Raw genomic sequence first — 55,816 nt, 5'->3', positions numbered from 1 at the left:
TCGGGGTCGAACGCGGTCAGTTCGACGGTTTCGCCGACCGCCGGAATGTGCCCGAGTTCTTGCAGCACCAGCCCGCCGATGGTCTCGTAGGAGCCCTCGGGAGCCCGGTAGCCGGTGGCGGCGGCCACCTCGTCGATGCGCAGCAGGCCCGACACCTGCCAGCCGCCGCCGGCCGCCACCACGTCCGGGGTGGCGTCGTCGTGTTCGTCGCGGACGTCGCCGACGATCTCCTCGATCAGGTCCTCCATCGTGACGATCCCCGCGGTGCCGCCGTACTCGTCGACGACCAGGGCGGCCTGCTGGCCGTTAGTCCGAATCTGTTCCATCACCGCGTCGCCGTCCAGCGTCGATGGCACCACGGCGACCGGTTGGACGACGGTGGTGATCGGGGTGGTCGCCCGATCGGCGAAGGGGACGGTGAACACCTGTTTGACGTGCACGATGCCGACGGTCGCGTCGAGGTCGCCGTCGACCACCGGGAAACGGGAGAAGCCGGTGTCGATGGCGGTCGCGGCCAGATCGGCGACGGTGTCGCCGGCCTGCAGGCTCACGATCTTGGATCGCGGCGTCATCAGCTCGGCCGCGGTCAGGGCGCCGAATCGCAGCGAGCCGCCCACCAGGGCGGCGGTACTGGGGTCGAGTGCCCCGCTGCGCGCCGAATTGCGCACCAGCGAAGCCAGCTCCCGCGGCGAGCGGGCCGATGCCAGCCGGTCGGCGGGCTCGATGCCGAGCCGCTTCAGGATCCGGTTCGCCGTCCCGTTGGTCGCCTTGATCGCGACGGTGAACAGCCGGGAGAACATCAGTTGCGGCCCGGCCACCGCGCGGGCGGTCGGCAGCGGGTGTGCCACGGCCAGGTTCTTGGGCACCAACTCGCCGAAGACCATGGACAGCGAGGTGGCGATCACCAGGGCCAGGACCAGCGCCACCCCGGCGGCCGCCCCGTCGGGCAGCCCCAGGTCGGCAAGCGGGGGCCGTAGCCACCGGGCCAGCACCGGCTCGGCCAGGTAGCCGGTGGCCAGCGTGGTGATCGAAATGCCCAGCTGGGCGCCGGACAGCTGGAAAGACAACGTGCGGTGGGCGTCTTGGATATAGACGTCGCGACGGCCGCCGCGGCGGGCGTTGGCCTCGACGGCGCTGCTCTCCAGGGTGGTCAGCGAGAACTCGGCGGCGACGAACACCGCGGTGCCCAGGGTGAGAACCACGAACGCCAGCAGACTGGCCAGGGTCATGGCGATGGTCATGACGATCTAGTACTCGCCGCCGTGGGTCTCACCAGCCGAACGGTAACGGATGGCCCTCGGCGAAGCCGGCGGCCGATTGCACCCCGAGCACCGCGCGCTCGTGCAACTCGGCCAGGTCGGCCGCGCCGACGTAGGTGCAGGTGCTGCGGAGGCCGGAGGTGATGTGATCCAGTAGGTCCTCGACTCCGCCGTGATCGGGGTCCAGCGCCATCCGTGACGTGGAAATACCCTCTTCGAACAGCGATTTGCGGGCCCGGTCGAACGCACTGTCGGCGGCGGTGCGCGCAGCCACCGCCCGCTTGGACGCCATTCCGTAGCTTTCCTTGTACGGCTTGTTGTCGTGGTCGAACATCAAGTCGGCGGGGGATTCGTAGGTGCCGGCGAACCAGGAGCCGATCATCACGTTCGACGCGCCCGCGGCCAGGGCCAATGCCACGTCGCGGGGATGGCGCACCCCACCGTCGGCCCAGACGTGGCCGCCGAGTTCATGTGCCGCGGCCGCGCACTCCAGCACGGCGGAGAACTGCGGGCGGCCGACCCCGGTCATCATCCGGGTGGTGCACATCGCGCCGGGCCCCACGCCGACCTTGACGATGTCGGCCCCCGCGGCGATCAGGTCGCGGGTGCCCTCCGCCGACACGACGTTGCCGGCCACCAGTGGGACGCCGGGTTTCATCGCGGCCACCGAGCGGATGGCCTGCATCGCCTTTTCCTGGTGCCCGTGCGCGGTGTCGATGACCAGCACGTCGACCCCGGCCGACAGCAGCGCGGCCGCCCGGGCCGTCACCTCCCCGGTGATGCCGACCGCGGCGGCGATCCGCAACCGGCCGTCCGCGTCGGTGGCCGGGGTGTAGATGCCGGCCCGGATCGCACCGGTGCGAGTCAGTACGCCGGCCAGGGTGCCGTCGGCGTTGGTCAGCACCGCGACGTCGACCGGAGCGTGCTCCAGCAGGTCGAAGATCTTGCGTGGCTCGGTGCCGATCGGAGCGCTGAGCAGGTCGGACATCGCCACCTCGCGAACCCGGCTGAAGCGGTCCACGCCCTCGCAGCACGCCCGGGTCACCAGGCCCGTCGGGCGGCCGTCGACCGTCACGATCGCGGCGCCGTGGGCGCGTTTGGAGATCAGCGCCATCGCGGCGGACACCGAGTCGTCGGGGGAGAGCACGACCGGGGTGTCGGCGACCAGGTCGCGGCTTTTCACGAAGGCCACGGTCTGGCCTACGGCGTCGATCGGCAGGTCTTGGGGCAGCACCACGATGCCACCGCGCCGGGCCACGGTCTCGGCCATGCGCCGGCCCGCCACCGCGGTCATGTTGGCCACCACCACCGGGATGGTGGCCCCCGAGCCGTCGCGGGTGGACAGGTCGACGTCGAGGCGCGAATCGACGGCCGAGCGGTTGGGGACGATGAACACGTCGTCGTAGGTCAGGTCGTAGCCGGGGTCGTGCCCGCGTGCGAATCTCATCGGGGGCCCACTCTCGGGCCGTTGGGTTCCGACGAGCCCATCTGTTCGCCTCCACAAGGTTCTGAGCCGGGGTTCGGGCAAACACCGGATGCCGACGCGACCGCCGGACGACATCTTTTGGGCCCGGTCAGCCACGGTACCGCCAGCGCGTCGGTGGGCACCACTCGGATTTGGGGTGAGCGAACCCGATGAAAAATTGATCTTCCTCACAGTCGAATTGTCGGGTAAGCTCATGACGTCGTTTAGGGGATCAGAGATGACAGTTAGCTACGGCTGGCGGGGTGTGGCCATTCAGGCCCCGATCGGTGTCTCTGGTGCCCCACGGTCCGTGGGCGGCGTTGTTCGGGCGTGCGGGATCGCAGCCCCCGTGGCCCGGCGGAGATGCGACATCGAAGGCTACCTGCAGCGCAAGCTGCACCGGCAGTGGCGCAATCGCGGATCGTAGCCGGTGAGTTCCGAGTCGGTGTCCGGCCGCGGTCGTGACCCTCACGCACTGGTTAGCTTGCGGCGCAATGGATATCGACTATCGCTTGTCTGCTGACGAGCAGATCGGCCAAGGACTGGGAACTCGCGGATCACGCTGGCGTCCACGGTGCCGCGGAGCAGGAGGAACATCTCCTGCGCGTCCGCGTCACCGCCGGGTGTGATCGCGCCGGGCGGTGTCGACGCCGGCCGACAGGGCGCCGGCGGTACCCGGAGAATGTTTCGGCCGATACGGCCGGCATACCCTCGATCAAAGTTAGCTGACAGCAAATTCATTGAGTACTCGCGATACTTAGAAATGACCAAACTGCGGAATATCCAAACGCCGACTTCGCGGCCGATTGGACGCCACTTCCCACCTAAAGAGGTACCACCATGCAGGCAAACCACCTCCTGTCGCTGACCGCCGGTGCGGCACTGATCGGCGGTATCGCCGTCGCTCCGGCGCCGGCGCCGGCGACCGCGGCGTCCCCCGACATCCAGCTCACCAGCGGCGAGGCGCAAGACGTCGTGATCGACGTTCTGCGGCACGCACAGATGATCTCGCCGTATGAAAACCTGCTCACCCCGTCACCGGCGTTCCCGGGGGCTCCGCTCAGCGATCTGGGGCTGCAACAGGCGCAGGACGTCGGACAGAAGCTGTTCGACGAGCTCGGCCCGGTCGCCGGGATCTTCGCCGGCCAGGGCCTGCGCGAGATGCAGACCTCCGCGCCGTTCGCCGCACTGGAAAACATGTCCGACAACGTGCAGATCCTGCCCGGCCTCAACGAAGTCGACAGTGGGATCTATGCGCTCGACCCGATCGAGAGCCTCGGGGGCCGCCTGGCCTTTCTGACCGTCGGCGCGTGGTCACTGGGGGCGCCGCTGGGGTTGGCACTGGTGCCCGGCCCGGGCTCCGAAGACGGCAACGGCTTGATGTTCAACGCGCGCTTCACCGACGCCATCAACACGATGTACGACCACGCCATCGCCAACCCGATCGTCAGCGACAACGGCCAGATCACCGATGTGGCGTTCAACAGCGAGGCGTCGATCTTCGCCTGGGTGCTGATGAACGTCAAAAACCCCGATATCCCGTTCTTCCTGCAACGAATCATGGAGTCGCACACCGTCGCCAACGGGTTGTCCACCATCCTGTTACCGAACACCGGCATCGTGCAGATCGAGGGCAACCCGATCGACGGGTGGAGACTGCTGAGCTGGGACGGCGAAGCCATCCCGCAAGATCCTGACCTGGCCAGCGCACTCTTCGTCGACGTGCGTGATGTGGTCCTGCCGTCGCAGACGGCGCTGTGGAACATCGGCGAAGCGATCCTCACCAGTGACCAGACGACGATCATGAACGCGGTTCAGACCGGCTTCGAGCAGATCAGCTCGGCGCTGGTCCAGTTCCCGGGGGCGGTGATCAACGACATCGTCAACGCGTTCGGCGGTAGCGGCGACGCGCTGGGCGATCTGTTCGCGGCGCTGTGATCAGGAGGTAGTCATGCAGGTACACGCACTCGCGGCCGGCATCGCGCTGGCCGGCGCCGGCGTCATCGGAATCCCGGCGCAGCCCGCCGGCCCGGCCATGTCCGCGGCCGGCCTGACGCTGACAGGCAGCGAAACCCAGGACATCGTCATCGACGTCGTCCGGCACGGGCAGCGAATGCCGCCGTTTAACGACGTCATCACCCCCTCCCCGGACCACCCGGGTCCGCCGCTCAGTGATCTCGGCGTGCAGCAGGCGCAGGACGTGGCCGACCGGCTGCACGCCGAGCTCGGCGACCACGTCGCGGGGATCTTCTCCGGGCAGGCCATCCGGGACATCGACACCGCCGCGCCGTTCGCTGCGCTGGAACATATGGCGACCCAGATCCTGCCCGGGCTCAACGAGATCGACAGTGGCATCTACGCCGGCCAGCCGATCGCCAGCCTGTCGGGTTTCCTGTACCAGTTCACGCCGATGCTGTGGACACTGTTCGGGTTGGTGCTGGTTCCCATCCCGGGCTCGGTCGAGGACCCCAACGGGGTGGTGATGAACCAGAAGTTCACCGACGCCGTCGATGCGATGTACAGCTCCGCCATGGCCAACCCCGTCGAGAGCGACAACGGGGACGTCACCGTGGTGGCGTTCAACAACGAGGCCGACATCGCCGCCTGGGTGGCCCTCAACGTCAAAAACCCCGACATCTCCCTGCTGCTGCCGCTGACCCTGCAGACCATGTTCGCCAACGACGACGGGTCGCCGCTGTTGCCCAACACCGGCGTCGTGCAGATCGCGGGCAACCCGACCGACGGCTGGACACTGGTCAACTGGGACGGGATCGCCGTCCCGGCCGATCCGGGACTGCTGACGTCGCTGCTGATGGACCTGCGTGAGGTGATCATGGCCCCGCAGGTCGCGGTGTGGAACCTCTACCAGGCGCTGCTCGACGGTGATCCGGCCGGCATCGACACCGCGCTGCAGACCGGACTGCAGGACGTGGCCTCGGCGGTGTTCGGATTCCCGCAGGCCGTCTTCACCGACTTCACCGACGCGCTGGCGAATCTCGGTGACGCAGCCGGTGCCGGGTCCGCGCTGGACGATCTGCTGGCGTTAATCTGAGCCATGGCCCTTTCGAGCATGTCGCCCAGCGTGCGCGAATGGCAGGACGGCGGTTCCTTCGTGCCCACCGGCGCGGGGCGGGTGTTCGTACGATCAGCCGCCGGTGAGGGGCCGACAGTCCTGCTGCTGCACGGCTTTCCGTCTTCCTCCTACGATTTCCGCGGAGTCGTCGCACGGCTGGCGGGCCGGCCCTGGCTGACGATGGACTTCCTCGGGTTCGGGCTGTCGGACAAGCCGAACCCGCACCGCTACAGCCTGTTCGAGCAAGCCGACCTGGTGCAGCAGGTGGTGGCCTCGACCGTCACCGGCCCGGTGGTGCTGGCCGCCCACGACATGGGCACCTCGGTGACCACCGAGTTGTTGGCCCGCGACATCGCCGGCACGCTGGGCTTCGACCTGCAACGCGCCGTGCTGTCCAACGGCAGCGTCATCCTGGACCGGGCCAGCCTGCGGCCCAGTCAAAAAGTGCTGCGCAGCCGCTTCGGTGCGCTCGCCGCTCGGGTGTCCAACCGGCGCGGCTTCACCCGCGGCTTCGGCCGGCTGTTCTCGGCACAGCACCCGCTGTCTTCGGAGGAGGCCGCCGCCCAGTGGGAGTTGCTGTCCCACAACGACGGCCACCGAATCCTGCACCTGCTCACGGCCTACCTCGACGAACGGGTGCGCTACGCGCAACGCTGGCACGGCGCGGTGCGCGACTGGCCCAAGCCGCTGGGGTTCGTGTGGGGCCTGGGTGACCCGGTCGCCACCACCAATGTGCTCGACGGCCTCCGCGAGCTGCGCCCGGCCGCCGACGTCATTGAACTTCCCGGACTCGGGCACTACCCGCAGATCGAGGATCCGCAGGCCTACACCGACGCCGTGCTGAGGCTGCTGGCTTAGGCCGGCACTTCGCTGCGGTCCCCGCTCCACAGCGTGTGGAACTTGCCCTCGGCGTCCACCCGGCCGTAGGTGTGCGCCCCGAAGAAGTCGCGTTGGGCCTGGGTCAGGGCGGCCGGCAGTCGCTCGGTGCGCAGGCCGTCGTAGTACGACAGCGCCGAGGAGAAGCCCGGAACCGGGATGCCCAGCTGCGTCGCCGTCACCACCACCCGCCGCCAGCAGTCGATGGCGGCCTCCACCGCACTGCGGAAATACGGGGCAGCGAGCAGACTCACCAGGTCGGCATCGGCGTCGAACGCCTCCTTGATGCGGTTGAGGAACTTCGCCCGGATGATGCACCCGCCACGCCAGATCGTGGCCAGATCCCCGGGGGTGACGTTCCAGCCGTATTCGGCGCTGCCGGCCTGGATCTGGTTGAAACCCTGGGCGTAGGCGACGATCTTCGAGGCGTACAGCGCCTGGCGGACGTCCTCGGTGAACCGGGCCGCATCCGCCGGGCGTTCGCCGAGCTCGCCGGAGGCTAGGCCCGCCGCGGCGCGACGCTGGGGAACCGATCCCGACAGCGCCCGGGCGAACACCGCCTCGGCGATTCCGGTCACCGGAACCCCAAGGTCCAGTGCGGATTTCACCGTCCAGCGCCCAGTGCCCTTCTGCTCGGCCTCGTCGACGATGAGGTCGACCAGCGGCTTGCCGGTCTTGGCGTCGACCTGGCGCAGCACCTCGGCGGTGATCTCGACCAGGTAGCTGTCCAGCTCGCCGGCGTTCCACTCGGTGAACACATCGGCGATCTGCGGCGCGGAGAGCGCCAGGCCGTCGCGCAGCAACTGGTAGGCCTCGCCGATCAGCTGCATGTCGGAGTACTCGATGCCGTTGTGCACCATCTTCACGAAATGGCCCGCGCCGTCCGGCCCGATGTGGGTGCAGCACGGCACCCCGTCGACGTGGGCGGAGATCTCCTCCAGCAGCGGGCCCAGCGACTTGTAGGACTCCTTCGGGCCGCCCGGCATGATCGAGGGCCCGTTGAGGGCACCCTCCTCACCGCCGGAGATCCCGGCGCCGACGAAGTGCAGACCGCGAGCAGCCATCGCCTTCTCCCGGCGAATGGTGTCGGTGTAGAGCGCGTTGCCGCCGTCGATGATGATGTCGCCGGGCTCCATCGCGTCGGCGAGTTCATTGATGACCGCGTCGGTGGGCTCGCCGGCCTTGACCATGATCAGCACCCGGCGCGGCTTCTCGCACGCGGCAAGGAATTCCGGGATCGTCTCGCTGCGTACGAATTTCCCCTCGGAGCCGTATGCGCTCAGCAGGGCATCGGTCTTGGCGACCGACCGGTTGTGCAGTGCCACGGTGTAGCCGTGTCGGGCGAAGTTGCGCGCGATGTTGGATCCCATGACGGCCAGACCGGTCACCCCGATCTGGGCGGTGCCGACAGTTTCCGACGCGCTCATACATTCGCCTTTCGGTGGTAGGTGATCAAGCGCCGCATGCCGGCGGCGTGGTTATCCCGCGATAAGTCGGTGCAGTTCGGTCAGCCACGGTACCGCGAGTGCGATCGTCGGCACCGCGAGCACCCCGGCTGCGGCGGAGTAGGCGGCAGCAGCCAGCGTGCGACTGTTGCCCCGACCCGACAGTCGCTGCACCCGCAGCACCGTGTTCGGGCCGCCGGCAGCCAGCGCGCCGGCGGGGGTGGTAGCCGAGGCGCAGGTCACCAGGGCGCGGGCCAGGGGAGGGGCGCCGGCCACCCGAACGGCGGCGTCGTCGGCCAGCAGTTCCACCAGCAAACGCACTGCGTCCAAGGCGCTGGCGCTGCGCACGAACCGCGGAAACGCGGTGTGCACCGCGGTGAACGCCTCCAGCACCAGGTCGTGGCGGGCGCGCAGGTGGGCTCGCTCATGGCAGAGCAGGGCGGCCAATTCGGTGTCGCTGAGCGCGTGCAGCGTCCCCGAGCTGAGCACCACCCGGCTGCGCACCCCGGGCAGGCAGTAGGCCAGCGGCTGCATCACCTGCAGAATCCGCAGCCCGCTGGTGCGTGCTGCCGGAGCGGTGTCGGAGACGCCGAGGAGGTCGACCAGCATGCGGTGGCGTGCCCGGCGCTGCCGGGTGCCGATCGCGACCTGAAGCACCGTCACCGTGAGGCGCAGGCCGACCAGCAGCGTCAACGCGGAAACCACCGTGTAGAAGATCCACAACGGCCAGCCCAGTCGGTTGATGGAGCCGAGGATCGTCGCCGTGGGCCGGCCGTCCGGCCCGGGCATCAGCAGACGACTCGCGGTGGCGACACCGGCGCTGAAGGCCGACAGCACCGCGGCTATCGCGATGGCCTGCCAGAGCACCACCGCGGCCCGCGGGGCGCGCAACGGCCAATCGGCGCGTGCCAGGAGGGCGGGCACCGGCCCCACGAGCAATAGCGCGAGGATGGTGAAGGCCAGCGCGGACACGCTGCCAGTCTCCCTCAGGACGTGGGCCGGCCGCCAGCGGGCAGGCCGACGTGGTGCTTGGCTTCCAACTCGTCGAGCGCACGGCGCAGAGCCGCGGCCTCGTCCACGCCGACGCGTTCGACGAAGTGCACCAGCGCGGCCCGGCGGTCGCCGAAGTCGGCGGCCTGATCGAGCGCTTCGACCATCAGCCCGGCGACCAGCTCATCACGGCCCCGGACCGGTGTGTAGCGGTGCGCGCGGTCATCGCGGATCTGGGAGACCAGGTTCTTCTTGGCCAGCCGTTGTAGGACGGTCATCACGGTGGTGTAGGCCAGGTCTCGCTGCGCGGACAGCGCTTCGTGGACCTGACGCACGGTCTGAGCCTCCGGCGCGGACCACAGGTGGTCCATCACCGCTCGTTCCAAATCCCCTAGGTGGGTCTGTTTCGCCATCTGGTAATCAACTCCCTGGGCAACGGAGCAAGCCTACCCTTAATTACTACCGGCTGTCGTATGAGCGGCTGTGCGTCTGCTGGGCTGCGCGGGCGGGCCCGAAGCCGTCGTGTAAAACCATGACATGTCTGCCAGCGGCTCCCCGCCCTCCCACTTCGCGCCCTTCGACGGCGAAATCGGCCTGGTCTTCACCGCTGTCGGCCCCGATGGCGCCACCGCCGAGCTGGAGTTGCAGCCCAAGCTGTGCCAGCCCGCGGGCATCGTGCACGGCGGGGTGTACTGCTCCATCGTCGAGAGTGTGGCAAGCGTCTCAGCGCACGCCTGGCTCAACTCCGACGGCGGCCAAGCCGGCGGAACCGTGGTCGGGGTCAACAACAACACCGACTTCCTGCGGGCGGTCTCCTCGGGAACGGTGTTCGCCGCGGCCACCCCGATCCATCGCGGCCGTCGCCAACAACTGTGGCTGGTGAACATCACCGATTCCGGGCAGCGGGTCGTCGCCCGGGGCCAGGTCCGGTTGCAGAACCTGCCCGCCTGAGTCGACGGAGCCGATGGCGCCGGCCCGCTTCGCTCGGCTCCGCCGCGATTGCGACCGCCGCGGCTAACTGACCGCGCGTTCAGCGCCGCGCTGCGCCTCTGCCGCCAGTACTTCGAGCTGTTCCAGGCGGGTTCGGGCGAACGCCTGCTGCTCGGTGATGGTGAGCTGGCCCCGGCGGGTGCTCAGGAACGTCACGTTCCACGACAACAGCGTGCTGATCTTGTTCTTGAACCCGACCAGGTAGATCAGGTGCAGCCCCAGCCAGGCCAGCCAGGCCAGGAAACCGCTGAACTCCAGCGGCCCGATCTTGGTGACCGCCGAGAACCTCGAGACGGTGGCCATCGAGCCCTTGTCCAGGTACTGGAAGGGTTCCCGGTCGGCCGGGTCGGCGCCGCCGAGCTCGGCCTTGATGGTGTTGGCGGCGTGCTTGGCGCCCTGGATGGCGCCCTGTGCCATGCCGGGGACGTTGTCGACGGCGGCCATGTCGCCGACGACGAAGACGTTCGGGTGGCCCGGCACCGACAGGTCGGGCAGCACCTTGACCCGCCCGGCGCGGTCCAGCTCGACCCCGGACTGCTCGGCGAGGTCGTGGCCCAGCGGGCTGGCCGACACACCGGCGGACCACACCTTGCACTGGGATTCGATCCGCCGGATGGTGCCGTCGGAGTCCTTGACGGTCAGTCCGTTGCGGTCGACATCGGTGACCATGGCGCCGAGCTGGATCTCCACACCCATCTTCTGCAGCCGTTCGGCGGCCTTTCGGCCCAGCTTCTCGCCCATCGGCGGCAGCACGGCCGGAGCGGCGTCGAGCAGGATCACCCGCGCTTTGGTCGAGTCGATGTTGCGGAACGCGCCCTTGAGCGTGTAGTTGGCCAATTCGGCGATCTGCCCGGCCATTTCGACTCCGGTGGGGCCCGCGCCGACCACGGTGAAGGTCAGCAGCTTCTCCCGCCGGGCGGCGTCTCTGGACCGTTCGGCCTGCTCGAAGGCGCTCAAGATTCGGCCCCGCAACTCCAGGGCGTCGTCGATGGTCTTCATGCCCGGCGCGAACTCGGCGAACTGGTCGTTGCCGAAGTAGGACTGCCCGGCGCCGGCCGCGATGATCAGGCTGTCGAACGGGGTGTCGTAGGTGTGGCCCAGCACCTCGGAGGTGACGAACTTGCCGGCCAGGTCGATGTGGGTGACGTCGCCGAGCAACACCTGGGCGTTGCGCTGCTTGCGCAGCACCACGCGGGTCGAGGGCGCGATCTCCCCTTCGGAGAGGATCCCGGTTGCCACCTGGTACAGCAGCGGCTGGAACAGGTGGTGGGTGGTGCGGGCGATCAACTTGATGTCGACGTCGGCCCGCTTGAGTTTCTTGGCCGCGGTCAACCCGCCGAATCCGGAGCCGATGATGACGACCTGGTGGCGTCGGCTCTGCGGCGCAGTGACTTCAGGCTGGGCACTCATGGGAATCCGGTTGCTCCTCGACGGCGACTGCGTTCACAAATACGCTAGTCGACCGGCTTCGCGCTGACCGCATTCGTTGGTTGTGGGATTAACCACTCGGGCCGATGATCAGCCGAAATGGGCCAGCGCGCCGTGGCTGACGTGCAGCGTTTGGCCGGTGATGTGGCGGGCGGCCGGGGTGGTCAAGAACACCGCCAGGCGGGCGATCTCGGCGGCCGCGGAGGGCGGGGCACTGGTGAGCCCGTCGTAGCCCGGGCGGGTGCCGGCGCCGGCGGCGACGACGTTGACGGTGATTCCGCGGGTGCCGAATGCGGTGGCCTGTCCGGCGGTCCAATTCGCCAGAGCGGCTTTGACCGCCGCGTCGGCGCCGCCTTCGGGCGGATTGTCCGGCATCACCGAGACGATCGAGCCGCCGGAGCGCAGGTGATCGCCGAGGGTCGCGACCGTCAGAACCGCCGAGAGCACCGTGGCGTCCAGCGCGTTGCGCCAGGCGGCGGCCTGATCGGCCAGCGAGTAGGCGCGCGGGTCACCGCCCTGCCAGCGTGGAGCGGGGACGTTGACGATGGTGTCCAGGTGGTGGGGGAACAGGCTGCGGGCCTGCAGCAGGCTGGCCGGATCGGTGTTGTCGCAGACCACCGCGTTGGCATCGAGTTCCTTGGCGGCGACCTCGAGTTCGGGACCTCGCAGGCCGGCGAGCGTCACCTTGTGGCCGGCTTCGCTGTAACCTTCGGCAATCACGCGACCCAGCTCGGTGTCACCACCGGTGACCAGCACATCCATCGGTAGGACCTCCTCGTGTTCGCAGCTATGTTACTGGACGGTAGCCGGTTTTCGGGCGAGGGGCGGAACTCGACGCAGACACGATCCGGCCACGGTCCGGAATAAGCGCCGCTCACCCGGACACCGGACGCCGGCGCCGCTAGGCTGCCAGCCATGTGGCGAACCCGGGTGGCCTCCGGCGCGGTAGTGGTCATGGCGGCGGGACTGACGGGCCTGACCGGCTGTAGCTCAGGATCCGCCACGGAGTCGATCACGGTGTTCGCGGCGGCCTCACTGCGGCCGGCGTTCACCGAGATCGCCGAGCGCTTCACGACCGATCATCCCGGCGTGGGCGTGGAGTTCAACTTCGCCGGCTCCTCGGATCTGGCCACCCAGCTGACCCAGGGCGCGGGCGCCGACGTGTTCGCCTCGGCCAACACCGCCCAGATGGACAAGGTCGCCCGGGCCGGCCTGCTGGACGGCGAGGCGGTGCCGTTCGCCACCAACACGCTGGTGATCGTCACCGCGCCCGGCAACCCGCACGGGGTGCGGTCCTTCGCCGATCTGGCCGGATCCGGCCTGGCCGTGGTGGTCTGCCAGCCGCCGGTCCCGTGCGGAGCGGCGACCCGCAACGTCGAGGACGCCACCGGGGTCCGGGTGAACGCGGTCAGCGAGGAACCCGACGTCACCGACGTGCTCAACAAGGTCACCACCGGCCAGGCCGACGCCGGCGTCGTCTACCGCACCGACGCGATCAACGCCGGCGACAAGGTGGCCACCGTCGAGTTCCCCGAGGCTGCGGGGGCGATCAACACCTACCCGGTAGGGGTGCTCAAGGACACTGCGCACCCCGGGCCGGCTCGACAATTCCTCGATCTGGTGACCGGTTCGGCGGGGCAGAAGATTCTGCACGCGGCCGGCTTCGGCAAGCCCTGAACTGGTGCACCGGCCCAACGACCTGCCGAGCTGGGTCTACGTACCCGCCGCGATCGGTGCCGCCTTCGTGGTGCTACCCCTCGTGGCGATCGCGGCCAAGGTCGACTGGCCGCATTTCTGGACGCTGATCACCAGCCCGTCGTCGATGACCGCGCTGCTGCTCAGCCTCAAGACCGCCGCGGCCAGTACCGCGCTCTGCGTCGTGCTGGGTGTGCCGATGGCGCTGGTGCTGGCGCGCAGCCGGGCTCGGGTGGTGCGGCTGCTGCGGCCCCTGGCGCTGTTGCCGCTGGTGCTGCCGCCGGTGGTGGGCGGCATCGCGCTGCTGTACGCGTTCGGGCGGCTCGGCCTGCTGGGACGCTACCTGGACGCGGCCGGGATCCACATCGCATTCACCACCACCGCCGTGGTGCTGGCGCAGACCTTCGTGTCGTTGCCGTTCCTGGTGATCGCGCTGGAGGGCGCGGCCCGGACCGCCGGCGCCGACTACGAGGTGGTGGCAGCCACCCTGGGGGCCCGGCCGAGCACCGTGTGGTGGCGGGTGACGCTGCCCCTGCTGATGCCGGGCCTGATCTCCGGGGCGGTGTTGGCCTTCGCGCGATCGCTGGGAGAGTTCGGGGCGACTCTGACGTTCGCCGGCTCCCGCGAGGGGGTCACCCGGACGCTGCCGCTGGCCATCTACCTGCAGCGGGTGACCGACGCCGACGCCGCGGCGGCGATGTCGCTGCTGTTGGTGGCGGTGGCCGCGGTGGTGGTGCTGGGGTTGGGTGCTCGCCGGCTGGCCGGGGTCTGGTGACCGCCGTGGCGAACGGGCTGACGCTGCACGCGGTGGTGGCCGAGCGCGGTCTGGATGTGCAAGTGAGCGTTGCGGCGGGTGAGGTGTTGGCGGTCCTCGGACCCAACGGTGCCGGGAAATCCACTGTGCTGCATGTGATCGCCGGGTTGCTGCGGCCCGACGCGGGGATGGTGCAACTCGGCGATCGGGTGCTGACGGACACCGGGGCCGGCGTGCACGTCGCCACCCAGGACCGTCGGGTGGGCCTGCTGCTGCAGGATCCGCTGCTGTTTCCGCACCTGAGTGTGGCCGCCAACGTGGCGTTCGGCCCGCACAGCCGCCGCCGTTTCGGCCGTCGACGGCGCAACCGCGCGGCGGCGGCCCCCTGGCTGCGGGCGGTCGGCGCAGCGGACCTGGCCGACCGCAAGCCGCGTCGGCTCTCCGGCGGACAGGCGCAACGGGTCGCGATCGCCCGTGCGCTGGCCGCTGAACCCGACGTGCTCCTGCTCGACGAGCCGCTGGCCGGGCTCGACGTGGCCGCCGCGGCCGCGGTGCGCACCGTGCTGCGTGACGTCATCACCACCGCGCGCCGCACCACGGTGCTGGTCACCCACGACCTCCTCGACGTGTTCGGGCTGGCCGATCGGGTACTGGTGCTCGAGTCGGGCCGGGTCGCCGAGATCGGCGGTACCGCTGAGGTACTTGCCGCGCCCCGCAGTCGATTTGGGGCGCGGATCGCCGGATTCAATCTGGTTGCCGGGGTGATCGACAGCGACGGGATGCTGCGCACCGAGTGGGGGGATCGGTGGCACGGGACCGCCGGGGACGGCCTGGCCGCCGGCCGGCCGGCCGTCGCGGTCAGCACCCCGCAGGCGGTCGCGGTGTATCGGGAGCCGCCGCCGCTCGGCAGTCCGCGCAATCTCATCGAGGTGACGGTGGCCGATCTGCAGTCCCGTGGCAGCGCGATCCAGGTCCGGGGCGTCGACCAGCCGGACGGGACTCCCGGACTGGCCGCCGACATCACCGCCGACGCCGCTGCCGAGCTGCGGCTGGCACCTGGGGAGGTCGTGTGGTTCGGTGTCAAAGCGCAGGAAGTGACACTGCGCGCGACACACCCTGGCGTGGATTAACTTGCGTACCGGGCCGGACGCGGTAGGTTTTTCTGCCATGAAGCAGGTGGACGTGACCTCAACGGCCCCCAGGGGCATCCGTGCGGCGGCCGCGACGACGTGGGCCGTCGCGATCGCCGGTGCGCTGGCGTTCGCCGTGGCGTCGCCGGCCTACGCCGACCCGGTGCCGCCGCCTACTCCCGCGCCGTCGGGGGCCGCCGACACTCCGCCGGCGGACGCCCCCCCACCGGCCGACGCCAACACGCCGCCACCGGGCGACTCGAACGCGCCCGCGCCGGTCGCTGAGCCGGGCGCACCCGAGATGGGTCGGGTCGACGATCCGATCGGTGGCTTCAGCTATGTCCTGCCGGCCGGCTGGGTGCAGTCCGACACCAGCCACCTCGAATACGGGTCTTCGCTGCTGAGCAAGAAGACCGGCGAGCCCATGCTGCCCGGACAGCCGGCGCCGGTGGCCAACGACACCCGGATCGTGCTGGGCAAGCTGGACCAGCGGCTCTACGCCAGCGCCGAGACCGACAACGCCAAGGCGGCCACCCGCCTCGGGTCGGACATGGGCGAGTTCTTCATGCCCTATCCCGGGACCCGGGCCAACCAGGAGAGCACCGCGCTGACCGGAGGCGGCCTGACCGGCAGCGCGTCCTACTACGAGGTCAAGTTCACCGACCCCGCCAAACCGGTCGGTCAGATCTGGAGCGGCGTGATCGGCGTTCCCCCGGCAGACGGTGCCAACGCCGCCCAGGCCGAGCGCTGGTTCGTGGTGTGGCTGGGTACCGCCAACAACCCGGTGGACCGGGGCGCGGCCAGTGCGCTGACGGAATCGATCCGCCCGCTGTCGGCCGCCCCGGCCGAGCCGGTGCCGGGCCCGGTCCCCGGGGCCCCCGGCCAAATGCCGGCACCGGCGCCCGCGCCGGGTCAGGAGCCCGCACCGGTTGCTCCGGCGCCGTGATCATCGACTGGTCGCAGTCGCCGCCGCGGGGGTGCCCGACCAGCTAATCTGGCGCCATGACTGCACAATGGGATGTGTTGGCGGCGACGGCTTTCCTCGCCGAACGTTCGACCACGCTGACCAGTGTCGGCTGGATCGGGTACATCATCATCGGTGCGATCGCCGGGTGGATCGCCGGCAAAGTCGTCAACGGTGGTGCGTCCGGGATCCTGGTGAACATCGTCACCGGGATATGCGGTGCTTTGCTCGGCGGATTTCTGTTGAGCTTCGCGTTCGACACCGCATCCGGCGGCTGGTGGTTCACCCTGTTCACCGCGACCCTGGGGTCGATCCTGCTGCTGTGGCTGGTCGGGCTGGTGCGTAAACGCTGAGCCGACCGCTGGTGCTGCGCGCAGAATGGCGTCATGGGCACCCAGGATTCCGGCATGACCATGAGTGCCTGGAGGGTGCAGCGGCCCGGGCCCGTCGCCGATGCGCCGCTGCGCCGAGTCAGCACCCCCATACCCCGACCGGCCCCGTCGGAGCTGCTGGTGGCGGTACGCGCCTGCGGGGTGTGCCGCACCGATCTGCACGTCGTCGAAGGTGACCTACCGGTTCACCGCCGCGGGGTGACACCCGGTCACGAGGTGGTCGGCGAGGTCGTCGAGGTCGGCGCCGAAGCCGGCGACGACTTCGTCGTGGGGGACCGGGTCGGAATAGCCTGGCTGCGGCACACCTGTGGTAGCTGCCGATACTGCACCCGAGGCGATGAGAACCTGTGTCCGCAGTCGCGCTACACCGGCTGGGACCACGACGGCGGGTACGCCGAATTCGCCACCGTCCCCGCGGGATTCGCCCATCACCTGCCCGGCGGCTACAGCGACAGCGAATTGGCGCCGCTGCTGTGTGCGGGCATCATCGGCTACCGCTCGCTGATGCGCGCCGAGCTGCCCCCCGGCGGCCGGCTCGGACTCTACGGATTCGGCGGCAGCGCGCACATCACCGCACAGGTCGCACTGGCCCGCGGCGCCGAAGTGCACGTGATGACCCGCGGCCAGCGGGCCAGGGAGTTGGCGCTGGAGCTGGGCGCGGCCTCGGCGCAGGGGGCGACCGACCCGCCGCCGGTTCCCCTGGACTCCGCGATCCTGTTCGCGCCGGTCGGCGAGCTGGTGTTACCGGCCTGCGAGGCGCTGGACGCCGGCGGCACCTGCGCGATCGCCGGGATCCACCTCAGCGATATCCCGCCGTTGAACTACCAGCGCCACCTGTTCCGTGAACGCCAGATCCGGTCGGTGACGTCGAACACCCGCGCCGATGCCCGCGAATTCCTCGACTTCGCTGCGGCACACCACATCAACGTGACCACACCGGAGTATTCGCTGGGTGAGGCGGACCGGGCGCTGGCGGATCTGGAGGCGGGCCGGATCGCAGGCGCGGCGGTGCTGTTGGTGTGAACCGCGGGGTTGATGCGGCGGTTCCAGCTTCGGCTCTCCTTCGTCGAGCCTCGCTGAACCGCGGGGGTTGATGCGGCGGTTCCAGCTTCGGCTCTCCTTCGTCGAGCCTCGCTGAACCGCCGGGGTGATGCGGCGGTTCCAGCTTCGGCTCTCCTTCGTCGAGCCTCGCTGAACCGCCGGTCAGGCGGACAGCTGCCACACCAGGGCGGCGGCCAGTGCGCCCACCCCGTTGAGCGACCAGTGCAGCGCGATCGGAGCGATGAGACTGCCGCTGCGCCGGCGCAGCCAGCTGAAGACGAAACCGGCTGCCCCGGTGGCCAGCACCGCCAGCGTCACCCCGGCCAACATGCCGAGAAAGCCACCCCCGAAAAGCCGGGTGAAGCCGACGTTGCTGCTGGTCAGCCCGAGCGAGGTGGCGACATGCCACAGCCCGAACAGCAGCGAGCCGGCCGCGGCCACACCGCGGAAACCCCAGGCCCGGTGCAGCGCGCCGTGCAGCGCGCCGCGGAACGCCAGCTCCTCGGGGATGACGGTCTGCAGCGGAATGACGAGCATCGACGCCACCAGGGCGCCCGAGACGGTCGCGTAGTGGTTGTTCAAGAACATCGGCCGGGTCCAGGGCAACAGGGCGCCGGCGGCGACCACTGACACCACGACCAGGACCGCGGCCAGGGCATAACCGACCCCGGACTTCCAATGTGCGCGGCCCAGACCGAGCTCGGCCCAGCTCAGGCCGTTGCAGCGGACCAGGGCCACCAGGCCGACGGCGGTGGCGGGGACCGTGGCGACCGCCGCCCAGGGGGTGGTGAAATGTGCGACCAGGTTGGCCAGCGCCAAGACCACCACGACGACGGCGACGTCGACGAAGGCGCGAAATTGGTGCAGCGCCGAGAGTTGTGACACCAATGGATGCCGCCCCCCGGGCGCCGCGAAATCGTGGCAAGGCATTGGTGCGGATACTACCCGCGCTCAGGCACCGACGCAGTCGCGTCGGCGTGCGCCGGGGGGCACGAGGCTCAGCGGGGCCCGTGGGTCGTGCACAGCACCCGCGCTGGGTCCCCGGTTGCGGTCTGCTGGCTGACGACCTTCCCCTTGACGCTGACCGTGCAGCTCAGCGTGCCGGGGCCGGCGCTCTGGGCGCTCACCGAATACGAGGCCGGCGTGGCCATGTTGGTCATCCGGCCGGTCAGCTCGATCGACCAGGGCAACGGGGCGTTGGTGGCGTGTGACTGACCGTTCTGGGTCTGGTAGGTGATGTAGCCGGCGACGCCGGTTCCGGTCAGGTCGTAGCGGACCGGCACCAAGGTGAGGTCCGGCGTCGCGCCGGCCGGGGTGACACCGGCAACGGTCGCAGAGGCGATGAGCGCGCCGAACAACAGCACTGTCGCCTTACGGGACATCCGGACCGGTGACGGGTGAGCAGTCATGGCCGTCACCTTATCTCGCCGTCGGCGTCGGCCATGCCCGTTCGCCACGTCCAGTCGGTGATCCGGGGGTCATCCTCGCCGTGCTCGCGGGTGTAGAGCCGGGCGGCGAGTCGGGCATCGGCCATCTGCTGGCGCAGCACCGCGCTGCGCTCACCCAGTCCCGGCACCCGATCGATGACGTCCATCACCAGGTGGAACCGATCCAGGTCGTTGAGCATCACCATGTCGAACGGTGTCGTGGTGGTGCCGCGCTCCCGGTAGCCGCGCACGTGCATCTGATCGTGGTTCGTCCGCCGATAGGCCAGCCGGTGGATCAGCCAGGCGTAGCCGTGATAGGCGAAGATCACCGGCTTGTCGCGGGTGAACAGAGCATCGAACTCGTTGTCGGGCAAGCCGTGTGGATGCTCGGTCGCGGGCTGCAGCCGCATGATGTCGACCACGTTGACCACCCGCACGGCCAGTTCGGGCAACTCCCGGCGAAGAATGTCGGCGGCAGCCAATGTCTCGAGGGTCGGGATGTCGCCGGCGCAGGCCAGCACCACGTCCGGTTCGCCGGTGGCGGTGCCGGCCCAGTCCCAGATGCCCAGGCCGCGGGTGCAGTGCGCCACCGCTGCGGGCATGTCCAGGTAGGCCAGTGCCGGCTGCTTTCCGGCGACGATCACGTTGACGTAATTGCGGCTGCGCAGGCAGTGATCGGCCACCGACAGCAAGGTGTTGCCGTCCGGTGGCAGGTAGACCCGCACCACCTCGGGGCGCTTGTTGGCCACCAGATCGATGAATCCCGGGTCCTGGTGCGACGCCCCGTTGTGGTCCTGGCGCCAGACGTGGGAGGTCAGCAGATAGTTCAGCGAGGCGATCGGCCGGCGCCACGGCAGCTCCCGGCTCACGGCCAGCCACTTGGCGTGCTGGTTGAACATCGAGTCGACGATGTGCACGAACGCCTCGTAGCAGTTGAACAGCCCGTGCCGGCCGGTCAGCAGATAGCCCTCCAGCCAGCCCTGGCACAGGTGTTCGGAGAGCACCTCCAGTACCCGCCCGTCGGGGGCGACGTGATCATCGCCGGGCTCGGTCGCCGACAACCAGACCCGGTCGGTCGTCTCGAACACCGCCGAGAGGCGGTTCGAGGCCGTTTCGTCGGGGCCCAACAACCGGAACCGGTCGCGGTTGCGATCGATGACGTCGCGCAGGAAGGCCCCCAGCACCCGGGTGGCCTCGTGAACTTCGGTGCCGGGGCTGCTCACCGGCACGGCGTAGTCACGAAAGTCGGGCAGGTCGAGGTCGCGCAGCAACAGCCCGCCGTTGGCATGGGGGTTGGCGCTCATCCGGCGATTCCCGCGCGGCGCCAGTGCCGCCAGCTCCGGCCGCAGTCGGCCGGATTCGTCGAACAGTTCCACCGGGCGGTAGCTGCGCAGCCATTCCTCCAGTTGCCTGCGGTGCTCGGGATCGGTGCGGGTCTGCGCGAGCGGCACCTGATGGGCGCGCCAGGTGCCCTCCACCTGCTGGCCGTCCACTTCTGCCGGCCCCGTCCAGCCCTTCGGGGTGCGCAGCACGATCATCGGCCACACCGGCCGTGAGGTCGCGTCGTCGGTGCGCGCGGTTCGGCGGATCTCGGCGATGTCGTCGAACGCGTCGTCGAGCGCGGCCGCGAGCAACCGGTGCACGACGGCCGGGTCGTCACCGGAGACGGTGATCGGCCGGTACCCGTAGCCGCGCAGCAGCGCCTCCAACTCCGATTGGGGGATCCGGGCCAGGACGGTCGGATTGGCGATCTTGTAGCCGTTGAGATGCAGGATGGGCAGTACCGCGCCGTCCACGGCGGGGTTGAGGAATTTGTTCGAGTGCCAGCTGGCCGCCAGCGGCCCGGTCTCGGCCTCGCCGTCGCCGATGACACAGGCCACCACCAGCTCCGGGTTGTCGAACGCCGCGCCGAACGCGTGTACCAGCGCGTAGCCGAGCTCACCGCCCTCATGGATGGAGCCCGGCGTCTCGGCGGCGACGTGGCTGGGAATCCCACCGGGGAAAGAGAACTGCCGGAACAGTTTTCGCAGCCCCTCGGCGTTCTCCCCGATGCCGGTGTAGACCTGACTGTAGGTGCCTTCCAGGTAGGCGTTGGCGACGAGGGCCGGGCCGCCGTGGCCGGGGCCGGTGACGAAGATGACGTCGGCGTCCCGGTCACGGATGATCCTGTTCAGATGGGCGTAAAGCAGATTCAGCCCCGGTGTGGTGCCCCAGTGTCCGAGTAGCCGCGGCTTGACGTGCTCGGGCCGCAGCGGCTCGGTGAGCAGCGGGTTGTCCAGCAGATAGATCTGGCCCACCGACAGATAGTTCGCGGCACGCCAATAGGCGTCGATGCGTGCCAGTTCGTCGTCGGAGAGCGGCGGCGGTGCCGGCGGCGCGGTCTCTGCACTCATCTCTGCGATTGTCCGCGTCGACGCGGACCCGCGGCAACCATTCAATACCCTGGCATGGTGCTGTTGGAATCTGTTCGCGTTCTTGATCTGGCCGGTGGTGACGCCGACGCGGTCACCAGGCTGCTCGCCGACCTGGGTGCCGACGTGCTCAAGGTGGAGCCCCCCGGAGGTAGTCCGGCGCGCACCGCCCCTCCGCTGCTGGGCGGGGTGAGCATCGCGTTCGCGCTGCACAACGCCAACAAGCGCAGCGTCACGCTGGATCCGGGCGACCAGGCGGACCGCCGCCGGTTCGACGACCTGGCGGCGACCGCCGACATCGTGGTCGACAGTGCCCGGCCGGGGCGTACCGCCGATTTCGGGACCTCGCTTTTCGGGACCTCGTGTGCGGAGCTGGCCGACCGGTTCGGCCACCTGGTGACGATGTCGGTCACCGACTTCGGGACAAGTGGGCCCCGTTCGCGCTGGCAGGCGACCGATGCGGTGCTCTACGGCCTCTCGGGTGCGCTGTCACGGTCCGGGCCGACTATCGGCACGCCGGTGTTGCCGCCGGAGGGGATCGCCTCGGCGACCGCGGCGGTTCAGGCCGCCTGGGCGGTACTGGTCGCCTATTACAATAGGTTGCGTTGTGGCACAGGGGATTACATTGATTTCTCGCGCTTCGACGCGGTGGTCACGGTGCTCGACCCGATATTCGGTGCGCAGGGTCAGGTCGCTGCGGCCCGTCGCGGGGCGAGCCGCTGGCGCGGTCGGCCCCGAAACCAGGACGCCTACCCGATCTATGCCTGCCGGGACGGCTACGTCCGGTTGTGTGTGATGTCGCCGCGCCAGTGGCGCGGCCTCTGGACCTGGCTGGGGGAGCCGGCCGAGTACGCCGACCCCAAATTCGGCGTGATCGGCGAGCGGTTCGCGGTCTGGCCGCAGATCAGCGTGTTGGTCCGCAATCTGTTCGCCGACCAGGACATGGCCGAGCTGGTTGCGGCCGGGCAGGCCCGCGGAGTGCCGATCGCCGCCGTGGGCGAACCGGCGCAGGTGCTGGCCGGCGAGCACTTCGCGGCGGCCGGGGCGGCGACCGAAGCCGAACTGGCCCCGGGGCTGACCGCGCTGATCCCGACCGGCTATTACGTGGTCGACGATCACCGGGCCGGCTTCCGGACGCCGGCACCGACCCCCGGTGACGCGAGCACCGGCTGGCGTGCCCGCACATCGGTCGTGCCGACACCCGGCGGCGCGATCGGTTCCCGGCCGTTCGAAGGCGTCCGGATCGTCGACCTGGGGGTCATCGTGGCCGGCGGCGAAGCCAGCCGGCTCTTCGGGGACCTGGGTGCTGAGATCATCAAGGTGGAGAGCGCGGCCTACCCCGACGGTCTGCGGCAGACTCGCGCCGGATCGGCGATGAGCGAGTCGTTCGCCTGGACGCACCGCAACAACTTGGGGCTCGGCCTGGATCTGCGCAACCCGGCCGGCAAGGAGATCTTCGGCCGCCTGGTCGCCGACGCCGATGCGGTGTTCGCCAACTTCAAACCCGGAACACTTGCCGCCCTGGGGTTCTCCTACGAGAAACTGCGAGATGTCAATCCACGGGTGGTGCTCGCCGAGAGCAGTGCGTTCGGGGAGTCCGGGCCGTGGAGCAACCGCATGGGTTATGGCCCGCTGGTGCGCGCCACTACCGGGGTCACCGCGTTGTGGACCGACCCCGATGAGACCTCCGATCCGGGCCGGCATCCGTTCTACGACGCGACCACCGTCTTCCCCGACCACGTGGTCGCACGCGTCACCGCGATCGGGGCGCTGGCCGCGTTGATCGCCGCGCGGCGAAGCGGCAACGGAGTCCACGTCCACGTCTCGCAGGCCGAGGCCGCGGTCAATCAGCTCGACACCTGTTACGTCGCCCGGGCCGCGGGAGCTTCGGTGCAACCGGACACCGGGGTGGACCTGGTCTGCCCGTGCTCGGGCGAGGACGAATGGTGCGTGATCTCGATCCACACCGACGACGACTGGCGCTGTGTCGCAGCGGCTTTCGAGGACCAGCGGCTTGCATCGGATCCGCGTTTCGGCACCGGTGCAGCCCGCACCGCGCACCGCGCGGAGCTGGTCGAGCAGCTCGGCCGGCACACCAGCCGGCGCACCCCGGCTGACGTCGGGCAGCTGCTGCAGGCGGCCGGGGTGGCGGCCGCTGCGATGAACCGGCCGCCCGACATCGCCGAAGACCCGCAACTGGCCCACCGCACGGTGTTCGCCGAGATGACCCACCCGCTGATCGAGCACCCGTTGCCCGCCGAGACCGGTCCCGCACCGTTTCGCAACATCCCGCAGGCCGCGCAACGGCCCGCGCCGCTGCCCGGTCAGGACACCCGCGCGATCTGCCGCACCGTGCTCGGATTCGACGACGGGACGACCGAGCGGTTGATCGCCGACGGTGTGCTGTTCGGATAACCCCGCCGATCAGGCGTTGCGGTTCATCATCCGCCCGGCGGGGTTTCGGCGTAGTGGCGCGCGAACACGTCTGCGGGGACCGGCCATTGATCGCCGTGATCGCCCTTGATCACCCAGTCGCCGTCGGCCGCGACGGTGGAGCCCTCCGGAGTGTCGATGGTTTCCCCGGCCTGCGCCGGCCGGGCGAGGACGGTTCCACACCGTTGCCATTGAGATCCACCGACCTGCCGGAAGCTGGACCGGAAAATGTCATCGCGCACCGACCAGCTCGCGTCGCCCTCCTGGACCAGCCAGTCGCCGGCGCCGGCCTGCATCGTCGCTCCGGAGGGGGAGGTCCAGGTCCAGGGCATGTCCCGTCGTTCGGCGGTGACCGTCCCGACCCGGGTGCATGGTCGCCACACCGGACGGGACCGGTAGCCGAGCTGGCGAAGACTCCACAGCGTGTTCGCGACGCCGCGGAGCACACCGGCGAGCAGTTGGGGGTCGGATTCGATGACGGACCAGTCGACAAGCTTGTCGTGGACTTGGTGTCTGTCGTCGCGGACCGGCCCGTATCGCCAACCGTTGCGGCGGTAATACTGGCACCAGTCCTGGTGCTCGGTGCGGGCCATCTCCAGCGCCGAGCCAGGGTCGAACCCCAACTGGGCGAGCTGTTCCAGTGGCGGTAGATCGGCCATGTCGTGCTTGGCCAGTGGGGCAGGGGCACTGCCCCAGGTATCCCAGGTGTGACCGGCGACCTGCTCGACCATCCGCAATGCGGTGCGGACCTGCCGCCGATTGGAGCCGCGATAGAACTCCTCGAGTTCGTTCCACGGCAACCGCGACGGCAGGGGTTGATCCTGCGGGCCGAGCGTGGCGAGGTAGCGGCCGTGGATGAGACTGGCGGCCCGCTCCCAGGCATCTGGCGCCTGCCCGTCGGGCATCTGCAGCATCAGACGATAGGTGCGCAGTCTGCCGACGATCGGCACTGGCTTGTCACTGACCCGGCTCTCGGGATCCCAGCTGTACACCGGCGTGGTGGGGAAACGAGCCGCCAGGCGGCTTCCGGTCGTCGCGGCGCCTCGGGGACCACGGATCCAATCGTCGACGAATACGGCCGCGCTGGTGGCCGCGTCACCTCGGTCGAGTAGTCGCGACACCGTCGGAACGGTTGGCGCGTCGGGTGCCACGTCGATGGTCGGCCCGGCCGCAATGAGTCCGATCTGACCGCGGTGGAATTCGTGATCGTGCAGGTATTCCTCGGCGTCCTCTCCGACCAGGGTGAACGCCGGCAACACCGTCTCGGTCGGGGCAGAGTAATAGTCGTGCTCCAACTTCCGCCGGGTGAGGTCAGAACACAGTGCCAGTGTCAACTGCGAAGTGCCACAGACAAATACACGACGGATGGTCTTGTCTGCGACGATGTTGTCCAGCAGCCAGCTCGCGGTCACCTCGTATTTGCCGATGATGTCCACGGCCCATTGTGAGTCGGCTCCGCCGAATTGCTGGGCGCCCCATGCCTCGGCCTGCCACGGATCGTCGACCCGAACGACCAGGGGCAGCCGTTGCTTCTGGCCGTGCGTGCCGGCGAGCGTTCGGCTGATCGTGTCCAGCCACAGCCGGTTGTTCGAGGGGTCCGCCGATAACAGGTACAGCCGCTCGAGGTGCCGCCACAGCGGCAGTGGTTCCAGGGATGAGGGTGTGTTGAGGTCCACCGACACCACCCGGGCGCCGTGCGAACGGGCAACCGCCGCCCCGTGTTGGTCGGCGGCGTCGACGAGGACGACGAGTGTTTCCCGCCGCCCCAGCGTCTGCGCGATACCCCCGATCATCGCCCCGGAGTCGTCGTCGACGCCGATTACCGCCGTGACGGACGAGGCGTGGTTCGCCTGCAGGCGGTCCACCTGGGATCGGAACAGCGCCAGCACAACACCGGAGAGGCCGGTGAAAATGGCCCCCAATGCCGCCAGTCGTGCCACCACCAGGGCGGCCGGGGTGACGCTGGGGCAGACATGCTCGCTCATCGAAAGATCGGTCATGCCGCCTTTGATCAGCACCGCCGTCCAGATCAGCGGCTGAAAGAAGCGCGGATTAGCGCCATCGTGGCAGTCCCAGTACGAGCTCATGCCCAGCAGAGCAGCGGTGATGGCGAGACCGGCCACGACCGCGCCCGGGACGCTACCCGACCGAGTGTCGCCATGGGCGCGAAAACGCAGTGCGCACAGCGCGACGAGAACGGTGACCGTGACGGCGACCGTGGGCCATGATCCGGGCTGGCCGAACCACCTCAACCCGGGGTGCAGCCCGTCGGCGGCGTGAGGCCACCGTGCCAGTACACACAGCCACGCGATCATGACGACCGCGACGGCGGACAGCATCCAGAGCGTGATGCGGCGAGGCTCGGTTATCGAACGCATTCGCCGGAGGGCACGACCGTCTGTGCACTGTTCCGGAATAGCGCTCACCAATCTGTCCTATTGGTATTGCCGAACGGATTTTACTCGGTATGCTGCACCCCACGTCGAGCTTTCCGGAGGCGAATCATGCTCTTCGTGAGTCATGCCAGCCAAGACAGGTCTGCGATTGAAGGCCTGTTGTTCGTACTGCGACGCACCCGGCAGGGGGTGTGGTTGGACGACGAGCTGGGCGGCGGTGAGGCGTGGTGGCAGGCCATTCTCGAAAAGATTCGCGAGTGCAGCGTTTTCGTCGTCGCCTTGTCGAATAACTCGCTGGCTTCCAAACCCTGCCGGGCCGAGTTGCGTTATGCCCAGGCGCTGCGCCGGCCGATCCTTCCCCTTCAGATCGGCCCGGTGGACAGCGTACGGGTCACCCCGCTTGCCGCCACCCAGGTCATCGACTACAGAAACCCCGATCCCGACACCGATATTCGGTTGATCGCGGCGCTGCAGAAGCGAACAGCGCAGGTCGCGCCGCTACCGTCGCCACTGCCTGAGGAACCGGAGGTGCCGTTCGCCTACTTGATGCGGCTGGCCACGGTTCTCGCCAGTCCGGAGCTCGGCCACCACGAGCAGGCCGGGCTGGTCTCCGAATTGAGAAGCAAGCTCGACGAGGACTGCCGCGACCCAACTGCGCATCGCGACATCGTCCGGTTGCTGTACCTGTTGCGCGACCGGCCAGACGTCACCTGGCGCACGCGAAGTGACGTCGATGCATTGCTGAGCACGACGGACACCAACCTCGCGACCGCCACCGGCGGCCTGACCACCGTGCCCCTGCGTGCTCCGCAGCCGGAAGTGAGGTCACCGTCGCCACCTGCGCGACCTACCGCGGTACCCCCCTCGCGGTCCGACCCGCAACCCTCCCGGGAACGCGCCCGGCCGAGGGCCATCGAGGCGACTACTCCCCACCCGGTCGCTCCGCCGCGGCGAACGCGATTCTTACGCAACAGGTGGGTATACGCGAGCGTCGCCTGCCTGGCGGTGGTCGGCGTAGTCGTGGTTGCAGCGCACTCCCGCTCGCAGCACGAAGAGGCCGAGATCGCGATGCTCGGTGACAGTGAACTGGACACCATCATGGGCGTTTCCGGAATGAAGACCGTCGAAGGCGGTGTCCGTCAGGCCAAGGTCACCAAGGGCGTGATCGAGGTGACGCCACCGGAGTGTGCGAGCGCGCTCTACCCCGGGTTGGACCAGACCTATCGGGATATCGGGGAACATCAGGTGAGTTGGCGGGTCGCCGAGGACCGCGGCGGGATCGGGCGCGCCGGAGTCGACGCGAATCACTTCGTCGACCAGGACGTGGCGGTGTTTCCGGCCCGCACCGGCCGGGCCCTCGAGTTCGTCCGGGCTTCCGCGATCCCCTGGAAGGTCTGCGCAGGGCAGACCGTGCGCGTGGTCTACTTCGGAACGGACACCTACACCTGGAAGGTCAACGACGTCGGCGGGGACGGTCCCGAGATCATCCAGTCCTTCAGCCTCGACGGCAACGACAGATACGGGTGCCAACGGGTGCTGCGCACGGTGTCCGACCGGGTCGTCGACGTCAAAGCCTGCGGCGACGACGTCGGTGACGAGGCCAGCCGGATCGCGGGACGATTGGCTGCCAGTGTGACGCACACCGCCCCTTACTAGGCCGGTCGCCCCAGCATCAGTCGTTGCGGTTGATCGCCGCATGAAAGCCGCTGATTAGTCTTACGCCCATGCCCGTAGACCCCCGGACACCGGTGCTGATCGGCTACGGCCAGATCAACCATCCCGACCACAGCGAGCCCGTCGAGCCCGTCGATCTGATGGCGGCGGCGGCGCGCCGTGCCGCCGAGGACCAGGTGCTGCGCGCCGTCGACTCGATCCGGGTGGTGAACCTGTTCTCGGCGCGCTACCGCGATCCGGGCGCGCTGCTCGCCCAGCGGATCGGTGCCGACCGACCGGCCACCCGCTACACCCCGGTGGGCGGCAACGTGCCGCAGGCGCTGGTGAATCGGGCCTGCCTGGACATCCAAAACGGCCGGGCGGGGGTGGTGCTGCTGGCCGGTGGTGAGATGTGGCGCACCCGAACCCGGCTGCGGGCCGCCGGGAGCAAGCTGGCCTGGACCCGGCAGGACGACACCGTCCCGATGGCCGAATGCGAGGGCGAGGACGTGCCGTTGTCGGGTCCGGCCGAGGAAGGCATCGGCTTGGACCGGCCCGCGTACGTCTACCCGTTGTTCGAGCAGGCGTTGCGCATCGCTGCGGGGGAGACCGTTGACGGCCACCGCCGGCGCATCGGTGAGCTGTGGTCGCGGTTCAACGCGGTCGCGGTCGACAACCCACACGCCTGGATCCGCGAACCCGTTGGCGCCGAAGAGATCTGGCAGCCCGGGCCGAAGAACAGGATGATCAGCTGGCCCTACACCAAATTGCTGAACTCCAACAATATGGTCGACCAGGCCGCTGCGCTGGTGCTCACCTCCGTCCGGGTCGCCACCGAGCTGCGGATCCCGTCGGAGCGCTGGGTCTTTCCGCAGGCCGGCGCCGACGCCCACGACACCTACGCGATCGCCGAACGGGCCGAACTGCACACCTCGCCGGCGATCCGGATCGCCGGGGCCCGCGCCCTGGAACTGGCCGGTGCGGGCGCGATCGGCGAAATCGATCATGTGGACCTGTACTCGTGCTTCCCGTCGGCGGTCCAAGTCGCCGCGAACGAACTCGGACTGCCCACCGACGACCCCGACCGGCCGCTGACGGTGACCGGCGGGCTGACCTTCGCCGGCGGCCCGTGGAACAACTACGTGATGCATTCGATCGCCACCCTGGCCGAACTGCTGGTCGCCCACCCGGGCCGACGCGGCCTGATCAGCGCCAATGGCGGCTACCTGACCAAGCACAGCTTCGGGGTGTACGGCACCGAGCCGCCCGGAGCCGGATTCCGCTGGGAGGACGTCCAACCCGCGGTCGACGCCCAAGCCACCCGGAAGGGGATCGCGCAATGGCAGGGCACCGGCACGGTGGAGTCCTGGACCACCCCGTTCGACCGCGACGGCTGTCCCCAGCAGGTGTTTGTGGCGGTCCGGACCCCCGAGGGCGCCCGAACCCTGGCGGTGATCCGCGACCCCGACGTCGCCGAATCCAGCGTGCGTGAGGACATCGCCGGCGCCGCCGTCGACGTGCACGAGGACGGCACCGCGGCGCTACGGTAGCGCAGGCGCTCAGCTGGCCAGTTCGCCCAGCGGAACCGTCGGGTCGGCCAGCCGGTCGGGGTCCACAGCTGCCTGTGCCCTGATCAGGGCCTTGATGTCGTCGAGGCCTTCCCAGATGTTGACGTTCATCCCGGCCAGCACCCGGTTGTCCTTGCCGAGCCAGAAGCTGGTGAACTCACGGCCGCCGGTGTCGCCACGGAACACCACGCGGGCGTAATCGGGCGCATGTCCGACGTATTCCATTCCGAGGTCGTACTGGTCGGTGAAAAAGTAAGGCAGTTCGGTGTATTCGTCCTCCTCGCCGAGCATGCCGGCCGCGGCGACCGCCGGCTGCTTAAGTGCGTTCGCCCAGTGTTCGGTGCGGATCCGGGTGCCCAGCAACGGATGTTGTGCGGCCGCGATGTCACCGACCGCGTAGATGTCGGGGTCGCTGCTGCGCAGCCCCGCGTCCACCAGGACACCGCCGTCACCGATGGCAAGACCGGCCTGCTGGGCCAGTTCGATGTTGGGCTGGGCGCCGACGGCGACCAGAACCGCGCCGGCGCTGATCTGCGAGCCGTCGCCCAGCCGCAGCCCGGTGGCCGCACCGCCGGCCGTGGTGATCTCCGCGACGGCCGACCCCAGGCGCAGATCGACGCCGTGCTCACGGTGCAGGGCGGCGAAGACGGCACCGTTCTCGGCGCCCAGGCTGGCCAGCAGCGGCAACGCGGCGGTCTCGACCACGGTCACGTCGACGCCGCGCTGACGTGCACCGGCGGCCACCTCCATGCCGATCCAGCCGGCGCCCACCACCGCCAGGGAGGTACCCGCCGCCAGGGCGGAATCCAGTGCCGACGCATCATCGACCGTGCGCAGATAGTGCACGCCGTCGGCGTCGGCGCCCGGGATCGGCACCCGCCGGGAGCGCGAACCCGTCGCCAGCAGCAGCTTCGCGTAGTCCAGGCTGGTGCCGTCGGCCAGCCCGACCGTGTGACCGGTCGGGTCCACACCCACCACACGGGCGCCGACCCGCAGGTCGACATCGCGCTCGCGGTACCAGTCCGGAGGGTGCACGGTGAAGTCGCCGAGAGCCTTCTTGCCGGCCAGGAACTCCTTGGACAGCGGCGGGCGCTCGTAGGGAAGGTGCTGCTCTTCGCCGAGAAGCACGATAGGTCCGTCGAAGTTCTTGTCGCGCAATGCTTCCGCGGCTTTGCCGCCGGCCAGGCCGGCGCCGACGATGACGAATGGGGCTGATGCCGGCACGAGATCCTCCGCTCTGGGCGACGTCATCAGTCACCCTACCGGCGATTCCGGCCGATGTTCGGTCAATCGGCCAGTCGCTCGCGGACGTCGGAGTCGATGGAGTAGCGCACCAGGGCTGCGGCGAGCTCGGCATTCCGTCCGCGTGACAGCGCCCCGAGTTCGCTTGCGTCACCGGGTAACCCGAGATCGCGTGCTGCAGCCAGCGCGAGGTCGTCAAAAGTGGACCGGGCCCAGGGCCAGACGTCCTGGACCTCCCGAAGAAAGATACTGGCTCCGGTGTCACCGATTCCCTTGAAACCCTTGAGCAGCTTGACGGCTGCCTCCACATTGCGACCGCTGCGCTCGGCCAGCAGGCGCAGGTCACCGCGATAGTCCTGCTGCACGGCTTCGGCGAGCTCGACCAGCCGCGTGGCCGAGCTCTCGTCGTAGCGGCGGTAATGGGCACGGCCCATCGCCTCGATCATGGTGCGGCGATCGGCCTCGAGGACCTTGTGCGGGGTGCGCAGGCCGCTTCGGAACAGCTCACGCGCCGCCCGTGCCGCGATAGCGGCGTCGATCGGCTTGCTGGCGAGCATGCACAGGGTCAGCAGCTGAAACAGCGGCATCGGCTGATTGCGCAACCGGATGCCGGCCTCCTGCGCGTACGTCTTTCCCGCCCGCCGGAGCAGCCGGCGCACCAGTTCCTGGTGAGTGTGCACCGCGGGGGTCTACCCGGGCCTGGCGCACGGTAAACCGGCCTACGCGGTGCTACCGGCGCACCGAACGTTGCAGCTGGGTGACATGCTGCGGTGACAGTTCCGCGAGCTCGGTGACCCCCAGCAGGCGCATGGTCCGGCGGATCTGCTCGGCCAGGATGTCGATGACGCGATGCACCCCGGCCTGGCCGCCGGCCATCAGCCCGTACAGGTAGGCCCGGCCGATCAATGTGCACCGGGCCCCCAACGCGACCGCCGCAACGATGTCGGCGCCGGACATGATCCCGGTGTCGAGCAGGATCTCGGTGTCGGCCCCGACCTCGCGTGACACCTCGGGCAGCAGTGTGAACGGCACCGGCGCGCGGTCGAGCTGCCGGCCGCCGTGATTGGACAACACGATGCCGTCGACACCGAGGTCGACGACGGCGCGGGCGTCGGCGAGGGTTTGAACGCCCTTGACGACGAACCGGCCCGGCCACTGGGAGCGGACCCAGGCCAGGTCGTCGAAGGTCATGCTCGGGTCGAACATGGTGTCCATGTAATCCGCGACGGTGCCCGACCACCGATCCAGCGAGGCGAAGGTCAGCGGCTCGGTGGTGAACAGATCGAACCACCAGGCCGGGTGGACGGCGGCGTCGGCGACCGCGCGCAGCGTCAGCGCCGGCGGGATGGTCAGGCCGTTGCGGGAGTCGCGACGCCGCGCTCCGGGTACCGGACAGTCCACGGACACCAGCAGGGTGTCGTAGCCGGCCTCGGCGGCGCGGTCCAACAGTGCCATCGAGCGGTCGCGGTCTCGCCAGATGTAGAGCTGGAACCAGCGGCGCACAGCGGGAGCGGCCGCCGCGACCTCTTCGATCGAGGCGGTGCCCAGCGTCGACAGTGAGAACGGGATGCCGGCGGCCTCGGCGGCCCGGGCTCCGGCCCGCTCTCCGGCGGTGTGCATGAGTCGGGTGAAACCGGTGGGCGCGATCGCGAACGGCAACGCCACCGGTGCCCCGAGCACCTCGCGGCTGGTGTCGACATCGGTGACGTCCCGCAGGATCGCCGGGTGAAACTCGATGTCGCGGAAGGACTGACGGGCCCGGTCGAGCGAGATCTCCTCCTCGGCGGCGCCGTCGGTGTAGTCGAAGGCGGCCTTGGGGGTGCGCCGTTTGGCGATGCGGCGTAGATCCTCGACGGTCAACGCAGCATCGAGACGCTGCGCGGTGCGGTTCAGCCGCGGCCGGCGGAATCGGATCAGCGGGGCGAAGTCGCGGACTCGGGGGAACCGTCGCTGTGTCACCGACATCGCTGACTCCTTCACTGTCGCCTCGAACTGTGCCACGGTTGTTGCCATGGCCGGCCACTGGAAGCCGCTCGGGCTGCAGCGTTTCGTCGAGGCGCAGGAAAACGTCTACGACACCGTGGTCGCCGAGCTGCGCGACGGGCGCAAGCGCAGCCACTGGATGTGGTTCATCTTCCCGCAGCTTGCCGGCCTCGGCAGCAGCGCGATGGCCCAGCGCTACGGCATCGTCTCATCGGCAGAGGCGCGCGCCTATCTGTCCCACGAGCTGCTCGGTGCGCGGCTGCATGAGTGCGCGCAGTTGATCAATGCAGTGCGCGGCCGGCCCATCCAGGAGATTCTGGGCCGGCCCGACGACCTCAAGCTGCGGTCCTCGATGACGTTGTTCGCCCGGGCCTGCGCCGGTGGCGGCCACCGGGATCCTGGCTGCTGCAGTGATTTTCGTGCAGTGCTGGACCGCTACTACGGCGGACAGGAGGATCCGGCGACCTTGGACCGGCTGGCGCGGCCAGCCGAATTCGACTGAGCCGCGCCAGCACCGGTCCTTAGGCGGAGCCCTCTGCCAGGGCCTGTCCGGCGAAGATCGCCTGGGCCACCCCGGCCACGATCGAGGCGACCTTGAGGGCCTCCAGCAACGCCTCGCGGCCGACGCCCGCCTCACGGACGACCTGCTCGTGGGAGGCCACGCAGGCCTGGCAGCCGTTGATCGCCGAGACCGCGAAGCTCCACAGCTCGAAGTTGGCCTTGTCGACCCCCGGGTTGCCGATGATGTTCATCCGCAACCCGGGCCGCAGGTCGTCGTAGGCGCCGTCCAAGAAGTGCCGGCCACGGTAGAACACGTTGTTCATGCCCATGATCGACGCCGCACCCAGGGCGGCCTGGTAGGCCTCGGCCGACAGGTTGTCGGCTGCTTCGGCACTGATCTCGGCCAGTACCGTGGCGTTACGTGTCGCCGCGGCGCTGGCCAACAGGCTGCCCCAGAGCTGCTCTTCGTTGAGAGCGGTGGTGCGAGCGATCGAACCCAGGTTGAGCTTGAGGTCCTTGGCGAACTCCGGGACCGCGTTCTTGAGATTCTCGATGCTCATGTGGCGCTACTCCTTCTCATCGCCGACGCGCTGCATCTTTTCGGTCCCGATCAGACCGATTCTTTGAGCAGCTCGCCGGCGTCGATCGTCGGGTCGCCCTTCTTCCAGTTGCAGGCGCACAGCTCGTCGGACTGCAGAGCGTCGAGGACGCGCAGCACCTCGTCGACGTTGCGGCCCACCGACCCCGCCGTCACCGAGACGAACTGGATCTCGTTGTTGGGGTCGACGATGAAGGTGGCCCGGTCGGCCACTCCGTCCGCGTTGAGCGCACCGGTCGCCTCGATCAGCTCGCGCTTGAGGTCGGACAGCATCGGGAACGGCAGCGTCTTGAGGTCCTCGTGCTGCGCGCGCCACTGGAAGTGCACGAACTCGTTGTCGATCGACGCGCCGAGCACCTGGGTGTCGCGGTCGGCGAACTCGTCGTTCAGCTTGCCGAAGGCAGCGATCTCGGTGGGGCAGACGAAGGTGAAGTCCTTGGGCCAGAAGAACACCACCCGCCACTTGCCGGGGTGGTCGTCGCTGGTGACGGTGGTGAAGTAGTCCTCCGGCTGCTTGGCATCGACCTTGGACAGGTCGCCGGGGATAACCGCCTTGAGCCGGTAGGACGGGAACTGGTCGCCGATGGTCAGCAGTGCCATGACACTCCTCGTTGTGTGAGTCGTTGTGTGAGTTTTCCGGGCGCTCGGGTCAGTCCGGCGCCCGCACACTCCATGTTGCCCTATCTCTATTGAAAATGAAAGGTGATACTTGGCACTATAATTATCGGTATGACCGATATAAGCTATCAGCCGACGCTGGCGGGCCTGCGGGCGTTCGCCGCCGTTGCCGAGAAGCACCATTTCAGCCTCGCGGCAGCCGGCCTGGGCTTGAGCCAGTCGACGTTGTCGCAGGCCTTGTCGTCGCTGGAGGCCGGCCTGGGCGTCCAGCTGATCGAACGGTCCACCCGGCGGGTCTTCCTGACCCCGGAGGGACAGCAGCTGCTGGCCTACGCGCACGCCGTGCTCGACGCGGCGGCGCAGTTCTCGGCCGCGGCCGCCGGGGTCGCCGACCCGCTGCAGGGCACCATGCGGCTCGGTCTGATCCCGACCGTGGCGCCCTACGTGCTGCCCGCGGTGCTGGCCGGGGTATCCGAACGCCTACCGGAACTGAACCTGCGGGTGATCGAGGACCAGACCGAACGGTTGCTCACCGGGCTGCGGGAGGGGGCGGTGGATGCGGCGCTGCTAGCGTTGCCGACCGACGCCGGCGGAATGACTGAAATTCCCATCTATGACGAGGATTTCGTGTTGGCGCTCCCGCCCGGGCATGCGCTGGCCGGCAAGCGGCGGGTACCGCCGGCCGCCCTGGCGGACCTGCCGCTGCTGCTGCTCGACGAGGGTCACTGCCTGCGGGACCAGGCACTGGACATCTGCCGCAATGCGGGGGTGCGGGCGCAGTTGGCGAACACCCGGGCGGCATCGCTGGCGACGGCGGTGCAGTGCGTGACCGGCGGTCTGGGCGTGACGTTGATTCCGCAGACGGCGGTGGAGGTGGAGGCCGAGCGCAGCGGACTGGCGCTGGCCTACTTCGCCGCGCCCCGCCCGGGCCGGCGGATCGGGCTGGTGTTTCGCACCTCCAGCGGGCGTGAGGAGTCCTACCGGCGGTTGGCGGACATCATCGGCGACGTGATCGCCGCGCGACACCAGATCGATCGGGTCCGGTAAGTGTCGGTCCGCCGGCGACCCGATGGAGCCCGGTCTAGGCTGCACGGGTGATCCTGAAGATCGACGATGAGAACCGGGTTCGGACCTGTACGTTGAATCGCCCCGACGCGCTCAACGCGTTCGACGAGGCGCTCTACGACGCCACCGCCGAGGCACTGCTGGCTGCCGCCGAGGATCCGGACGTGGCCGTCGTGCTGCTGACCGGCGCCGGGCGCGCCTTCAGTGCCGGTACCGATCTCAACGAGATGCAGGCCCGGATCACCGATCCGCAGTTCAAGGAAGGCAAGTACGGCTTCACCGGACTGGTCGACGCCCTGGCGCGCTTCCCCAAGCCGCTGATCTGCGCGGTCAACGGGATCGGCCTGGGCATCGGCGCCACGATCCTCGGATATGCCGACCTGGTCTTCATGTCCGCGACCGCACGGCTGAAATGCCCGTTCACCAGCCTGGGGGTGGCCCCGGAAGCCGGGTCCTCCTATCTGCTTCCGCAGTTGATCGGACGGCAGAATGCGGCCTGGCTGCTGATGTCCTCGGAATGGGTCGACGCCGAGGAGGCACTGCGAATGGGTCTGGTCTGGAAGGTGTGCGAACCACAGGCGCTGCTCGACGAGGCCCACCGTCATGCCGAAGTGCTTGCCTCCCGGCCCATTTCAAGCCTGATGGCGGTCAAGGCCACCATGGTCGCGCCGGTGCGCGAGGAGGTCGCCGCGGCCACGGCGCGCGAGAACGCGCTGTTCGCCGAGCTGATGGGTGCGCAGGCCAACGCCGATGCCCTGGCCGAGTTCACCAGGCGGCGGAAGCGCTGATCAGCGTGACCCGACCGGCGTGATCTCCAGGGCAAGATGCCGCAGCGAGCCGTTGGCCGAACCGGACGGCGCCGCGGCCAGGGTGGCTTCGATGATGCCGCGGACCGTGCAGCGGCACCGGCCGCAGTCCCCGCCCGCCCCGCACATCGCGGCAACCTCTTTGGATGTCGAGGCGCCGGCGGCGACGGCGTCGGAAACCATCTGATTGGTGGCTCCGACACAAAGGCACACATACATGGCTCTACCCCTACCGACCGTCGCCCACAGGAGCCATGAGATCGATTGCAGCAGCGAACTTTCCGACGAACGGTCCGGGGTAACCACCGGCGCCCACCGCGGTCATCCACTCCGCAGCGGTGTCGGGGTGGTCGATCCAGCGCTGCGCGCTCGCCGCGTTGTCGATCTCCAACAGCGTCATCACCTCATTTCCGTCGTCGACGGCCTGATATACCCAGACTTTGCGCACGCCCGCGTCGGCGAACCGATCCAGCCCGCGATGCACCTTGGCCATCAGGTCCGCGGGATCGGCGACGGTGGACACCACCCCCACGATCACCTCCGGGCCCCGTGAACCGGGTTGTTCGGCGCCGGACTGGGTGAGGTTGATCTTCTCCCTGACCTCGCCGGCGAAGATCGCCGGCAGATCGTTGACCCCGGAGCGGTCGAACCATTCGAAGACGGCGGGGGAGCGCAACAACTCCGTGACCGACAGTCGGTGGCGCAAGCCGATCGTCACCAGCACCCGATCCGGCTCGGACACCGAGGTGTAGAGCACCGCATGGCGGGCTCCGAGCCCGAGAAGCGGCGTGTGATCGTCGCGGATCAGTGACCAGGTCCGGTCGATGTCGCCGACGCGGTAGTCCAGCGCCAGCACCAGCGAATGCGGATTGTCGCGGTGCGACATGCAACCGCCCGAAATGCCGGCACGGCGGCTAGGCGAAGCAAGTCTCATGTTAGTAGAGTCTAACCTAAGTTCCGCGCATCGCGCAGACCCGCATGGCGATCCGATTTCGCCGGGCACGAGGCCGATGCGTGGGTTCGACGCGCCGAGACACGGGTAAACACCGCACTGCGACCGGTGACCTGCATTAGATTGAATTCGGCGCGTTACGGCGATGATCAAGCCCCATTCGGCGCTGGGGGTATGCGCGGTTCTTCACACCAGAGGAGTGATCATGCAAGGCGACCCAGAGGTTCTCAAACTGCTCAATGAGCAGCTGACCAGTGAACTCACCGCGATCAACCAGTACTTCCTGCACGCCAAGATGCAAGCCGACTGGGGCCTGACCGAGGTGGCCGCCCACACCCGTGACGAGTCCATCGAAGAGATGCGCCATGCGGAGACGATCACCGATCGCATCCTGCTGCTCAACGGCCTGCCGAACTATCAGCGGATCGGGTCGCTGCGGATCGGCCAGACCCTGCGTGAACAGTTCGAGAGCGACCTCGCCATCGAGATGGAGGTGCTCAACCGGCTGCGGCCGGGCATCGTCATGTGCCGCGACAAGCAGGACAGCACCACCGCCAAGATCTTGGAGACCATCCTCGTTGACGAGGAATCCCATATCGACTACCTGCAGACCCAACTGGAGTTGATGGACAAGCTCGGCGAGGCGCTCTACCTGGCCCAGTGCGTCGCTCGCCCGCCCACCACGTGATCGTCCGCGTCGACGCGGGTACCCGTTAGCGTCCACCGCCGACGGGAAGGCGCGCATGACCGAATCGACGCCGGTCGCCGAGGACGCACGGCCCGCGCCGGTCAGCCCGCAGCGCCGCAATCTGATCTTTCTGGCGGTCGTGTTCGGCCTGCTGATGGCCGCGCTCGACCAGACCATCGTCGCCACGGCGCTGCCGACCATCGTGTCGGATCTGGGCAACGCCGGCCATCAGTCCTGGGTGGTCACCAGCTACCTGCTGACCTCGACCATCGCGACGATCCTGGCCGGCAAGCTGGGCGATCTGTTCGGCCGCAAACGGGTGTTTCAGGCCGCGGTGGTGTGCTTCGTCGCCGGGTCGGTGCTGTGCGGACTGTCCGCGTCGATGGGGATGCTGGTCGGTGCGCGGGCGCTGCAGGGCATCGGCGGGGTGCGGTCACGGTCACCGCCGCCGCGCTGATCGGCGAAGTCATTCCGCTGCGCGACCGGGGCCGCTACCAGGGCATGCTGGGTGCGGTTTTCGGTGTCACCACCGTGATCGGTCCGCTGCTGGGCGGGTATTTCACCGACTACCTGACCTGGCGGTGGGCGTTCTGGATCAACGTGCCGATCTCGGTGGTCGTGTTGGTAGTGGCCGGGGCGGCGATTCCGGCGCTGGCGGGCCGGGTCAAACCCGTCATCGACTACACCGGGATCGTGCTGATCGGTCTGGGCGCCACCGGGTTGACGCTGGCCACCAGCTGGGGCGGCACCCGCTACACCTGGGGGTCGCCGACGATCATCGCGCTGTTCCTCGGGTCGGTGGTGGCGCTGGCGCTGTTCGCCCGGGTGGAAAGCCGGGCCGCGGCTCCGATCCTGCCGACCCGGCTCTTCGCCGACCCGGTGTTCGCGGTGTGCTGCGTGCTGGCGTTCGTGGTCGGCTTCGCGATGCTGGGCGCACTCACCTTCCTGCCCACCTTCATGCAGTACGTCGACGGGGTCTCGGCGATCACCTCCGGACTGCGCACGCTACCGATGGTGGTGGGGATGTTGGTGACTTCCACAGGCAGCGGCACCCTGGTCGGACGGACGGGCCGGTACAAGATCTTTCCGGTGACCGGTACGGCACTCATGACGATCGCATTCGTGCTGATGTCGCAGATGGACGCCACCACGCCGGCGCTGCTGCAGTCGGCCTACCTGATCCTGCTGGGCGCCGGCATAGGGCTGTCGATGCAGGTCCTGGTCCTCGTCGTGCAGAACACCTCGAGCTTCGCCGACCTCGGGGTGGCCACCTCCGGGGTCACCTTCTTCCGGACCATCGGCAGCTCGTTCGGCGCCGCCGTCTTCGGATCGCTGTTCGTCAACTTCTTAGACCACCGCCTCGGTTCCGCCCTCCACACCGCCGGGCTGGCCGCCGACGCGGCCGCCTCGCCCGAGGCGCTGCACCGGCTCTCACCGGAGCAGGCGGCACCAATCGTGCAGGCCTACGCCGACTCCCTCGGCCAGGTGTTCCTGTGGGCCGCGCCGGTCGCGCTGCTCGGGTTCGTGCTGGCGCTGTTCCTGCGCGAGGTTCCGCTCAAGGACCTGCATGACAACGCGGCCGACATCGGCGACGGTTTCGGCATGCCCAGCACCGCTTCGTCGGACGAACTGCTGGAGACCGCGATCGGGCGCCTGCTGCGGAACGAACCCGGGGTGCGACTGCGCAGCATCGCGATGCGCGCGGACTGCGAACTCGATGTCGCCGGGCTGTGGACGGTGCTGCGGATCTATCGATACACCCAGGTGTTTCGGACCGCGCGGCTCAGCGACATCGGCAAGACCCTGCGCGTCCCCTACGAGATCCTCGAACCCACCGTCGATCGCCTGGTCGCCCAGGGCTACGTGCTGCGCGACGGCGACCACCTGGGCCTGACCCGGGCCGGACTGCGCCAGGTGAAGTTCGTGACCGCACTGGTGCAGGACTGGGTGAGCGACAAGCTTGCTCGCTCGCCCGGGTTCGAGGGTCGCCCCGACCGCGCTGAGGTCGAAGCCGCGCTGCAGCGGATCGCGCACCGGGCCCTGGTCGATCCCGACGATGCGGGGGAGTCGGCGGAGTTCGCCGGCACCACCCGCGGCTGAGATGTCGAGCACCCGCTTCGTCCGGCTCCGCCGCACGGGCGATCGACGCTAGTATCCCTGGGTATGAGCCGAATCGGGACGTTCCCCGCAGATGACGTGATGGGCTGGATGGCCAAGTCGCCCGAACTGGCCGCCGGGATAGGTGGATTCAGCACCGCGGTCTACACCAGCGGCCGGCTGCCGATGCGCGTCCGAGAGCTGGCCCGGATGGTGATCGCCTTCGACAACGAGTGCGCGGTATGCGTCAACACCCGCGACGCCGACGGTCCGGCGGCCGGGGTGAGCGAGGAGCTCTACGACCACGCGTCGGAATGGCGCACCTGGCCCGGCTACAGCGACCAGGAGCGGCTGGCCGCCGAGTTCGCCCACCGGTTCGCCACCGACCACACCGGCCTGCGCGACGACGAGGACTTCTGGTCGCGGTGCTCCGAGCACTTCAGCGACGAGCTGCTCGCCGACCTCGCGCTGTCGTGTGCGCTCTGGTTGGGCATGGGTCGGCTGCTGCGCACCTTGGACATCGGGCAGGCCTGCAGCTTCACCCTGCCCAGCCGCGCTTGACGCCGACGCGACGGGCACGCCGGGCCGGCTGGGCGTTGGCCGCTGTCGCTGCGGTGGGGGCCGCGGGTGTCGCGGCGAATCGGTTGCGCGGGACCAAAATTCGTACGGCCGGTTCGTCGCCGTTGAGTCCGGAGTGGACCCCGCCGCCGGCACAGTACGGGGTCGGGGTGCGGCGCAACGTGGCCGTGGAGATGAGCGACGGCGTGGTGCTGCGTGCCGACGTGCATTACCCGACCGTGCTGGAGACCGGGCTGCCCGCCGCCGGGCCGTTTCCGGTGCTGTTGTCGCTGACCCCCTACGGCAAGCTGGCCCCGCCGCCGGCCGCGCAGATCGGCGGCGGTCCGACCCCCCGCCTGATCCGGCGGGGCTACATCGAGGCGATGGTCGACGTCCGCGGTACCGGGGCATCCGGTGGCTCGTTCGAGATGTTCGGACCCGACCAGGCCCGGGACGGGGCCGAGCTGGTCACCTGGGCGTCGACGCTGCCGAACGCCAACGGCCGGGTCGGCATGTTCGGTATCTCCTACCTGGCGATCAACCAGCTGTTCACCGCGGCCGCCGTCGGCCCGGACTCCCCGCTGAAGGCGATCTTCCCGGTGATGGCCGCCAACGACTTCTACCGGGACGTCGCCGCGATGGGTGGGGCGCCGCACCTGGTGGCGGTGCGCGGCTACGGGGCGGTGTACGCGATGCTCAACGTCATCAACCCGGCGTTGGAGTTCGTCACCCCCGGCGGGCACCCGCGCCCCCGGTCCGGCGGACTCGCCGCGGTGCGGCAACGCGGCAGGGACCAGCGCAACTATTTCTGGCCGCTCATCGGTGAGGTACGCAGCGGCGGCGACGCCGCCTACGACGGCCCGTTGTGGGACCGCATGCGGCCCGATCCGGTGCTGCCCGCGATCGCCGCCAACAAGGTCGCGGTCTTTCTGGTGGGCGGCTGGCACGACGCCTTCCAGCGTGGCGCGCCACTGAACTACGCCGCGCTGCAGAATGCCTGCAGCGGACGGCCCGCGAGCGGCCCCATGCAACCGGGGCAGCCGCCGGTAGACCGGATCAGGCTGATGATGGGTCCGTGGTATCACGTGTCGGACTTCGATGGCCTCAAGATGCAGGATCTGCAACTGCGCTGGTTCGATTACTGGTTGAAAGACGATGCGGCGGCGGAGATCTCAGGGCCGCCGTTCAGCTTTCAGCCGATCGGTGACCGCCGGTGGTACCACACCCGCGAGTACCCGATTCCGGGCGCGACACCCACCCGGTTCTACCTGTCGCAGGGGGGCCGGCTGCAGGCCGATGCCCCGCCCGAGCAGAGCTCGGCCACGCTGCGGTACCGCTCGCGCGGGCCGATGTCGGGGCGCAGCCTGGAACAGTGGTCGTTGGGCCTGGGCAGCTTCGTCACCACGTCGGCCGGCGGCCGCACCCGCCACGACCAGGACAACCGCCGCGTGCAACGGGGTGCGCTGACCTACACGACCGAGGCATTCGAATCTCCGGTGCTGCTCGCCGGACCGATCGCGCTGCGCATCCACGCGACCGCTGACACCACCGAGACGTTGTGGGTCGCCCACCTCGACGACGTCGCCCCGGAAGGCGGGTGCCGCCCATTGACGCAGGGGGCATTGCTCGGTTCGCACCGGGAACTGGATCCGGAACGCACCTGGTATCTGCCGGACGGCACCGTGTTGCGCCCGCACCACCTCAGCACCCGCTCCGCGATGCGACCGGTCGAACCCGGGCAGCCGACCGGCTACGACATCGAGATCTTTCCGACCGCGGCGATGATCGTTCCCGGGCACCGACTGCGACTTACCCTGACCACCTACGATTTTCCGCACCTGGTACCCACCGCGCCCGCCCGGCACGCGCTGGCCGGCGGTACCTACCAGGTGCATCAGGGCGGGGCCACACCGTCGTTCCTGCTGCTTCCGCTGGCCGACCCGGGCGTTCTGGGCTGACCGCTACGGCTGTTCGACCACGTCGCGGATGCGCTCCAGCGTGCGCCGCATGTCGCGGATGTTGTTGCGCTGCCGCAGAAAACCACCGAACACCCAGTAGTACACGCTGGTCAGGAAGGAGTCGGCCAGCTTGAAGGACTCGGTGACGTCGGTGCCGTCCGCCGTCGGCGTCAGCTCGTAGCGCCATGTATTCAGCGCGCGATCACCGGCGAGCACCGCGAAGCCGAACACCCGGTTCGTCTCGCACTCGGTGACCCGGCACGTCGTCCAGTACACCGGTCCGATCCCGTTGCGCCGGACGTGCCCGCGGAATCGCGCCCCCACCGCGGGACCGTCGGCACCGTCGAGCCACTCGGCCTCGAAGGTCTCGGGGGAGAACCGCCCGATGTTGCGGACATCAGCCACCAGATCCCAGACCCGTTCGGGAGGGGCTGCCATATGAACTGTCGCGGAACCCTGCATGCTCGCCAATCCAAGCACGTGTGCCGCGGTGGGGCCACCATTACCCCGGGGCCACCCCGGACACAGCACTGAGCCCCACCCGAATCGGGTGGGGCTCAGCGTTGAAGCTGCCTGGCTTTCGGCTCAGCCCTCGGCGCCGCCGCCGGCGCTGGCGCCCAGGTGGCTCTGCAGGTCGGGCTTCATCGCCTGCAGCTGAGCACCCCAGTACTCCCAGCTGTGGGTGCCGTAGTCCGGGAAGTTGAACACAGCGTTGTTGCCACCGGCCGCGGTGTAGAGCTCCTGGAACTTCTTGTTCTGGCCGATCATGAAATTGCCCTCGAGGAACGTCGCGGGCAGGTTGTCGCCGCCCAACTCGTTGGGGCGACCGTTGCCGCAGTAGACCCACAGGCGGGTGTTGTTGGCGACCAGCTTGTCGACGTTGAGCGTCGGGTCATTGCGCACCCAGGCCGGGTCGTCGTCGGGACCCCACATGTCTTCCTTCTTGTAGCCCCCGGCGTCGCCCATGGCCAGGCCGATCCAGCTCTTGCCGTCCGACGGGTTGACGTAGCCGGACAATGAACCCGCGTAGGTGAACTGGTTGGGGTGGTAGATCGCCAGGTTCATCGCCGATGCACCGGCCATCGACAGGCCGACCGCCGCGTTGCGGCTCTGGCTGACGCCGTACTCCGAGGCCAGGTAGGACGGCAGCTCACTGGTGAGGAAGGTCTCCCACTTGTAGGTGGAGCAGCCCGCCTTGCCGCAGGCCGGCTTGTACCAGTCGCTGTAGAAGCTGGACTGGCCACCGACCGGCATGATCACCGAGAGCCCGGACTGGTAGTACCACTCGAAGGCCGGGGTGTTGATGTCCCAGCCGTTGTAGTCGTCCTGGGCGCGCATCCCGTCGAGCAGGTACAGGCCCGGGGAGCCCTGACCGCCGCTCTGGAACTGGACCTTGATGTCACGACCCATACCTGCCGAAGGAACCTGCAGGTATTCGACCGGCAGACCCGGCCGCGAGAACGCCGATGCGGTCGCCTCGCCACCCGTCAGGCCGATCAGGCCGGGCAGCGCTGCTGCGGCCACCGCGCCGACCATCAGCCGGCGCACCCAGCGCATCCCCTTGGTCACGTCTGTCATTCCTGCCCCTTGTCGTCTGCTGCTGTCGTCTGCTGCGGAACGCTCTCGAAATATTCTCAAAGTAGCTAATCTGTCGATCGCGACGCATAGCACGCCACCTTCGGTGCCGGGCCCTCAACATGCAACAACGGCCGCCATCCGCAACTCCGCGGCCGTCTCGGGGATCCGACTAGCGACATAGCATACCTGATTTACGGGCTGGACCCGGTTAGGCACAAGCGTCCGACACGCGTAGGCTCGCCTCCGGTAAGCCGACAAGACCACACTGTCCTGGGCTGTCCCCGGTCCGTTCCGGTGCCCGCCGAGCCCCACCCCGGGCGAGGCGAAGGCTCTCCGCCGACGCGGTGACATCGCAGATCAGGACGATTGGGGCGCGCGATTTTGGATACGGTACTGGGGCTGGCGATGACGCCGACGACGATCGGCTGGGTCATGGCCGAAGGACGGGCCGATGGCTGCCCGACGGTTTCCGGTGACGAGTTCGCAATCAGTCGCAGTGATGCCGGCCTCGATGCGGTGAGCACGGCGTCGTCGGCCTCGGCCGTCGCAGCTCGGGTCCGCACGGTGCTGGCCGGCCGCGGTGACCGGCTGCGCGGCGTGGGAGTTACCTGGAGCGACGAAGCAGCCGTCGGGGCCGCCCTGCTGCTGGAATCGTTGGCCGATGCCGGTTTCGACAACGTGGTGCCGGTACGTTTCAGTCGGGCCGCCGCCGCATTGACCAGTGGCATCGGACAGCGCGGTCAACAGCCGGCGGTGTGCGTCGTGGAGCCCGGATTGGCCACGCTGGTGCTGTTCGACGGTTCCGGTGGCGAGGATCCGATCGTCACCGCCTGTCCGATCGGTGGCACCGACGAGGTGATCGGCTGGCTGGCCGACACGTTCGGATCCGGTGGCCGGCGGCCCGAGGTGCTGATGGTGGCCGGCTCCATGCGCGGCATGGACCGGCTCGGGCGCCGCCTGGAGTCCAGGCTTTCGGTGCCGGTGTTCGTCCAGGCCGGAGCACAGCAGGCGTTGGCGCGCGGCGCGGCGCTGGCCCTGGCCCCGCACGCCGACCTGCCCGGCCCGCCGGTGGCCGGCACCCCGGCCGGGTTGCGCATCGGCTCGGGGCGTGCGATGTCCCTGTCATACGTCGGGGCCCTGACGATGCTGACCGGGGGAGCGGTGACCTTTGTGGCCTCCCTGTCCGCCGCGCTGAGCCTGCAGATGGTCCCGGGCCGGGATGCCCCGGACGTGCGTCCGTCCGAGCACGTGACGGTGGCTCGCGTCGCCGTGCCGGCCGCCCCACCACCCGCTGCTCCGGTGGCGCTGCCGCCGGCTGGCCCCGCTCCGTCGGCCGAGCCGCCGGAGCAACCGGTCGAGTTCGGTTCGCTGTGGGACGGACCGGCAGTGGCCCCGGAGCCGCCGGCACCCCCGCCGAGCAGCGGACCGTCATTGTTGGACCGGTTCCGCGAACGTCTTCCGCGGCTGCCCGGCCGCTGAGTCAGGCTCCGCGGATCTCGTCGTCCGCGACGGTCGCCGTAAAGGTCACAGTCACCTCGTCGGCGACCCGCATGGCGCCCATCAGCATCGAATAGCGCTGTACACCGAAGTCGCTGTGGCGCACCACGGTGTCGCCATCGAGCCGCCAGGAACCGCTCGGTTGATGCGGCGGCCTCACCCGCACCTCGACGACGTGCGGCCTGCTCCGGCCGTGGATCTGTAGTGTCCCGGCCAGCCGATAGCCGTCGCCGGCCGATTCGATGTCGTCGCACTCGAACCGGATCTGGCCGTACCGGCCGGCGCCGAGACACTTCAACACGTTGGTGCGGATCAGTGACTTCTCCGGAGCGGTCAGCGGGGTCAATCCGCCGTCGCCGCGCAGCACCTGCAGCGAATCCACCTCGACGGTCAGCGTCACGGCGGTGGGCCGCTCGCCGGACCATGACACCGCCGCCTGCCAGCGCTGCATGGCGATGGTGAGACGATGGCCCATCTTCGCGGCGCGACCGGTCACGCCCGTCTCGAGCCGAAGTTGTCCGTGCGTCCCGTCGCACCGCCCCTGCGCCCCGGCCATCTGCGGCACTCTAGCGGCGTGGCGGGCCGGCGGGGGCGACGGGCGGCGGCATTCGGCGGATTCGCGATGAGGCGCTGCGGCCACCCGTTAGGCTTCCCCCGGGGCCGCCTGCTGGCCAGTAACGAGAAGACTAAGGGCGAAGAATGATTCGTGAACTAGCTGCAGCCACTTTCGTCGCCGGCGCTGTGGGGGCAGCCGCGGTCGGTGCGGCACCGGTCGCTGTTGCCTACCCCGGTGACGTCCCGGGCATGGCCGAAGGCGCCCGGCAGGGCGATGCCTGCTTCAGCTGGGAGCGCTTCATCTACGGCCACGGCCCCAACGGCCAGGCGCTGGCATGCCATTTCATCGCCAACCAGTGGCCGCCCAAGGACACCGGCTTCTGGCAGATCTCCTACCCGCTCTACGGAGTGCAGGACATCGGCTCGCCGTGCCCGAACCCGCAGTCGGCCGCGCAGTCGGCGGACGGGCTGCCGCTGTTGTGCCTGGGCGCGCAGGGCTGGCAGCCGGGCATCTACACCGGGGGCATCGGACCGTACTTCCCGCCCGGGATCGCCCAGGTCGGGTGATCGCGCGTCGCGCCTGTCCGGAGCATTTGTCCAGGATGCTGCGTTAGCTTCGAGTGGGAAGCGATACGCAGGAGGTGCCGGACTTGGGCGGACGCGAGGATGCAACGTCGGAATTGTTGGTGATCTTCGGGATAACCGGGGACCTGGCCCGCAAGATGACATTCCGTGCGCTGTACCGCCTGGAACGCCGCAAGCTGCTGGATGGCCCCATCCTGGGCGTGGCCAGTGACGACATCACGGTAGAGGAGCTGGTCAAGCGGGCCGGCGAGGCGATCCGGCACACCGGCGAGCCATTCGACGAGGCGGTGTTCGGCCGGCTGGCCAAGCGGCTGTCCTACCTGCACGGCGACGTCACCGATGCCGCGCTCTATGAACAGCTCGCCGAGCGGATCGGCGCCGATCGGCAGTGCCTGTATTACTTGGAGATGCCGCCGACGCTGTTTGCGCCGATCGTGGAAAACCTCGGCCGGGCCGGGCTGCTGGCGCGGTCCCGGGTGGCGGTGGAGAAGCCGTTCGGCCATGACCTGGCCTCCGCGCGCGACCTCAACGCCCGATTGCGCGCGGTGCTGCGCGAGGACCAGATCCTGCGGGTGGATCACTTCCTGGGCAAGCAACCCGTCGCCGACCTCGAGTGCCTGCGGTTCGCCAACACCACGCTCGCCGAGCTGTGGGACCGGCACAGCATCGCCGAGATCCACATCACCATGGCCGAGGATTTCGGCGTCGAGGACCGGGGCAGTTTTTACGACGCCGTCGGTGCGTTGCGCGACGTGGTGCAGAACCACCTGCTGCAGGTGCTGGCGCTGGTCGCGATGGAACCGCCGGTCGGGCCCGGCGACGACGACCTCAACGACAAGAAGGCCGAGGTGTTCAAGGCGATCCCGGCGGCCGATCCGGCGCACTACGTGCGGGGCCAGTACCGCGGGTACACCGACGTCGCCGGGGTGGCCGACGGGTCGCAGACCGAGACGTTCGTGGCGTTGCGCCTGGAGATCGAGAACTGGCGCTGGGCGGGGGTGCCGATCTTCCTGCGGGCCGGCAAGGCGCTTCCCGAACGGGTCACCGAGGTCCGGCTGTTCACCCGTCGCGTTCCGGCGCTGGCGTTCATGCCGCACCGCGAACGGGCGCAACGCAACCAGATCGTGTTGCGCATCGACCCCGATCCGGGTCTGCGGTTGCAGCTGGTGGCTCAGGACGACCAGAACGGTCACGCCTGGCGCGATGTGCACCTGGACTCCTCGTTCGCCGAGGACCTCGGGGAACCGATCCAGCCCTACGAGCGGTTGCTGTACGCCGCGATGACCGGCGACCGCCGGCTGTTCGCCCGGGAGGACAGCATTGAAGAGACCTGGCGGATCGTGGCCCCGCTGCTCGAGCACCGGGGAGAGATCCACGCCTACGAGCGCGGCTCGTGGGGACCCGAGGCGGCAAGCGAGCTGGTCCGCGGCCATCGGAGCTGGCAGGAGCCATGGCTGCCCGAGCGCGGCCGGTCACACTGAGGGAGGACAGACATGCGACTGGGGATGATCGGCCTGGGCCGGATGGGGGCCAATCTTGTTCGGCGACTGGTCGCCGACGGCCACGAATGCGTGGTGTACGACCATAATGCCGATGCGGTCGCCGCGCTGGCCGCCGAGACCAACTGCACCGGCGTGTCCTCGCCGGCCGAGCTGGCGGCGAACCTGCCCACCCCCCGCGTGGTGTGGGTGATGGTGCCGGCCGGCTCGATCACCACCGGGGTCATCGAAGAGCTCGCCGACACGCTGGCGGCCGGAGATATTGTGATCGACGGCGGCAACTCCTACTACCGCGACGACATCAAGCACGCAAAATTATTGGCCGACAAAGGTATTCGACTGCTGGACTGCGGCACTAGTGGCGGCGTGTGGGGTCGTGAGCGCGGCTACTGCCTGATGATCGGAGGGGACCGCGACGCCTTCGACCATGCCGAGCCGATCTTCGCCACCATCGCCCCGGGGGTCGATGCCGCCCCGCGCACACCGGGCCGCGACGGTGAGGTCTCCCAGGCCGAGAACGGCTACCTCTACTGCGGCCCGTCGGGGGCCGGGCACTTCGTGAAGATGGTGCACAACGGCATCGAGTACGGGATGATGGCCTCGATCGCCGAGGGGCTGAACATCCTGCACCACGCCAATATCGGCAAGGCCGATCAGCAGGGCGACGCCGAGACCGCACCGCTGAGCCATCCTGAGTTCTATCAGTACGACATCGACATCCCCGAAGTCACCGAGGTCTGGCGGCGCGGCAGTGTGATCGGCTCCTGGCTGTTGGATCTGACCGCCAGCGCGCTGCAGAAATCTCCGGCGCTGGAGGAATTCGCCGGCCGGGTGTCCGATTCCGGGGAGGGCCGCTGGACCGTCATCGCCGCGATCGACGAAGGGGTGCCGGCCCCGGTGCTCACCACGGCGCTGTACGCGCGCTTCGCCTCACGTCATCTGTTCGAGTTCGGTGCGAAGGTGCTCTCGGCGATGCGCAAGCAGTTCGGCGGGCACGACGAGAAATCTGCGTGAGCTGACCGCGGCCCGGGGCGGATAGCCGCGCGGCAGCGCAGCGCGCCGATCCTGGCCGCTCACAGCCCTGGCGTGCCAGTATTGGGGATGCCGCAGCGACGGCGAACTACTCAGACGAGCGGTGTTCCGGTCATGGCCGCTGCCGGCCGAACGACGGGGCCGGTGATCGCCCTGATCATGCTGCTGCTCGTCGCAGGTGCGGCGACGCGCGGATATCTGCCCGGCGGCGAGCACGTCGCGCACCGCCCGGCCGCCTCGGGCCCGCTGGAACCGATCATCCTGGCCGCGCTGCTGGCGGTGTCCGTCGGCGCCGTCGCGGTCGCTGTCGTCCAGCGGGCACGCCACCGCCTTGCGGTCCCCGGCAGCATGGGAACACTCTCGAGGACAGCGGGCGCCCGCCGCGGGAAGCCGGCGTGGCGGGTGCTGCTGATCGGGTTGGCCGCCGTGGCGTTGTGGTTGCTGGCGGTCGTGGTGCTGGCGCGGCTGGGCGGGGTGCACCGATTCGCCGTCCCGGCAGGATTCTTCGGGCAGCACGGTGATGTGCCCGGCTCACCGGATGCCCCGCAAAGCCCGGCCCCGACGCCGCTGCACCCGCTGTCGGACGGTGCGAGAGGCGAGCTGCTCGGTTCTCTGCTGGTGGTGACCGCGGCCCTGCTGGTGCTGATCGCCGCGGCGGTCTTCATCGCACGGGCCCGCCGGACCAGGCCGCGGTCGCCGGCAACCGGGGTGGCGACAGCTGCGGGGCGGGCCCCCAGTGCGGGTGAAACCCTGGCGCGGGCAGCAGAACTCGGCTTGACCCGGATCGCCGACCGAAGCCGCGAGCCGCGGGAGGCGATCATCGCCTGCTACGCGGTCATGGAGCGCCATCTTGCCGATGTTCCCGATGCCGCGCCGCGGGAGTTCGACACGCCCACCGAAGTGCTGGCACGGGCCGTCGAACACCATGCGCTGCCGGCCGAAAACGCATCGCGCCTGGTGGAGCTGTTCACCGAGGCGCGGTTCAGCCCGCACCTGATGACCGAGCGGCACCGCGCCGACGCGGAGGAGATACTGCGGCTGGTCCTCGCAGAGTTGCGGGCTCCGACATGAGAATTCTTGCACTGCAAGGTGTTCTGGTGATCGGCGCGGTGCAGCTGGCGGTGCTGTTGGCCCACCGGCCGGAGGCTCTGTTGTGGGCGGCGGGTGTCGCTGTCGCGGTGTCGCTGGTCGGCATCCGGCGGCTGCTGACAACGGGCGGCGCCGGATCCGCTGCGGCGGCGGCGCTCACCGACGAGCCCGGAGAGTCGTTGCGGCGGTGGCTGTCGGGCACCGAGGCCAGAATCCGCTGGGCGGAATCGACCAGAGCGGACTGGGATCGGCGCTGGCGCCCGATCCTGGCACGACGTTTCGAGGTCTCCGCCGGACAGCGCCGGGCGAAGAACCCCGCGGCGTTCAACGCCACCGGGGTGATGCTGTTCGGCGAGGAGCTGTGGCCCTGGGTGGATCCCGGCAACGTCGCGCCCGACGGAGACCGTGGGCCCGGCCCGGGACGCGTGGTGCTGGAGGAGATCCTGCACCGGCTGGAGCAGCGATGAGCGCGGGACTGTCAGGCACCGCGGCCGTCACCGCCGAGCGCTGCAACGCGGTGCTCGACGAGATCGAGCAGGCGGTGGTGGGCAAACGGGCCGCCCTGACACTCATTCTGACCACGGTGCTCGCCGGCGGTCACGTGCTCATCGAAGACCTTCCGGGCCTGGGCAAGACGTTGATCGCGCGGTCGTTCGCCGCCGCGCTCGGCCTCGACTTCACCCGGGTGCAGTTCACCCCGGATCTGCTGCCGGCAGACCTGCTCGGCACGACCATCTACGACATGGCCTCGGGCCGTTTCGAGTTCCGGCGCGGCCCGATCTTCACCAATCTGGTGCTGGCCGACGAGATCAACCGGACCCCGCCCAAGACGCAGGCCGCCCTGTTGGAGGCGATGGCCGAAGGCCAGGTCAGCATCGATGGCAACACCCACCGGCTGCCTGCCCCGTTCATCGTGCTGGCCACCGACAACCCGATCGAGTACGAGGGCACCTATCCGCTGCCGGAGGCACAGCTGGACCGATTCGCGATCAGGCTGCGCCTGGGCTACCTCTCGGAACAGGGCGAGGCGGCCATGCTGCGCCGGCGACTCGACCGGGGCGCCGCCCTGCCGACGGTGCGCCAGGTGATCGACGCCGGCGATGTGGTCGCGATGCGGGAGTCGGTGGAGCAGGTCAGCGTGCACGACGACGTTCTGCGCTACGTCGTGTCGCTGGCGAACGCTACCCGGCACCATCCGCAGGTGGCGGTAGGCGCCAGTCCACGATCAGAACTCGACCTCATCCAGCTCGCCCGGGCGCGCGCGCTGCTGCTCGGCCGCGACTACGTGATCCCAGAGGACGTCAAGGCACTGGCCACATCGGCGGTCGCGCACCGGATCACGCTGCGGCCCGAGATGTGGGTGCGGCGCATCCAGGGTTCGGATGTGGTGGAAGAGCTCCTACGGCGGCTGCCGGTTCCGCGGACCCCGGATGCGCCGGGGCCGGCGCCAGACACCGCGCCGCCATGACGCACCAGCCACAGTCCCGCGAGGTCCCCGGCATTGACGTCGAATTGCTGTGGCGGGCTTCGCCGTTGGCTCGTGCGTTGGCGAGCGGCGCAGCGCTGGCCCTGGTGGTCGCGGTCGGCGGGTCGCGCTGGCAGCTGATCGCGTTCGCCGCGCCACTGCTCGGAGTGCTGTGCTCACTGGGCTGGCAGCCGCCGGTACCGGTGTTGCGGGTGCACGCGAGCCCCGCGTCGCAGCGCTGCTTCGAATCCGAGCCGGTCGAATTGACGATCCGGGCCGCGGCATCGGTGGGCGAGGCGGCCGCGATGAACCTGGAGGTGTCGGCGCACCCGGCGATGAAACTCGACACCGTTGCCGAGGCCTGTGAGTCCGGGTGCCGAAAGTCGGTGACGGCCGACGCCCGACGCTGGGGCCGTTACCCGATTCGCGCCACTGTCACCGCCGTCGGGCGGGGCGGCCTGTTGACCGGGACGGCCACCGTCGACGTCGCCGAGGTCACGGTGTTCCCGCCGGCGCCCCCGCAGCCCACACCGATCCCGCACAGCGAGCTGCTCGACCGCGTCGGGACCCACCTGACCCGGCACCCGGGCCGCGGCGTCGAATACGCCGACATCCGCGCCTATGTGCCCGGCGACCCGTTGCGCTCGGTGAATTGGCCGGTCAGCGCCCGGCGGGGAAGTCTGCACGTGACCGAACGGCTGACCGACCGTGCGGCCGACGTGGTGGTGCTCATCGACGCCTACCCGCAGCCGCACGGCCCCGCGACGGTCGCGACCGAACGGTCGGTGCTGGGCGCGGCGCAAGTCGTGCAGACGGCGTTGCGCAACGGTGACCGCGCCGGAATCGTCACGCTCGGCGGTCGGCACCCGCGCTGGGTCGGCGCGGATATCGGACAGCGGCAGTTCTATCGCATCGTCGACGCAGTCCTGGGCTCCGGCGACGGCTTTGAAACCACCACCGGAACGCTCGCACCGCGGGCGGCGGTGCCGCCAGGCGCCCTGATCATCGCGTTCTCCACCCTGCTGGACACCGAGTTCGCGCTCGCACTGACCGACCTGCGCAAGCGCGGGCACGTGGTGTTGGCGGTCGACGTGCTGGCCGGCCCCCCATTCGAGGAGGAACCCGAGCCGCTGGTGGCGCGGATCTGGACATTGCAGCGCACCGCGATGTACCGGGACATGGCCAGCGTCGGCGTCGACGTCGCATCGTGGTCACAGCAGCAGCCACTGGAACAGGCCATGCGTCTGGTGACGCAGCGCCATCGCCCGACGGCGGTGCGGTGATGGAGCACTCGGCCGACGCCGCCGCGACTCTGCCGCTGGTGCTGTCCGGCGCGTGCGGGCTGGCGATGGCCGCGGCGGCCGGCTACGGGTCGTCCGGTATCGCCGCGGCCGGGGCGCTGCTCACGGCCGGTGCGGTGCTGGCCGGGCTCTGGTGGCGGCCCGCGGCGACGGCCGCGGTGCTGCTCGCCGTCGCGGTGATCGGGTTCGCCGATCCGCCCACCGTCTCGGCGGCGGTGGCCGGGCTGGCCGCGGTGGGACACCTGCTGTTGCGGCACGCCGCCGACGGCGCCACCACGGTGACCGTCCCGACGCTGCTGGGCGCGGCGGGATTCAGCGTCGTCGGTGTGGTGGCGGCAAGCTTCCCACTGCAGCTGCCGTGGTTACCGTTGGCGGCAGCGCCCGCCGCGCTGGGCTGCTACGTGCTGGCGCTGCGGCCGTACCTGGCGTAGCGCCAACCGATCGTCAGACCGAGGCCGCGGAGTTGATCTCGTCGAGCCGGCCGGTGGCCTCGAGGTATTCCTGCACCCAGCGCTGCATGACCGTCGCGGTCTTCTCCACCTTGGTGAACTGGCCGACGACCTGACCCACCGGGTTGAACGCCACGTCGACGCTCTCGTTGGGGTACTTGTTCGTGGCCCGGACTGCCATCCCGGAGACCATGTACTGCAGCGGCATGCCGAGCGGCTTGGGGTTGTCCGGCTGCTCCCACGCTTCGGTCCAGTCGTTGCGCAGCATTCGGGCCGGCTTTCCGGTGAACGACCGGCTGCGCACGGTGTCGCGACTGCTGGCCTTGATGTAGGCCGCGTGCTGGGCCTCGGTGTTCGAGGATTCCTCGACCATCAGCCACTGCGAACCGGTCCACGCGCCCTGGGTGCCCAGCGCCAGGGCCGCGGCGATCTGCTGGCCGCTGCCGATGCCACCGGCGGCGAGCACCGGTACCGGCGCCACCGCTTTGACGACCTCGGGCCACAACACGATCGAGCCCACCTCGCCGCAGTGGCCGCCGGCCTCGCCGCCCTGAGCGATGATGATGTCCACACCGGCCGCGGCGTGCTTACGCGCCTGCGAAGCCGAACCACACAACGCGGCGACCTTGCGGCCGGCCTCGTGGATGTGCTTGATCATGTCGGCCGGGGGAGTCCCGAGCGCGTTGGCGATCATCGTCACCTTCGGGTGCTGCAGTGCCACTTCGACCTGCGGGGTGGCGGTGGCCTCGGTCCAGCCGAGCAGCTGCAGGCTGTCCTCGTCGGCGCCCTCCACCGGAACGCCGTGGTCGGCCAGGAGCTTCTTGCCGAAGTCCAGGTGCTGCTGGGGTACCAGCTTGCGAAGCGATTCGGCGAGCTCCTCGGCGGATTGCCCGGAATCCATGCCCTCGTACTTGTTGGGGATGACGATGTCGACGCCGTAGGGGTGGTCGCCGATGTTCTCGTCGATCCAGTTCAACTCGATCTCAAGCTGCTCGGGAGTGAAGCCGACCGCACCCAGCACCCCGAAACCGCCGGCTTTGCTCACCGCGACGACCACGTCGCGACAGTGCGTAAAAGCAAAGATCGGGAACTCGATGCCGAGTTCGTCGCAGAGGGGAGTGTGCATGACCTACTCCTTCAAGGGCGGCGGGATTGAAGTGAAACGTGTTCTAATTTAGTACCAGACTCGGCTCGGCGAGGCCAGTCGGCCACCGGTGGGCCTCATGTAGGCAACACTACCGCCAATCGTGTGGCGGCTCAGTGGGCCGCGAAGGCGCGCAATACGGCCACCCCGAAACCAGCGGCGCGACGCAGCGAGCGGCCGCTCGCGCGGCTGGAACCGGTGACCCGCAGCACCGGCCAGCCGTGCTCGACCGCCAGCGCGGCCAGCCCCGGGCGCGGATTAACCGGCCGGGGCCGGCCCACCAGCGACATCAGGGCGGCGTCCTCGTCGCCGTCGGCGTAGAAGAAGCTCTGCGACAGGTCGACGCAGTTGTCCGCGCAGAACCGCTGCACCGCGGTCGCCTTCTGGGATCCCCACACCACCGGCTTGACGATGCCTCCGGTCAGGACGCCCCGCTCGTCGAGTTCGAAACGATTGCACAGCACCTGCTCGATACCCAGGTAGTGGGCGACCGGCTCGGCGTGGATGGTCAGCGCCGAGGAGCTCAAGACCACGGTGTGGCCTTGCTGCTGATGTGCCCGCACGACCTCCTGCATGTGCGGGTAGACCCGACTGGTGATGTGCTCCGCGAAGAGTCGCTCGCCGACGTCGTCGAGGTCGGTGATCGACTCGCCGCGCAGGTAGCCCGCCGCCCGCACCAACAGCCGCTCGAATTGCATCCGGCCCAAGCGATATCGCACGGCCGCCTCGACGACACCGAGCACCTCGCCGGCCCGGGCCTGACGCCGGCGGATCCGGTCGCCGGCATGTGCGGTGGCGGTGAACCCGGACACCAGGGTGCCGTCCAGATCGAAGAATGCTCCGACCCGGGCTCCTGGTTCAGTCCGGCCGATCTCGGCGATCAGATCGCTCGGTGATGCGGTCATCGGCGTCGATGTTACGTCCGCCACGGCCGGCCGAGGTGACCACGCGCCGCAAGAACGGACACGGAATCGGCAGCTGATAGCGTATTTGGCCTATGCCAAAAGAGGGGCCGGCGCAATGAGCACCAAGACCAGTGAGACCACCGCGACCGACGTGCGGCAAGCACTGGCCGAGCAGGCCGAGCAACTGGGCTGGCAGCGCACCCGGCGGGAGCGCATCGACATCTACCGCCGCGGGATCATCCACGTCCACGCCGTGTGGCG

52 protein-coding genes and 1 pseudogene (2 of these 53 only partly in view) are annotated in these 55,816 nt (G+C 69.2%); 30 read left to right on the top strand and 23 right to left on the bottom strand.

Features of this window, described 5'->3' with window-relative positions:
* Together G6N23_RS10760 and G6N23_RS10755 are read right to left on the bottom strand one after the other, a co-directional pair.
* A protein-coding gene (locus G6N23_RS10760) for a hemolysin family protein (protein ID WP_085259447.1) crosses the window boundary here: on the bottom strand, window positions 1–1,241 show its 5' portion. Its footprint begins 106 nt before the window's first position; 1,241 of the gene's 1,347 nt are visible here — the first part of the coding sequence; the start codon lies at window positions 1,239–1,241; its stop codon lies off the left edge, out of view.
* Between the two features lie 28 nt (window positions 1,242–1,269).
* Window positions 1,270–2,706 carry a GuaB1 family IMP dehydrogenase-related protein gene (locus tag G6N23_RS10755; protein WP_085259446.1) on the bottom strand — a complete coding sequence of 479 codons (1,437 nt, stop codon included), beginning with the start codon at window positions 2,704–2,706 and terminating at the stop codon, window positions 1,270–1,272.
* Between the two features lie 858 nt (window positions 2,707–3,564).
* Between G6N23_RS10755 and G6N23_RS10750 the strand changes: the two genes are divergently transcribed.
* The 3 genes from G6N23_RS10750 to G6N23_RS10740 are packed head-to-tail and all read left to right on the top strand — an operon-like array spanning window position 3,565 to window position 6,655.
* Window positions 3,565–4,662 carry a phosphoglycerate mutase family protein gene (locus G6N23_RS10750; protein WP_085259445.1) on the top strand — a complete coding sequence of 366 codons (1,098 nt, stop codon included), beginning with the start codon at window positions 3,565–3,567 and terminating at the stop codon, window positions 4,660–4,662.
* Between the two features lie 13 nt (window positions 4,663–4,675).
* Entirely contained in the window at window positions 4,676–5,776 is a 1,101-nt protein-coding gene (locus tag G6N23_RS10745) for a histidine phosphatase family protein (protein ID WP_085259444.1), read from the top strand.
* Window positions 5,777–5,779: 3 nt separating this feature from the next.
* Window positions 5,780–6,655: an alpha/beta fold hydrolase gene (locus G6N23_RS10740; RefSeq protein WP_234808484.1), complete on the top strand. Its 876-nt coding sequence runs from the start codon at window positions 5,780–5,782 to the stop codon at window positions 6,653–6,655.
* On the opposite strand, the gene gndA is transcribed toward G6N23_RS10740, so the two are convergent.
* Genes gndA through G6N23_RS10725 form a run of 3 tightly spaced genes read right to left on the bottom strand, consistent with a single transcriptional unit; the run spans window position 6,652 to window position 9,521 of the window.
* Window positions 6,652–8,100, bottom strand: a complete 1,449-nt coding sequence (gndA, locus tag G6N23_RS10735; RefSeq protein ID WP_085259443.1) for an NADP-dependent phosphogluconate dehydrogenase — start codon at window positions 8,098–8,100, stop codon at window positions 6,652–6,654. The genes G6N23_RS10740 and gndA overlap by 4 nt on opposite strands.
* 51 nt (window positions 8,101–8,151) lie before the next feature.
* Entirely contained in the window at window positions 8,152–9,090 is a 939-nt protein-coding gene (locus G6N23_RS10730; protein WP_085259442.1) for a M56 family metallopeptidase, read from the bottom strand.
* Window positions 9,091–9,104: 14 nt separating this feature from the next.
* Window positions 9,105–9,521 carry a BlaI/MecI/CopY family transcriptional regulator gene (locus tag G6N23_RS10725; protein ID WP_085259441.1) on the bottom strand — a complete coding sequence of 139 codons (417 nt, stop codon included), beginning with the start codon at window positions 9,519–9,521 and terminating at the stop codon, window positions 9,105–9,107.
* A gap of 124 nt (window positions 9,522–9,645) precedes the next feature.
* On the opposite strand from G6N23_RS10725, the gene G6N23_RS10720 reads away from it, so the two are divergent.
* Window positions 9,646–10,059: a PaaI family thioesterase gene (locus tag G6N23_RS10720; protein ID WP_085259440.1), complete on the top strand. Its 414-nt coding sequence runs from the start codon at window positions 9,646–9,648 to the stop codon at window positions 10,057–10,059.
* Between the two features lie 63 nt (window positions 10,060–10,122).
* On the opposite strand, the gene G6N23_RS10715 is transcribed toward G6N23_RS10720, so the two are convergent.
* Together G6N23_RS10715 and G6N23_RS10710 are read right to left on the bottom strand one after the other, a co-directional pair.
* The gene (locus G6N23_RS10715) at window positions 10,123–11,508 is read right to left on the bottom strand and encodes a type II NADH:quinone oxidoreductase Ndh (protein ID WP_085259439.1); all 1,386 of its coding nucleotides are present in this window, start codon (window positions 11,506–11,508) and stop codon (window positions 10,123–10,125) included.
* Window positions 11,509–11,616: 108 nt separating this feature from the next.
* Window positions 11,617–12,288 (bottom strand): SDR family oxidoreductase, encoded by a 672-nt coding sequence (locus tag G6N23_RS10710; protein WP_085259438.1) that lies wholly within the window; start codon window positions 12,286–12,288, stop codon window positions 11,617–11,619.
* 153 nt (window positions 12,289–12,441) lie between these two features.
* Here G6N23_RS10710 and modA point away from each other — a divergent pair, with 153 nt between their 5' ends.
* From modA to G6N23_RS10680, 6 genes are read left to right on the top strand one after another with little or no spacing between them, the layout of a single operon-like run.
* Window positions 12,442–13,203 carry a molybdate ABC transporter substrate-binding protein gene (gene modA / locus G6N23_RS10705; RefSeq protein WP_085259437.1) on the top strand — a complete coding sequence of 254 codons (762 nt, stop codon included), beginning with the start codon at window positions 12,442–12,444 and terminating at the stop codon, window positions 13,201–13,203.
* Between the two features lie 4 nt (window positions 13,204–13,207).
* A complete protein-coding gene (locus tag G6N23_RS10700) occupies window positions 13,208–13,996 on the top strand; it encodes an ABC transporter permease (protein ID WP_085259436.1) in 789 nt (262 codons plus the stop codon).
* Between the two features lie 5 nt (window positions 13,997–14,001).
* Entirely contained in the window at window positions 14,002–15,105 is a 1,104-nt protein-coding gene (locus G6N23_RS10695) for a sulfate/molybdate ABC transporter ATP-binding protein (RefSeq protein ID WP_085259499.1), read from the top strand.
* Window positions 15,106–15,142: 37 nt separating this feature from the next.
* Window positions 15,143–16,051, top strand: coding sequence for an APA family fibronectin-binding glycoprotein (locus G6N23_RS10690; protein WP_085259435.1), 909 nt, complete (start codon window positions 15,143–15,145; stop codon window positions 16,049–16,051).
* Between the two features lie 56 nt (window positions 16,052–16,107).
* Window positions 16,108–16,422, top strand: a complete 315-nt coding sequence (locus G6N23_RS10685) for a GlsB/YeaQ/YmgE family stress response membrane protein (RefSeq protein ID WP_085259434.1) — start codon at window positions 16,108–16,110, stop codon at window positions 16,420–16,422.
* Window positions 16,423–16,455: 33 nt separating this feature from the next.
* Window positions 16,456–17,484: a zinc-binding alcohol dehydrogenase family protein gene (locus tag G6N23_RS10680; RefSeq protein WP_085259433.1), complete on the top strand. Its 1,029-nt coding sequence runs from the start codon at window positions 16,456–16,458 to the stop codon at window positions 17,482–17,484.
* Between the two features lie 180 nt (window positions 17,485–17,664).
* Here the strand turns inward: G6N23_RS10680 and G6N23_RS10675 are convergent, their stop codons facing one another.
* The 3 genes from G6N23_RS10675 to G6N23_RS10665 all read right to left on the bottom strand — a co-directional run bounded on the left by G6N23_RS10675 (window position 17,665) and on the right by G6N23_RS10665 (window position 21,322).
* Window positions 17,665–18,432 carry a CPBP family intramembrane glutamic endopeptidase gene (locus G6N23_RS10675; RefSeq protein WP_085259432.1) on the bottom strand — a complete coding sequence of 256 codons (768 nt, stop codon included), beginning with the start codon at window positions 18,430–18,432 and terminating at the stop codon, window positions 17,665–17,667.
* Window positions 18,433–18,500: 68 nt separating this feature from the next.
* Entirely contained in the window at window positions 18,501–18,911 is a 411-nt protein-coding gene (locus tag G6N23_RS10670) for an MmpS family transport accessory protein (RefSeq protein WP_234808483.1), read from the bottom strand.
* A gap of 5 nt (window positions 18,912–18,916) precedes the next feature.
* A complete protein-coding gene (locus G6N23_RS10665; protein WP_085259430.1) occupies window positions 18,917–21,322 on the bottom strand; it encodes a phosphoketolase family protein in 2,406 nt (801 codons plus the stop codon).
* A gap of 54 nt (window positions 21,323–21,376) precedes the next feature.
* Between G6N23_RS10665 and G6N23_RS10660 the strand changes: the two genes are divergently transcribed.
* Complete coding sequence (locus tag G6N23_RS10660) at window positions 21,377–23,755, top strand: CaiB/BaiF CoA-transferase family protein (RefSeq protein WP_085259429.1); 2,379 nt, start codon at window positions 21,377–21,379, stop codon at window positions 23,753–23,755.
* 26 nt (window positions 23,756–23,781) lie between these two features.
* Here the strand turns inward: G6N23_RS10660 and G6N23_RS10655 are convergent, their stop codons facing one another.
* Entirely contained in the window at window positions 23,782–26,151 is a 2,370-nt protein-coding gene (locus tag G6N23_RS10655; protein WP_085259428.1) for a hypothetical protein, read from the bottom strand.
* A 135-nt stretch (window positions 26,152–26,286) separates the two neighbouring features.
* Here G6N23_RS10655 and G6N23_RS10650 point away from each other — a divergent pair, with 135 nt between their 5' ends.
* Together G6N23_RS10650 and G6N23_RS10645 are read left to right on the top strand one after the other, a co-directional pair.
* Window positions 26,287–27,825, top strand: coding sequence for a sensor domain-containing protein (locus G6N23_RS10650; RefSeq protein WP_162291751.1), 1,539 nt, complete (start codon window positions 26,287–26,289; stop codon window positions 27,823–27,825).
* A gap of 68 nt (window positions 27,826–27,893) precedes the next feature.
* Window positions 27,894–29,372: an acetyl-CoA acetyltransferase gene (locus G6N23_RS10645; protein WP_085259426.1), complete on the top strand. Its 1,479-nt coding sequence runs from the start codon at window positions 27,894–27,896 to the stop codon at window positions 29,370–29,372.
* Between the two features lie 9 nt (window positions 29,373–29,381).
* On the opposite strand, the gene G6N23_RS10640 is transcribed toward G6N23_RS10645, so the two are convergent.
* The 3 genes from G6N23_RS10640 to G6N23_RS10630 are packed head-to-tail and all read right to left on the bottom strand — an operon-like array spanning window position 29,382 to window position 32,597.
* Complete coding sequence (locus G6N23_RS10640) at window positions 29,382–30,641, bottom strand: NAD(P)/FAD-dependent oxidoreductase (RefSeq protein ID WP_275991192.1); 1,260 nt, start codon at window positions 30,639–30,641, stop codon at window positions 29,382–29,384.
* A 35-nt stretch (window positions 30,642–30,676) separates the two neighbouring features.
* Window positions 30,677–31,312 (bottom strand): HhH-GDP family DNA glycosylase, encoded by a 636-nt coding sequence (locus tag G6N23_RS10635; protein WP_085259424.1) that lies wholly within the window; start codon window positions 31,310–31,312, stop codon window positions 30,677–30,679.
* A gap of 49 nt (window positions 31,313–31,361) precedes the next feature.
* Complete coding sequence (locus G6N23_RS10630; RefSeq protein WP_085259423.1) at window positions 31,362–32,597, bottom strand: alpha-hydroxy acid oxidase; 1,236 nt, start codon at window positions 32,595–32,597, stop codon at window positions 31,362–31,364.
* Between the two features lie 46 nt (window positions 32,598–32,643).
* On the opposite strand from G6N23_RS10630, the gene G6N23_RS10625 reads away from it, so the two are divergent.
* Complete coding sequence (locus tag G6N23_RS10625) at window positions 32,644–33,117, top strand: DUF1810 domain-containing protein (RefSeq protein ID WP_085259422.1); 474 nt, start codon at window positions 32,644–32,646, stop codon at window positions 33,115–33,117.
* A gap of 19 nt (window positions 33,118–33,136) precedes the next feature.
* On the opposite strand, the gene G6N23_RS10620 is transcribed toward G6N23_RS10625, so the two are convergent.
* Window positions 33,137–33,676 (bottom strand): alkylhydroperoxidase, AhpD family, encoded by a 540-nt coding sequence (locus tag G6N23_RS10620; protein ID WP_085259421.1) that lies wholly within the window; start codon window positions 33,674–33,676, stop codon window positions 33,137–33,139.
* Between the two features lie 50 nt (window positions 33,677–33,726).
* Complete coding sequence (locus G6N23_RS10615) at window positions 33,727–34,314, bottom strand: peroxiredoxin (RefSeq protein ID WP_085259420.1); 588 nt, start codon at window positions 34,312–34,314, stop codon at window positions 33,727–33,729.
* A 129-nt stretch (window positions 34,315–34,443) separates the two neighbouring features.
* On the opposite strand from G6N23_RS10615, the gene G6N23_RS10610 reads away from it, so the two are divergent.
* Window positions 34,444–35,379, top strand: a complete 936-nt coding sequence (locus G6N23_RS10610) for a hydrogen peroxide-inducible genes activator (protein WP_085259419.1) — start codon at window positions 34,444–34,446, stop codon at window positions 35,377–35,379.
* Between the two features lie 47 nt (window positions 35,380–35,426).
* Window positions 35,427–36,185, top strand: coding sequence for an enoyl-CoA hydratase/isomerase family protein (locus tag G6N23_RS10605; protein ID WP_085259418.1), 759 nt, complete (start codon window positions 35,427–35,429; stop codon window positions 36,183–36,185).
* On the opposite strand, the gene G6N23_RS10600 is transcribed toward G6N23_RS10605, so the two are convergent.
* Together G6N23_RS10600 and G6N23_RS10595 are read right to left on the bottom strand one after the other, a co-directional pair.
* Window positions 36,186–36,422, bottom strand: a complete 237-nt coding sequence (locus tag G6N23_RS10600; RefSeq protein WP_064853472.1) for a (2Fe-2S)-binding protein — start codon at window positions 36,420–36,422, stop codon at window positions 36,186–36,188.
* A gap of 10 nt (window positions 36,423–36,432) precedes the next feature.
* Window positions 36,433–37,089, bottom strand: coding sequence for a fatty-acid--CoA ligase (locus tag G6N23_RS10595; protein WP_085259417.1), 657 nt, complete (start codon window positions 37,087–37,089; stop codon window positions 36,433–36,435).
* 271 nt (window positions 37,090–37,360) lie between these two features.
* Between G6N23_RS10595 and bfr the strand changes: the two genes are divergently transcribed.
* From bfr to G6N23_RS10575, 4 genes and pseudogenes are all read left to right on the top strand, one after another.
* On the top strand, window positions 37,361–37,843 hold the full coding sequence (gene bfr, locus G6N23_RS10590; protein ID WP_085259498.1) for a bacterioferritin: 483 nt from the start codon (window positions 37,361–37,363) through the stop codon (window positions 37,841–37,843).
* Between the two features lie 55 nt (window positions 37,844–37,898).
* Window positions 37,899–39,943, top strand: a pseudogene (locus G6N23_RS10585) (MDR family MFS transporter).
* A 63-nt stretch (window positions 39,944–40,006) separates the two neighbouring features.
* Complete coding sequence (locus G6N23_RS10580; protein ID WP_085259415.1) at window positions 40,007–40,501, top strand: carboxymuconolactone decarboxylase family protein; 495 nt, start codon at window positions 40,007–40,009, stop codon at window positions 40,499–40,501.
* A 191-nt stretch (window positions 40,502–40,692) separates the two neighbouring features.
* Window positions 40,693–42,456 carry a CocE/NonD family hydrolase gene (locus G6N23_RS10575; RefSeq protein ID WP_085259497.1) on the top strand — a complete coding sequence of 588 codons (1,764 nt, stop codon included), beginning with the start codon at window positions 40,693–40,695 and terminating at the stop codon, window positions 42,454–42,456.
* A gap of 3 nt (window positions 42,457–42,459) precedes the next feature.
* On the opposite strand, the gene G6N23_RS10570 is transcribed toward G6N23_RS10575, so the two are convergent.
* Window positions 42,460–42,918, bottom strand: a complete 459-nt coding sequence (locus G6N23_RS10570; RefSeq protein ID WP_085259414.1) for an SRPBCC family protein — start codon at window positions 42,916–42,918, stop codon at window positions 42,460–42,462.
* 123 nt (window positions 42,919–43,041) lie between these two features.
* A complete protein-coding gene (locus tag G6N23_RS10565; RefSeq protein ID WP_085259413.1) occupies window positions 43,042–44,034 on the bottom strand; it encodes an esterase family protein in 993 nt (330 codons plus the stop codon).
* Window positions 44,035–44,415: 381 nt separating this feature from the next.
* Between G6N23_RS10565 and G6N23_RS10560 the strand changes: the two genes are divergently transcribed.
* A complete protein-coding gene (locus G6N23_RS10560) occupies window positions 44,416–45,513 on the top strand; it encodes a DUF7159 family protein (RefSeq protein WP_085259412.1) in 1,098 nt (365 codons plus the stop codon).
* 1 nt (window position 45,514) lies between these two features.
* Here the strand turns inward: G6N23_RS10560 and G6N23_RS10555 are convergent, their stop codons facing one another.
* Window positions 45,515–46,087 carry a YceI family protein gene (locus G6N23_RS10555; RefSeq protein ID WP_085259411.1) on the bottom strand — a complete coding sequence of 191 codons (573 nt, stop codon included), beginning with the start codon at window positions 46,085–46,087 and terminating at the stop codon, window positions 45,515–45,517.
* 143 nt (window positions 46,088–46,230) lie between these two features.
* On the opposite strand from G6N23_RS10555, the gene G6N23_RS10550 reads away from it, so the two are divergent.
* From G6N23_RS10550 to G6N23_RS10515, 8 genes are all read left to right on the top strand, one after another.
* On the top strand, window positions 46,231–46,653 hold the full coding sequence (locus G6N23_RS10550) for a hypothetical protein (RefSeq protein ID WP_085259410.1): 423 nt from the start codon (window positions 46,231–46,233) through the stop codon (window positions 46,651–46,653).
* 83 nt (window positions 46,654–46,736) lie between these two features.
* Window positions 46,737–48,152 (top strand): glucose-6-phosphate dehydrogenase, encoded by a 1,416-nt coding sequence (locus tag G6N23_RS10545; RefSeq protein ID WP_095174181.1) that lies wholly within the window; start codon window positions 46,737–46,739, stop codon window positions 48,150–48,152.
* A 12-nt stretch (window positions 48,153–48,164) separates the two neighbouring features.
* Window positions 48,165–49,184 (top strand): phosphogluconate dehydrogenase (NAD(+)-dependent, decarboxylating), encoded by a 1,020-nt coding sequence (gnd, locus tag G6N23_RS10540; RefSeq protein WP_085259409.1) that lies wholly within the window; start codon window positions 48,165–48,167, stop codon window positions 49,182–49,184.
* Window positions 49,185–49,316: 132 nt separating this feature from the next.
* The gene (locus tag G6N23_RS10535) at window positions 49,317–50,273 is read left to right on the top strand and encodes a DUF4129 domain-containing protein (RefSeq protein WP_085259408.1); all 957 of its coding nucleotides are present in this window, start codon (window positions 49,317–49,319) and stop codon (window positions 50,271–50,273) included.
* Complete coding sequence (locus G6N23_RS10530; protein ID WP_085259407.1) at window positions 50,270–50,758, top strand: hypothetical protein; 489 nt, start codon at window positions 50,270–50,272, stop codon at window positions 50,756–50,758. Before G6N23_RS10535 ends, G6N23_RS10530 begins: the two co-directional genes overlap by 4 nt.
* Window positions 50,755–51,759: an AAA family ATPase gene (locus tag G6N23_RS10525; RefSeq protein WP_095173863.1), complete on the top strand. Its 1,005-nt coding sequence runs from the start codon at window positions 50,755–50,757 to the stop codon at window positions 51,757–51,759. The genes G6N23_RS10530 and G6N23_RS10525 overlap by 4 nt, the downstream gene beginning before the upstream one ends.
* Window positions 51,756–53,039 (top strand): DUF58 domain-containing protein, encoded by a 1,284-nt coding sequence (locus G6N23_RS10520; protein ID WP_085259406.1) that lies wholly within the window; start codon window positions 51,756–51,758, stop codon window positions 53,037–53,039. The genes G6N23_RS10525 and G6N23_RS10520 overlap by 4 nt, the downstream gene beginning before the upstream one ends.
* Window positions 53,039–53,488, top strand: coding sequence for a hypothetical protein (locus G6N23_RS10515; RefSeq protein ID WP_085259405.1), 450 nt, complete (start codon window positions 53,039–53,041; stop codon window positions 53,486–53,488). Before G6N23_RS10520 ends, G6N23_RS10515 begins: the two co-directional genes overlap by 1 nt.
* Window positions 53,489–53,501: 13 nt before the next feature.
* Here G6N23_RS10515 and G6N23_RS10510 read toward each other — a convergent pair whose 3' ends face one another.
* Window positions 53,502–54,632 (bottom strand): nitronate monooxygenase, encoded by a 1,131-nt coding sequence (locus G6N23_RS10510; RefSeq protein WP_085259404.1) that lies wholly within the window; start codon window positions 54,630–54,632, stop codon window positions 53,502–53,504.
* A 131-nt stretch (window positions 54,633–54,763) separates the two neighbouring features.
* The gene (locus tag G6N23_RS10505) at window positions 54,764–55,555 is read right to left on the bottom strand and encodes an HAD family hydrolase (protein ID WP_085259403.1); all 792 of its coding nucleotides are present in this window, start codon (window positions 55,553–55,555) and stop codon (window positions 54,764–54,766) included.
* 115 nt (window positions 55,556–55,670) lie between these two features.
* Between G6N23_RS10505 and G6N23_RS10500 the strand changes: the two genes are divergently transcribed.
* Window positions 55,671–55,816, top strand: partial view of a hypothetical protein gene (locus tag G6N23_RS10500; protein WP_085259402.1) — the 5' portion only. 100 nt of this gene lie beyond the right edge of the window; only the first 146 of its 246 coding nucleotides appear in the window; its start codon is at window positions 55,671–55,673; its stop codon lies off the right edge, out of view.

This window comes from Mycolicibacter terrae, assembly GCF_010727125.1.
Taxonomy (GTDB): Bacteria; Actinomycetota; Actinomycetes; order Mycobacteriales; family Mycobacteriaceae; genus Mycobacterium; species Mycobacterium terrae.
The sequence above is the reverse complement of the archived record's forward strand: the minus strand, read 5'-3'. Positions and strand labels throughout refer to the sequence as shown.

What these genes read in the sequence shown, in the direction of transcription:
- G6N23_RS10525 (WP_095173863.1), top strand. Translation starts at nt 50,755, where the DNA reads ATGAGCGCGGGACTGTCAGGCACCGCGGCCGTCACCGCCGAGCGCTGC.
- G6N23_RS10550 (WP_085259410.1), top strand. Translation starts at nt 46,231, where the DNA reads ATGATTCGTGAACTAGCTGCAGCCACTTTCGTCGCCGGCGCTGTGGGG.
- G6N23_RS10660 (WP_085259429.1), top strand. Translation starts at nt 21,377, where the DNA reads ATGGTGCTGTTGGAATCTGTTCGCGTTCTTGATCTGGCCGGTGGTGAC.
- bfr (WP_085259498.1), top strand. Translation starts at nt 37,361, where the DNA reads ATGCAAGGCGACCCAGAGGTTCTCAAACTGCTCAATGAGCAGCTGACC.
- G6N23_RS10515 (WP_085259405.1), top strand. Translation starts at nt 53,039, where the DNA reads ATGGAGCACTCGGCCGACGCCGCCGCGACTCTGCCGCTGGTGCTGTCC.
- G6N23_RS10680 (WP_085259433.1), top strand. Translation starts at nt 16,456, where the DNA reads ATGGGCACCCAGGATTCCGGCATGACCATGAGTGCCTGGAGGGTGCAG.
- G6N23_RS10640 (WP_275991192.1), bottom strand. Translation starts at nt 30,641, where the DNA reads ATGACGTCGCCCAGAGCGGAGGATCTCGTGCCGGCATCAGCCCCATTC.
- G6N23_RS10720 (WP_085259440.1), top strand. Translation starts at nt 9,646, where the DNA reads ATGTCTGCCAGCGGCTCCCCGCCCTCCCACTTCGCGCCCTTCGACGGC.
- G6N23_RS10665 (WP_085259430.1), bottom strand. Translation starts at nt 21,322, where the DNA reads ATGAGTGCAGAGACCGCGCCGCCGGCACCGCCGCCGCTCTCCGACGAC.
- G6N23_RS10595 (WP_085259417.1), bottom strand. Translation starts at nt 37,089, where the DNA reads ATGTCGCACCGCGACAATCCGCATTCGCTGGTGCTGGCGCTGGACTAC.
- G6N23_RS10675 (WP_085259432.1), bottom strand. Translation starts at nt 18,432, where the DNA reads ATGCCTTGCCACGATTTCGCGGCGCCCGGGGGGCGGCATCCATTGGTG.
- G6N23_RS10670 (WP_234808483.1), bottom strand. Translation starts at nt 18,911, where the DNA reads ATGACTGCTCACCCGTCACCGGTCCGGATGTCCCGTAAGGCGACAGTG.
- G6N23_RS10520 (WP_085259406.1), top strand. Translation starts at nt 51,756, where the DNA reads ATGACGCACCAGCCACAGTCCCGCGAGGTCCCCGGCATTGACGTCGAA.
- G6N23_RS10530 (WP_085259407.1), top strand. Translation starts at nt 50,270, where the DNA reads ATGAGAATTCTTGCACTGCAAGGTGTTCTGGTGATCGGCGCGGTGCAG.
- G6N23_RS10645 (WP_085259426.1), top strand. Translation starts at nt 27,894, where the DNA reads ATGCCCGTAGACCCCCGGACACCGGTGCTGATCGGCTACGGCCAGATC.
- G6N23_RS10615 (WP_085259420.1), bottom strand. Translation starts at nt 34,314, where the DNA reads ATGGCACTGCTGACCATCGGCGACCAGTTCCCGTCCTACCGGCTCAAG.
- G6N23_RS10505 (WP_085259403.1), bottom strand. Translation starts at nt 55,555, where the DNA reads ATGACCGCATCACCGAGCGATCTGATCGCCGAGATCGGCCGGACTGAA.
- modA (WP_085259437.1), top strand. Translation starts at nt 12,442, where the DNA reads ATGTGGCGAACCCGGGTGGCCTCCGGCGCGGTAGTGGTCATGGCGGCG.
- G6N23_RS10630 (WP_085259423.1), bottom strand. Translation starts at nt 32,597, where the DNA reads ATGTCGGTGACACAGCGACGGTTCCCCCGAGTCCGCGACTTCGCCCCG.
- G6N23_RS10565 (WP_085259413.1), bottom strand. Translation starts at nt 44,034, where the DNA reads ATGACAGACGTGACCAAGGGGATGCGCTGGGTGCGCCGGCTGATGGTC.
- G6N23_RS10610 (WP_085259419.1), top strand. Translation starts at nt 34,444, where the DNA reads ATGACCGATATAAGCTATCAGCCGACGCTGGCGGGCCTGCGGGCGTTC.
- G6N23_RS10740 (WP_234808484.1), top strand. Translation starts at nt 5,780, where the DNA reads ATGGCCCTTTCGAGCATGTCGCCCAGCGTGCGCGAATGGCAGGACGGC.
- G6N23_RS10685 (WP_085259434.1), top strand. Translation starts at nt 16,108, where the DNA reads ATGACTGCACAATGGGATGTGTTGGCGGCGACGGCTTTCCTCGCCGAA.
- G6N23_RS10580 (WP_085259415.1), top strand. Translation starts at nt 40,007, where the DNA reads ATGAGCCGAATCGGGACGTTCCCCGCAGATGACGTGATGGGCTGGATG.
- G6N23_RS10655 (WP_085259428.1), bottom strand. Translation starts at nt 26,151, where the DNA reads ATGCGTTCGATAACCGAGCCTCGCCGCATCACGCTCTGGATGCTGTCC.
- G6N23_RS10535 (WP_085259408.1), top strand. Translation starts at nt 49,317, where the DNA reads ATGGCCGCTGCCGGCCGAACGACGGGGCCGGTGATCGCCCTGATCATG.
- G6N23_RS10625 (WP_085259422.1), top strand. Translation starts at nt 32,644, where the DNA reads ATGGCCGGCCACTGGAAGCCGCTCGGGCTGCAGCGTTTCGTCGAGGCG.
- G6N23_RS10745 (WP_085259444.1), top strand. Translation starts at nt 4,676, where the DNA reads ATGCAGGTACACGCACTCGCGGCCGGCATCGCGCTGGCCGGCGCCGGC.
- G6N23_RS10600 (WP_064853472.1), bottom strand. Translation starts at nt 36,422, where the DNA reads ATGTATGTGTGCCTTTGTGTCGGAGCCACCAATCAGATGGTTTCCGAC.
- G6N23_RS10725 (WP_085259441.1), bottom strand. Translation starts at nt 9,521, where the DNA reads ATGGCGAAACAGACCCACCTAGGGGATTTGGAACGAGCGGTGATGGAC.
- G6N23_RS10710 (WP_085259438.1), bottom strand. Translation starts at nt 12,288, where the DNA reads ATGGATGTGCTGGTCACCGGTGGTGACACCGAGCTGGGTCGCGTGATT.
- G6N23_RS10575 (WP_085259497.1), top strand. Translation starts at nt 40,693, where the DNA reads ATGAGCGACGGCGTGGTGCTGCGTGCCGACGTGCATTACCCGACCGTG.
- G6N23_RS10715 (WP_085259439.1), bottom strand. Translation starts at nt 11,508, where the DNA reads ATGAGTGCCCAGCCTGAAGTCACTGCGCCGCAGAGCCGACGCCACCAG.
- G6N23_RS10620 (WP_085259421.1), bottom strand. Translation starts at nt 33,676, where the DNA reads ATGAGCATCGAGAATCTCAAGAACGCGGTCCCGGAGTTCGCCAAGGAC.
- G6N23_RS10555 (WP_085259411.1), bottom strand. Translation starts at nt 46,087, where the DNA reads ATGGCCGGGGCGCAGGGGCGGTGCGACGGGACGCACGGACAACTTCGG.
- G6N23_RS10690 (WP_085259435.1), top strand. Translation starts at nt 15,143, where the DNA reads ATGAAGCAGGTGGACGTGACCTCAACGGCCCCCAGGGGCATCCGTGCG.
- G6N23_RS10755 (WP_085259446.1), bottom strand. Translation starts at nt 2,706, where the DNA reads ATGAGATTCGCACGCGGGCACGACCCCGGCTACGACCTGACCTACGAC.
- gndA (WP_085259443.1), bottom strand. Translation starts at nt 8,100, where the DNA reads ATGAGCGCGTCGGAAACTGTCGGCACCGCCCAGATCGGGGTGACCGGT.
- G6N23_RS10570 (WP_085259414.1), bottom strand. Translation starts at nt 42,918, where the DNA reads ATGCAGGGTTCCGCGACAGTTCATATGGCAGCCCCTCCCGAACGGGTC.
- G6N23_RS10750 (WP_085259445.1), top strand. Translation starts at nt 3,565, where the DNA reads ATGCAGGCAAACCACCTCCTGTCGCTGACCGCCGGTGCGGCACTGATC.
- G6N23_RS10510 (WP_085259404.1), bottom strand. Translation starts at nt 54,632, where the DNA reads ATGCACACTCCCCTCTGCGACGAACTCGGCATCGAGTTCCCGATCTTT.
- gnd (WP_085259409.1), top strand. Translation starts at nt 48,165, where the DNA reads ATGCGACTGGGGATGATCGGCCTGGGCCGGATGGGGGCCAATCTTGTT.